This is a genomic window from Ciceribacter sp. RN22, assembly GCF_024054295.1.
Lineage (GTDB): Bacteria > Pseudomonadota > Alphaproteobacteria > Rhizobiales > Rhizobiaceae > Allorhizobium > Allorhizobium lividum.
Genome location: NZ_JAMXLD010000001.1, coordinates 1,213,339 through 1,268,198 on the forward strand (window position 1 = coordinate 1,213,339; position 54,860 = coordinate 1,268,198).

Sequence of the window (54,860 nt, forward strand, 5' to 3'; positions counted from 1 at the left end):
TCGTTTCTCCGGGAAAGCCTCGGCCGCTCAGAGCGTCTTCAGCACCTTCGGCAGGCTTTCCTCGAAGAGATCGAGGTCGGCGGCAAGGCCGGCGCTGACGCGGATACAGCGGTTGAGCGGCGCCACGCCCGGCATGCGGATGAAGATGCCGTGCTCCATCAGCCCGTCGACGATGGCACGCGCGCGGATGCCGTCGCCGCCGCAGTCGATCGCGACGAAGTTCGTCGCCGACGGCAGCGGATCGAGCCCGTTCGCCCGCGCGATCGCGCTGATGCGATCGCGGGCGGCGGAGATGCGGCCGAGCACCTCGGCGAGATAGGTCTGGTCGGCGAGTGCGGCGAGCGCCGCTTCGGTCGACAGCCGCGCCATGCCGAAATGATTGCGAATCTTGTCGAAGGCCGAAACGGTGCCGGGCGTGCCGATCGCATAGCCGACACGGGCGCCGGCAAGCCCGTAGGCCTTCGAGAAGGTGCGGGTGCGGATGACGTTCGGCAGGTCGATGAGGTCGGAGATCGGAGGTGTGGAACCGGCGGGCGCGGTCTCGCAGTAGGCTTCGTCCAGCACCAGCAGGGTGGTTTCCGGCAGCGCGCGGGCAAAGGCGGTGATGCTCGCCGCATCCCACCAGCTCCCCATCGGATTGTCGGGATTGGCGAAATAGACGAGCGGCGCATTCTCCCGCTTGACCGCCGCGAGAAGTCCGTCGATATCCTCGCGGTCGTCGACATAAGGCACTGTGACCAGCCGGCCACCGAAACCGTTGACGTGGAAGTTGAAGGTCGGATAGCCGCCGAGCGAGGTGACGACCGGCATGCCGGGCTCGATGACGAGCCGCACGATCAGCCCGAGCAGGCTGTCGACACCTTCGCCGACCGCGATGTTCGCCGATGCCGTGCCGAGATGGGTGGCGAGTGCCGCCTTCAGGGCGTGGTTTTCGGGGTCGTTGTATTTCCAGATTTCTCCGGATCTGGCGGCAATGGCCGCAAGCACCGAGGGTGCCGGGCCGAAGCCGCTTTCATTGGCGCCGATGCGCGCGAGCACAGGCCGCCCGCGCTGGCGCTCGATGGCTTCCGGGCCGACGAAGGGAACGGTGGAGGGCAGGGCGCTGATCAGCGGCGTGAAGCGCGAGAAGGCGGTCATTCTGCAAATTTCCCGGCGAGTTGCGAAACGCCGGTACAATAGAAACAACGGCGGCGGACGCAAGGCCGGATTGCCGGCCTTCGGTTCACCGGCGCTGTGCCCGTTCCATTTTCTCGCCGATCATGAAATCGGCGCGGACGATCCGGTGCAGCATGTTTTCCGGCAACGCCATGATGAACCTCACGCCAACCCGGCTGCCGTTGCGGTAGACCTCGGCGCAGCCGATGCGCTCGGAAATCCCGGGTACCTGCAGGTAATAGTGTTCCGGCAGGCCGATCGTGGTCGAGACATGGATGCCTGCACCGCCCTGCGAGATGTCGACGATCTCGCAGTGACGCATGGTGATGCCGGAAAGGCCGCGGTTCACCGCGACGATGCGGGCCGGGCGCTTCACGTAGAAGCGTTCCCATCGCCGTTCGTACATTTCCGATTGCACCTTCGCCAGATGCGTCGCGCGCAGCATGCTCACGTTCCCAAACCCCCGAAAGATGGCGCCTTTTGTCGAGGCTGCAGCAAAACCGTTGTCTTGCCGTCAACGGAATCCATCGCTTTTTAGCGAAATGACATTTTGCCGGGTTTCCGGGGTGCGGGACGTCGCACAGAGCGTTATAATTTGATCACAATCAATGTTGCGAGGTTCCGACTGGCCTAGCTTTCGAAAGAACGGACACCCTTGTCGCCGCGTGCGGGAGGGCGATACCGGGGCAGGTATATTCGCGCTTGCTTGAACAGGCCGGACGAGATGCCTACAATCACGAAAAGGGGCGAACGGCCCCGCAACCAAGGAGGCAGACATGAGCGGGATCGTAATTGGTCGGAAAGCCTGGGTGGTCGTATGCGACGGCGGCAAGGCGCTGTTCCTGCGCAATGACGGGGATGCCGATCTCGTCAACCTGACGGTCGCCGATCACATGGGCCAGCATGTCGAGGCGACCCGGGATCTCGGCGTCGACCAGCCGGGCCGCGCCTTCTCCTCGGCGGGAGCGAGGCGCAGCAGCATGGGGGAAACCGACTGGCACGACCAGGCCGAGACGGAGTTCCTGAAGGATATCGCCGCAAAGGTCTCCGAGTTGGTAGAGGCACATGAGATCACGGCGCTCATCCTTGTCGCGCCGCCGAGGGCGCTCGGCGTTCTGCGCGACGCACTCGACGGGCTGCCGGAGGGTGTCATCCGCGCCGAGGTGGCCAAGGACATGGTGAAGGAGACGGTTCCGGAGATCGAGAAGCACCTCGCGTCACTTGCGTGACCGCGCGCGAGAAGACAAGAAAAAGAACGCCTCCGGTCTTGCGGCCGGAGGCGTCTTCGTTTGCGGGCGCAGGCGTTTCTAGAGTTCGAACGAGAGCCGCACCACGTGGTGCAGGAACTCCGGATCGATCAGCATGTTGAAGCCGACGGTCACCTTCTCTTCCTCACGGCGGATGAAGGTGCATCCGATCTCGTCGTGAATGCCGAGGATTTCAAGGAAGAAGTGGTTGGGCAGCATCACGTGCGGGCTGAGCTCGACCTCGGCGCCGTAGAGCGAGATCGTCCTGACGAGGCAGCGCAGCGAGTTCTTGGTGCTCAGATGACGGCCGACGAAGATGATCTTGCCGGGCCGGTCGACCGAGTATTTCTCGTAGACCTGGTCCTGCGGAATCTCTCTTTTGGCGTCCGGTGCGATCCTCAGAGGCATTTCACCCTCCCTGAATTGACGTCGTGCCATCAATCTAGCGAAAGATTACTGACGTTTTCTCAACGCCGCCGCTCAATTTTTCCCGCTTCGGGGCGGTCGCCCGTGTCCGTCCCCGCGGCGCTCCTTGACAGACCGGCGCCGGCACCCCATTAAAAGGGCCGGTTGAGGCGCCGGCCGCTCGCGGGTGAAAACCTTTGGTGAAGTCCTCCCTCGTTCATGGAAAGCCCATCACGTGCATGCGTCATGGGGCAATGCGAGCCCCCTGTTCAAGATACGCGTGCCACGGAAGAAGGAGGCTGCCATGAGCATGGCCCATCTGACCATTGACGATTTGAAATCCCAGGCCCGCCGGTTGCGCGAGGCGATGTCCGCGGCGGGAACTCCGCTCACCCACAGCGCCGCGCTCGAACTCGTTGCGAAGAGCCACGGCGCGCGCGACTGGAACACGCTGTCCGCAATCGCCGCCAGGACCGACAACGTCCCGGCACCGCCGGCCACCGTCGGCGCGGTCGTGACCGGCGAGTATCTCGGCCAGCGATTCCGCGCCAAGGTGCTCGCGATGCGCAAGCTCTCGAACAGCGACTACCACGCGATCACGCTGCATTTCGACGAACCGGTCGACATCGTGACCTTCGACAGCTTCTCGGCGTTTCGCCAGCGCGTCAGCGGCACGATCGACGGGCGAGGGGTCTCTCCCCAGCGCACCTCGAACGGCCGTCCGCACATCGTGCTCGACGCTTAGCGCCGGTCGGTTCCCCCATCCAGTTCAAAGACGCGGTCCGGAACGGCTTCATTGCCGGTCCGGCGCCCGTCGTCAGGATTCGTCATGACATCTCAATCTCTCGGAAATCCCTATCTCGCCGGAAGCATTCCCCGGCTCTTCCTGCGCACGGCGATGCCGATCGTGGCCATCATGCTTTTGAATGGCCTCTACGTCATCGTCGATGCCTGGTTCCTCGGCGCCTATGTGGGTGCTGCGGCACTCTCCGCGGTCACGCTTCTCTTTCCCGCGCTGATGGCCATGCTGGCATTGCAGGCGCTCGTCGCCTCCGGCATGGCGAGCATTCTCGCCCGGCGCCTCGGTGCGGGAGAAGCGGCGGGTGCCCTGTCTGTTGTCGCCTCGGCTCGCCGGCTGGCACTCGCGATAGCAACCCTTCTCAACCTCTTCTATTGGACCGTCGGCCGGGATCTCATCTCTGTCGCGGCCGGCGGCGACGGCGAGGTGGCGATGCTCGCCGTGGCCTTCATGGCGGTCGCCGTGGTGGCTCAGCCCGTGGCCATGTTCCTCGCCGTCGAGATCGACCGGCTGCGTTGCGAGGGGAGGATCGCAACCATGACCCGCATCACGGTCGCCGCAGCACTCCTCAACATTCTCCTCAACTGGCTGATGATCGCGGTGCTCGGTCTGGGAGCGGCGGGCTCGGCGCTGAGTTCCGCCACCGCGCAGGCGGCATGCCTCGCCGCCGTCCTCACATGGCGCAGGCGTCACGCGGCAGGCGAGGCGATGGAGAGCGGACGGCCGAGCCTCGGTGACATGCGCGGCATTCTCGCCCTCGGTGCGCCGGCAAGTCTCGGCTTTCTCGGCATTTCGCTCGCCTCGGCGGCGATCATCGTCAATCTCGCGCGGTGGCAGACGGTGCACTACGTCGAGACGGTGGCCGCCTACGGCATCGTGACCCGCATCCTCTCCTTCGCCTACCTGCCGCTGATGGGGCTGGGGCTCGCCTTCCAGACGATCTGCGGCAACAATCTCGGCGCCGGAGAGCGTCGGCGGGTGGCCGAGAGCCTCGCGATCGCTGTCGTCTCGGCCTTTTTCTACTGCCTCTCCGTCGAAGCGCCCATCGTGCTGGCCGCCGGGCCGATCGGCCGGGCGTTTTCCGGTGACGCGCTGGTGGCGGCCGAGTTTGTCCGGATCATCCCGTGGATGCTCGCGGTCTATGTCCTGTTCGGCCCGGTGATGATGCTCGGCGCCTATTTCCAGGCGATCGGCGATGCGGGGCGGGCGGCCCTGTTCGGACTGGCGCGGCCGTATCTGCTCTCGATTCCGCTCACCTTCCTCCTGCCGTTCTTCTTCGGCGAGGCGGGAATCTGGCGGGTCGCGCTTTTTGCGGAGACGGGCATGCTGGCGCTGACGGCGTTGGTGATGATGCACGGCCGGCGCCGCGGCCTGCCTTACGGCCTGCTGCCGCGCTGAGCGGCGGCGGTCCCGGCGTAAGGCATTGACACGGCGCGCGAAGTCACCACAAGGTTTGCCCATGCCGATGTCCGAAGAACTCGCCGACTGCCTCGTCCTCAATACGGTTTCCGCAGCGCGCTCTCTGCTGCGCCGCTATGATGCCAGGCTGAAGCCCTTCGGCGTCACGGTGCAGCAGTTTTCGCTTCTCGGGGCAATCCGCTCCCACCCGGAGGAGCCCGTGGCCTCGCTGGCACAGCGCATCTCGCTCGACCGCACCAGCCTGACCCGCAATCTGGACCTCCTCGAACGCAAGGGGCTCGTGCGCCGTGTCCCCGGCGCTTCCGGCAATGCCAGGTTCTGTAGGCTGACGGAGGAGGGCGACGCATTGCTCGACCAGCTCGTCGTCGCGTGGCGCGACGCCCAGCCCGGCCTCCTGACCGGCCTTACCGCCGACGAGATCGCCACCTATCTCAAGGTCGCCCGCCATCTGGCACGATGAGGCTTCGGTCCGGTCGGCAAGTTGTTGCTTGTATAGTGCATATACACAGTGTAAATGCACGGGCGCAGGATGCTACAAGCAGGAGATCGCGGATGCATGAACCAATCGTCATAACCGGCCTCGGTGCCGTCTCGCCCCTGGGCGCCGGCGTCGATGCCACCTGGAGCCGGTTGCTTGCCGGCGAGAGCGGCATTCGCACCAATACGCGCTTCGACACCGAAGGCTGGAAATGCAGGATTGCCGGCCTGGTGCCGAGCCATACGGACGACCCGCACGGCTTCGATCCCGAGGCGGCGATGGACCCGCGGGAACTCCGGCGGACCGACCTTTTCATTCATTATGCCATGGCGGCGGCGAAGGAGGCGCTGGACCAGGCCGGCTGGCATCCGGACGACCCGGCGGACGGCATGCGCACGGCGACCATCATCGGCACCGGCGTCGGCGGCGTGCCTGCGATCACCGCGGCGACGGAACTGATCCGCACCTCCGGCACGCGGCGCCTTTCCCCCTTCGTCGTTCCCTCCTTCCTGCCCAATCTCGCGACCGGGCAGGTCTCCATCCGCTTCGGCTTTCACGGTCCGTCAGGGGCTCCGGTTACGGCCTGCGCCGCCTCCGCGCAGGCGATCGGCGATGCCATGCGCCTGATCCGCAGCGGCGAGGCCGACATCGCACTCTGCGGCGGCACGGAAGCCTGCGTGGACCCGGTCGCGATCGGCGGCTTCACCGCGGCAAAGGCGCTCTCCTTCGGCTTCAACGACGAACCGCATCGCGCCTCCCGCCCGTTCGATGCGCATCATGACGGCTTCGTCCTTTCCGAGGGTGCGGCCATGCTGGTGATCGAGCGGCTCGGCCATGCCGAGGCGCGCGGCGCCCGTCCGCTGGCGGTGTTGTCCGGTTACGGCACCACCACCGACGCCCATCACGTCACGGCGGGCTGGCCCGATGGGCGCGAGGCGGCCCGGGCGATGGAGCTGGCGCTGGCCGCGGCAGGGCTTGCACCGGAGGAGATCGGCTACGTCAATGCGCACGCAACATCGACGCCGGTTGGTGACGCGGCGGAGCTGGCGGCCCTGGAAAAGGTCTTCGGCCCACGTGGCGGCGGCGTCGCCGTCAGTTCGACCAAATCGGCGACGGGGCACATGCTCGGAGCGGCCGGCGCGATCGAGGCCGTCTTCTCGATCCTCGCAATCCGCGACGGCCTGCTGCCGGCGGGCCTCAATATCGAGGAGCCGGCGCCCGAGGCGGAAGGTTTCAACCTGCTGAGCGGCAAGGCGTCGCCGGTTCGGGTCGACCATGTCCTGTCGAACGCCTTCGGCTTCGGCGGGGTGAATGCCGCCCTGGTGTTCAGCCGCTTCGCATGACGCTCAAAGAAGAAGCCGTGCCGGTCGCCCGGCACGGCTTCTCCTGGGTCGGGAATGGCGCCGAGGCTTACTGGAACGCCTGCAGGCCGGTCTGGGCGCGGCCGAGGATCAGCGCATGGATGTCGTGCGTGCCCTCATAGGTGTTGACGGCTTCCAGGTTCATGACGTGGCGGATGATGCCGTATTCGTCGGAAACGCCGTTGCCGCCGTGCATGTCGCGGGCGACGCGGGCAATGTCGAGCGCCTTGCCGCAATTGTTGCGCTTCATCATCGAGATGAGTTCGGCGGGTGCGCGATGCTCGTCGAAGAGGCGTCCGAGGCGCAGAACGCCCTGAAGCCCGAGGGCGATCTCGGTCTCCATGTCGGCGAGCTTCTTCTGGACGAGCTGGGTGGCGGCGAGCGGCTTGCCGAACTGCTTGCGGTCGAGCGTATACTGCCGCGCGGCATGCCAGCAGAATTCGGCGGCGCCCAGCGCACCCCAGGCGATGCCGTAGCGGGCGCGGTTGAGGCAGCCGAACGGGCCTGCGAGACCCGCGACGTGCGGCAGCAGGTTTTCGTCGGGAACGAAGACCTCGTCCATCTGGATCATGCCGGTGACGGAGGCGCGCAGCGAGAACTTGCCCTCGATCTTCGGCGTCTCGAAGCCCTTCATCCCGCGTTCGAGGATGAAGCCCTTGATCTTGCCGTCATGCGCGTCGGACTTCGCCCAGACCACCGCGACATCGGCGATCGGCGAATTGGTGATCCAGTTCTTCGCGCCGGAGACGAGATAGCCGCCGTCGACCTTCTTCGCGCGGGTGATCATCGAGCCCGGATCGGAGCCGTGGTCGGGTTCGGTGAGGCCGAAGCAACCGACCCACTCGCCGCTTGCGAGCTTCGGCAGGTACTTGGCGCGCTGTTCGTCGGTGCCGTAGGCGAAGATCGGGTGCATGACGAGCGAAGACTGCACCGACATGGCGGAGCGATAACCCGAATCGACGCGCTCGACCTCGCGGGCGACGAGCCCGTAGGAGACGTAATTGGCGCCGACGCCGCCGAATTCTTCCGGAATGGTCGGACCGAGGAGACCCAGTTCCCCCATCTCGGTCATGATCTCGCGATGGAAGATCTCGTGGCGGTTGGCCTCGGTCACCCGGCTCGCGAGCCTGTCCTGGCAGTACGCGCGGGCGGTGTCGCGGATCATGCGCTCTTCGTCGGTCAACTGCTCCTCGAGGAGGAAGGGGTCGTCCCAGACGAAGGCGGCCATCTTGGCGCGTGCCTGTTCCGGAGTTGCTGGATGGTGGTCTGTCATTTCGCCGTCCCTGCATGAATTCAACGGATTTTGGCCTATTGCTATATCACCTTTCATGGAAGGAAAAGCCTTAAATTTGCGGCGATTAGCCAAAATCGTTTGAATTTTACGAGCGCATGATGTCATTCCGTGACGGAATGAGTTATGTCAATCCCTTGAGATGAAACGAAAAAGGCCCGACACCTCTCGCGAGGTGCCGGGCCTTCGCTTCATCCCTGGTGGATCAGAGATAGAAATCGCTCGCATACATGCGGGTCAATCCGGAGACCCCGACCTGGAAGTCGGCGACGCCGTCCCCGTTCACGTCGCCGGAGAGCACGCCGCCGGAGAACCGCAATTCGCCCTCGGTGTGGCTGAAGGCGGCCGTGCCGATGAAGTCGAAGGTCTGATTGCCGGTGTGGTGGGTGTCGGCGTCGATCGAGCGCAGGTCGATCTTGTCGCCCTCGCTGCGATGGAAGTCGCTGACGACGTCGCGATAGGCGCCGACGCGGGTGTCGGTGATCTTGGTGAAATGGAAGGTGTCGGCGCCGGTGCCGCCGGTCATGACATCGTAGCCGGCATCCCCGTAGATCCGGTCGTTGCCCGAACCGCCGTAGATGCGGTCATTGCCGTTGCCACCCAGCAGGATGTCGTTGCCGCCGTAGCCGTTCAGAAGGTCGTTGCCGTTGTCGCCCCAGAGCGTGTTGGCGACGCTCGAGCCGAGGATCGTGTCGGCATAACCGGTGCCGACGGCGTTCTCGATGCTGATCAGCGTTTCGCGCTCGGAGCCGGTGGCGGTGGCATAGCCGTTGCCGAGATCGATCTTGATGCCGTAGCCCCTGAGGTCGGCGTCTCCGTCCTGGATCTTGTAGCTGATCAGGTCGGTACCGGTGCCGCCGTGGAAGGTGTTCGCCCAGCCGACCGAGTAGAAGCGGTCGTTGCCGGCCTCGCCATTATAGATGCTCTGGTAGGTGTAGACCTGGATGGCGTCATTGCCGTCGCCGGCGTTCACCTGGTCGACGTAATCCGCCGCAGTCGAGAAGCCAGTGCCGAGATAGACGTCGTCGCCCGCGCCGAGATAGATGCGGTTGCCGCCCTCGAAGGTGTTCTCGACGCGGTCGTTGCCGCTACCGGCGTTCACATAATTGAAGCCGCCATAGTTGCCGCCCAGGTTCAGGTAGATCCGGTCGTTGCCGCCATAGGCGTAGATGTTCACGTATGGGTAGCCGTCCTGATAGATGACGTCGTTGTAGCTCGTGCCGTAGATGTTGGTTGCCATCGGGATACCTCCTGGATGCAGGCTTGGCAGGGATAGTCGCCCCGCATGGCTGAATGCAGGCTGAACGGCGGAATTGTCGTGGCACGGCCGCTGCTTGCTTGACGGCCCTGCGGCTTTGGCGGTACCCCTTGAAACCATTCCTTCTGCCGGTGCGCCGGCGACCTTCCATGCCATTTTTCGGATTTTGCAGGAGAGCAACGTGACGGGCAGACTGGTCATCGTCGGGGCAGGTCAGGCGGGATTTGCAGTCGCCGCCAAGCTCCGGAGCCTGAAGGACATGCGGCCGATCACCATTCTCGGCGCGGAGGACTGCCTTCCCTACCAGCGCCCGCCGCTTTCCAAGAAATACCTGCTCGGCGAGATGACTTTCGACAGGCTGCTGTTCCGTCCCGAAAACTGGTTCGCCGAGAACGCGGTCGAGATCCGGTTGTCGACGCCGGTCGAGGAGATCGTCCGCGACGAGAAGGTCGTGCGTCTCTTCGACGGTACTGCGATCCCCTACGAGACGCTGGTGCTGGCGACCGGCGCGACGCCGCGACGGCTGCCGGCGGCGATCGGCGGCGATCTCGACGGCGTCTATACCGTTCGCGACCGCAAGGATGCGGACAGGATGGCCGGAGAGATGAAAGAGGGGCGCCGGCTTCTCATCATCGGCGGCGGCTATATCGGCCTCGAGGCGGCGGCCGTCGCCCGCAAGCTCGGCGTCGAGGTCACGCTGATCGAAATGGCCGACCGCATCCTGCAGCGCGTCGCCGCGAAGGAGACAGCGGACGCCATGCGCGCCATCCACCGGAAGAACGGCGTCGACATCCGCGAAAAGACCGGCCTCGTTCGCCTGATTGGTGACGCGGGCAGGGTCAAGGGCGCCGAGCTCTCCGATGGATCGGTGCTCGACGTCGATTTCGTGATCGTCGGCATCGGTGTGACACCAAACGACCGGCTGGCCGTCGATGCCGGTCTCGATACGGCTGGCGGCATCGTCGTCGATGCGTTCGCCCGCACCTCCGATCCGTCGATCTATGCGGCGGGCGACTGTACCGTCTTCACCTGGAAGGGTGCGCCGGTGCGGCTCGAATCGGTCCAGAACGCCGTCGACCAGGCGGAGGCCGCGGCCGCCGTCATCGCCGGCGGCTCCGATCCCTATGATCCGAAGCCGTGGTTCTGGTCCGACCAGTACGACGTCAAGCTGCAGATCGCCGGCTTCAATATGGGCTATGACGAAACCGTGGTGCGGCCCGGTGCCCGCGAGGAGAGCCTCTCCGTCTGGTATTATAAAGAGAAACAGTTGATCGCCGTCGACGCGATCAACGACGCCAAGGCCTATGTGACCGGCAAGAAGCTGCTGGAACTCGGCCGAAACGCCGAAAAGGCGGCGGTCGCCGACCCCGCCTTCGATCTCAAGACGCTGCTTTCCTGAGGGGAACCGATGGCTGTCCGTGAAAACCTGTTCAAGAGAGCAATCCGCGAAGGCCGGCCGCAGATCGGCCTCTGGCTCGACATGGCCGATGCGCTTGCCGCCGAGATCGCCGGTCACGCTGGCTTCGACTGGCTGGTGATCGACGGGGAGCACGGCCCGAACGATCTGCGCAGCATTCTCGCCCAGCTTCAGGCGCTCTCGTCATCCTCCGCCGAGCCGGTGGTGCGCGCGCCGGTCGGTGAAACCTGGATGATCAAGCAGTTGCTCGACATCGGGGCGCGGACCTTGCTGATCCCGATGGTCGATTCGGCCGAACAGGCGCGGGAACTGGTGCGCGCCGTCCGCTATCCGCCGCATGGCGTGCGCGGCGTCGGGGCGGCCGTTGCCCGCGCCTCGGCCTTCAACACCATTCCCGACTATGCCGACACGGCCTCCGACGGCATCTGTCTTCTCGTCCAGGCGGAAAGCCGGGCGGCGATTGCGGATCTTGAAAACATCGCCGCCGTGGACGGGGTCGACGGCGTCTTCATCGGGCCGGCCGATCTCGCCGCCGACATGGGCTTCCTCGGCCGGATGGATGCGCCGGAGGTGCAGTCGGTGATCGAAAGCGCAATCGCCACCATCGTGAAGGCCGGCAAGGCCGCCGGCATCCTGACCTTCAGCGAGGAGCTCAACCGCCGCTATATCACGCTCGGCGCGAGCTATGTCGCCGTTGGGGCCGACGTCACCGAGTTCTCCGGCGCGCTGCGCAGCTTGCGGTCGCGCTATCGCGACGGCGAGGGGGCGAACACCGCCACTTCCTCGCGTCCGGGTTACTGACGCAGCGAACGAAGGCCGCGACAGGAAAGCCGGACGGCGAGGAGCCGCAATCTCATGCATCTTTGCGGTGCACTTTTCGGGATATCTGCGAGTTTGGAAAGAAGGTGTGCCGTCGCGGTCTGAGGACGACGCTGCGGAAGGGATTTCCGCAGCGATTACTTGCCGGAAGCCGCACGCTCCAGGATCGGGACGCACATGTCGAGGTCATGCGAGGCGAGGTGCGCATAGCGCATGGTCATCTGCAGGGTCTGGTGGCCGAGCCACATCTGGACGCGGCGAATGTCGATGCCGCCCTGCACGAGGCGCGAGGCGCAGGTGTGGCGCAGAATGTGCGGAACGACGTCCTTGTCGTCGCCGAGACCGATCACGTCCTTCGCCTGATGCCAGGCAATTCGGAAGCGTTGCTGGTCGATGTCGCTGAAGGGGCCCGGCTTGCGCTTGTCCGAGGCGGCGATCGCCTTCGCGGCGCGATGGGTGAGGGGGACCGAGCGGCTGCGCCCGGACTTGGTGACCCAGAAGGTGACGCGGCTTTCGGTGATGTCGCCCCAGCGCAGGTCGAGGCCCTCGCTCAGGCGCGCACCGGTATCGACCAGGAAGATGCAGAAGCGGTGGTAGAGTTCGGAATGCGACCGGATTTCGTTGAACAGCGCGATCTCTTCCTCTCCGTCGAGGAAACGGATGCGTCCGGCCTTTTCCTTCTGCCGCTTGAACTCCGGCAGACTGTGTATGTCGCCCATCTTGTACGCCTTTCGCAGTAGTTTGCTTAAGGCCGCCATCTTGCGGTTGATGGTGGCATTGCTGTTACCGCGCTTGCGCAACTTACCAATCAGTTGGTCGAGCATTTCCTGGGAGAAGGAGGAGAAGCTCGGATTATCCAGAAGATCGTGAAGCTCACTAATGAAATTGGTGACATTGTATTTATGGCTGCCGTTGAGCCAGAGGAGGTCGCCATACTTGCCGAACATGGCTCGCAGCGAGGTCTCCTTCACCTCCATCGGCGTATTGAGGCGATACTGGTAGTGAACAAGATAGGACGGCAGCTCGACCTGCTGATCGAAATCCAGTGTCTTCGTCTCCGCCTTGCTCACGCTCAAATTCCTCAAAACGCAAAAAACCTTCGTCCCGCAAAAGTGCGGGCTCATAAAGTTATGCCTAAAATTTATCTTCAACAACCATGCAAATGCGCGGGGTACTCATTCCATGCCAATGCAGACTGTGGACTTATCCAGACCTCCTTCTCTCTTTCAAATATGATCTCTGATGCCGAAACCGCTGTGAACAAAGGAAAGATCTTCAAACCCGACGCCTCCCACGACCGGGAAAGATCCGGCTCGAAAGCCGGACCTCAATTTCACGTGATCGCTTGACGATCAGAACGAACGCTGCAGGCGGAAGAAGCCGTCCCAAACGCCATCTACGCCGGCAGCATTGCTGTCACCGTACTGAACCGAAACCTTGGCAGCGAGGCCGGAAGCAATTGCGTAGTCGAGGGTTACGCCAGCCTTCCAGGCATCATCACCCCCGAAGTCGTTGAGGCTGACCATGCCGGTGTTCCACCAGTACTGGAAGCCGGGCGTCAGGGTCAGCTTGTCGGTGAGCTTGGCAGCATACGAAGCGGCGACTGTCCATTCCGCGAGGTCGTAATAGGCATTCCCGCCCGACGACCAGATGGCGGCGAGGCCGAGGGTGCCAGGACCGACTTCAGCTTCGACGATGCCACGGATGGCACCGTTTTCGGCTGCGAAGTCATAGCCGCCGAGCAGGTAGGCGGTAACCGGACCGAAGGTGGCCGAAACCTGGCCTTCGATGCCGACGCCGTTGGTGCCGCTGTAATCAACCGGCCAGCCGGGGATGTCAAAGCCGCCATAGGTGTCGGAGAGTTCATCGACGAAGACGCCGACCTTGAAGGCGTCGGCAGCGTATTCGTAGCCGATCGAGTTGATCAGGTTCGAGCCGAGATCGTCGGTTTCACCGTTGAGACCGCTATCCCAGTAGTTGTACATGTAGCCGACCTTGAAGCCGCCGACCGTGATGTAGGCCTCGTCGAGTTCAAAGGCGGAGTTGCTGTAGTCTTCGTTACCCCAGGACTTGAACGCGAAGTAGGAACCGATCGTGCCAATTTCGGAGTCGTTCTTGGCCTCGATCGCGAGATAGCCACGGGTGCGGGCATCCATCGTGAACTCGTCGGTGCCGGCAGGAACGTTCGGGTCATTTTGCCAGTCGAGCTGAGCACGGACGTAGCCGCTGATCTTGAGGCAGGTTTCGGTGCCGGGGATGTAGAAGTAGCCGGTGCCGAAAGCGTCGCAAACGCGAACGTATTCCATCGGCTCGGGCTCGGCAGCAACGATAGCGTCGGCAGCCTGAGCGCCGGAAACTACTGCGAGAGCAGCAGCGGAGCCGAGAAGAAGGCTCTTGATGTTCATATTGACCTCCAGTCAAGTTTCGTATGGGTCTGGGTTCTTTGGCTGAAGGACAGCATTCCCTGCCCCATCCCCGTCGGTTTCAGAAGACGGACGATCCACCGCCTCGCTTCCGAGATTGAAAATACAAAACGCGACCGGTCATGCAATCACCAAACAGCCGAAAGGAAGATATCGCACCCCCCTTCCCAACAGGCTGTTGCCGAAAGGACACAAACCGACCCTCCGAGCCGCGCGCTTCTTTACCGTTTATTAAGAAAGTCCTTTCGTATGCGGCACTTAGCGATGCGCTTCGGGGAAGAGCTACCGCCGCCGATTGTCATGATTCTGCGGTTTTCCGCCGAAGAGAAAGAGGCTTTCCGGACTGGAAGCATGCCGATCGGGCGGCAGGGCTGTGCCAACTTGGCACGCCGACACGCCGGATCGGGGAGCAAAATCGGCTTTCGGTGGGATTTCGCGCCGAATCGTCCTGGCGCTCGGCCGGCCGATTCTCCGCTGGAGCAGCTCGCGACGATCGAAGCCTGCGGAAAATGTGAAATCCGGCGAAAAGGCCTTGCAATCGGACCCTTATGCAAATAATCAAGCCGCACCGGAGAGGTGGCCGAGTGGTCGAAGGCGCTCCCCTGCTAAGGGAGTATACGTCAAAAGCGTATCGAGGGTTCGAATCCCTTCCTCTCCGCCACTTTTGTCTGCATCGACGCCATCGCCCGACGACCACAGGCACACACTCCATCCCTACTGTTCTTCTTTGACCGAGGCGCCAGCGGAGCACTGTCTCGAGCGCTGTTGCGCCCACGCATTTCACGCGCCAGGCGTCATCGAAAACTGTGCCGAACAACATGTCTTCTTCTGACAGCGAATTTGTCACCTCATCTAACATATTGAATAATAATATTTTTACGCATGATTGATGTCGATCTCCCCTTAAAATTGACTGGAGGTCAATATGAACATCAAGAGCCTTCTTCTCGGCTCCGCTGCTGCTCTCGCAGTAGTTTCCGGCGCTCAGGCTGCCGACGCTATCGTTGCTGCCGAGCCCGAGCCGATGGAATACGTTCGCGTTTGCGACGCTTTCGGCACCGGCTACTTCTACATCCCCGGCACCGAAACCTGCCTCAAGATCAGCGGTTCGGTTCGCGCCCAGCTCAACTGGTCGTACGACAACAACACCAACACCAGCGACTGGAACGCCAAGTCGCGCGGCCTCGTTCAGTTCGACGCCAAGAACGACTCGGAAATCGGCACGATCGGTTCGACCATCGTTCTCTACGCTTGGGGTGACGAAGACGGTCAGACCGGCACCTTCGTTCTCGACGAAGCTTCCATCACCGTCGGCGGCTTCAAGGTCGGTTACTTCTACAACTACTGGGATAACGGCCTCGCCGGCGAAACCGACGAGCTCGGTTCGAACCTGATCAACTCGATCGGTTACGAATACGCTGCCGACGCCTTCAAGGTCGGCGTCTTCGTTGACGAACTGCACGCTTCGGCCGGCAACAACGACGGCGTCGGCATCGAAGGCCAGGTTTCGGCCACCTTCGGTCCGGTTACGGCTTACCTGCTCGGCGGCTATGACTTCGCCAACAGCGAAGGTGCTGTCCGCGGTATCGTAGAAGCCGAAGTCGGCCCGGGCACGCTCGGCTTTGCCGCGATCTACTCGAGCGGTTACAACCAGTACTACGGTGCTTCCGAGTGGACCGTTGCTGCTTCGTACGCTGCCAAGCTCACCGACAAGCTGACCCTGACCCCCGGTGTTCAGTACTGGTGGAACACCAACTTCGCCAACTACGACACCTGGAAGGCCGGCGTAGCCCTCGACTACGCAATCGCTTCCGGCCTCGCTGCCAAGGTTTCGGTTCAGTACAAGGACACCGACCGGGCTGGCGACGACGGCGCATGGGGTGGTTACTTCCGCCTGCAGCGTTCGTTCTAATAGGATCACCTGATCTTATAGGGAAAGCCCGGCCTTCGCGCCGGGCTTTTTCGTTTTGAAACAAGGGGTTCCATGTCCGCTCTTCGAGCGGACGATGGCGAACTAGCCGATGCTTTCGACGACAAAGCGATGGATGCTTCGGGGTAAGTCGCCGAGATGCAGGAGCGGTGCATGCCCCTGACCGCTCGCCGTCGACCGTCGCAGGGCAGGGTGGCGCCGCGCCATCTGCCTGACCGTCTCTTCGGACAGAAGCGTCGAATGCTCGCCGCGGATCGCCATCAGCGGCAAGTCGGCGAAGGCCTCGAACTGTGGCCAGAGATCCGGCAACGGAGCGCTGAAATCCGCAGCGACCGTCGCTTCGGCGATCGCCGGATCGCAGTCCGCCTCGATCATCCCGTTCTGCTCCCGATAGATGGCGCGTGCCATCTCCTGCCAGTCGTCCCCGGAAAGGGCCGGGAAATGCGGTCCGTGGACGGCCTGCAGATGGTCAGCCGCCTGCGTGAAGTTCGAAAGCTGGGTGTTTCGGCCGAGATAGGCCTGTATGTGCCGCAGTCCCTCCGCCTCGATGACCGGGCCGATATCGTTCAGGACCGCAGCCGCAATGAGATCGGGTCTGAGGGCGGCGAGGATATGGAGGATGAGGCCGCCGCGCGAGGTGCCGATGAAGGCGGCGCGGGCGATGCCGAGCGTCTCGCAGACGGCGATCACGTCGCCGGCTTCGACCGGAACCGTGTAGCGGCTCGCATCTGGATCGCGATCGGATGCCCCGCGGCCGCGCGAATCGATCGTCACGACCTTGAAGGGGCGCGCGGGATGGTCCGCCAGCCACTGGGCGAGCGGCGCGAAGTCGCGACCGTTGCGGGTGAGCCCGGCGAGGCAGACGACGGGCGTTCCGCCGATCTCCTCTCCGAAGACGCGGCCGCGCAGCGTCAGCCCGTCGGGAACCGTTACCTCGAACGCTGCGAAATCCTCGGTTCCGTCCGCCGCCATGCCATCCTCCCGGTCTTGCCTGCAAGGCGGCCATGCGGACGCCATGTCGCAAAGTTCCACGAAAACAGAGGGTTGTCGAGAGACGGCCTCAGCGCCCGTAGCGCAGGTCGTGGACGATGTCGGCCGTCTGCCCGAGGCGGGTTTTGTAGATCTGGTAGTTCTCCATCACCCGCTGCACGTAGTTGCGCGTCTCGGGGAAGGGAATGCGTTCGATCCAGTCGACAACGTCGTCGATCGACTTGCCGCGCGGGTCGCCGTAGCGGGCGATCCATTCCGGCACGCGCTTCGGCCCGGCATTGTAGGCGACGAAGGTGAGCACGTAGGAGCCGCCGAATTTGTCGATCTGTTCGCCGAGATAGTGTGCTCCGAGCGTCGCATTGTAGCCGGCGTCGGAGGTGAGCTTTTCCGGCGAATAGGCGAGACCGTAGCGCCCGGCGACGCCCTTCGCGGTGCCCGGCATCAGTTGCAGGAGGCCGCGGGCATCCGCCGGCGAGACGGCAGCCGGATTGAAGGCGCTTTCCTGCCGCGCAATCGCGTAAGCGAGCGCCTTGCCGGAGCCGGCGATGTTGGCGGAGCTCGGAATGACGCCGATCGGGAAGGCAAGCGCGGGCACGTCGATGCCGCGCGCATAGGCGGTCTTGCCGATCTGCAGAGAGAGCTGGTGGCCGACGCTTTTCTCGGCCTTGGCGGCGAGAAGCGCGAGCTCGCCCGGGCTGTCGATCTGCTGGGCGAGCGCCCGGTAGAGGCTTTCCGCCCGCCAGCCGTGACCGGCCGCCTCGAAGCGCGCGATCGCCTGCACCGCCTCGCGATTGGCGAAGGTGCGTCGCTCCTCGGGTGTCGGCTCGGGATACGGGATGGAAAGCCCCGGCGACCTGAGCCGCGCGGCCGCAAGCTGGCCGTAGAAGGTGCTCGGGTAGCGCGCCGCCTTCAGGAAGAAGTCGTTCGCTTCCGCCTTGCCGCCGGCCTCTGCGGCGCGGCCGAGCCAGTACCAGGCCCGCGAAACCGAAAGCGGCTTTTGCGACACGGTGAGGATCTTGCGGAAATGCGCCGCGGCGGTCTCGGCGTCGCGAAGGCCGCGCAGTGCATACCAGCCGGCATGGAACTCCGCATCGACGACGTCGCTCGACTCGCTCGCCGTATGGCGCGCCGCCACCCGGTAGGCGGCCTTGAAGTCGCCCTGGTCGGCGAGACCGCGGGCGACGATGCGCTGCTCGTTCCACCATTCGGTGGTGTTGACGAGTGTGACGGCATCGCGCGGCGCCTTGGCGAGCAGGCTCGCGGCTTCCTCATACTTGTCCTGCCGGCGGAGATATTCGATCCGCGCAAAGAGCAGGGCAGGGTCCTGGGCCCAGCGCGCGTCGACCGCCTTGAGGAGTTGCGGAGCCATCGACGAGCGGTTGAGCACGGCCGTCCAGGCGTTATAGAGCGACTGCGCTTCGCCGAGGGTGGAGAAGCGCTTGGCCTGGGTCACGCGTCCGCGATAGAGGAGATAATCCATCCGCGTCTTGTGGTCGGCGGTGGTGAGGAGCCCGGAAAACTCCTTGAGGATCCTGTCCTCCATCGTCTTGTCGAGCGCCTCGCCGTGCCAGATCGCGCGGAGCGTGCGGGCGGCCGCGGCCCGGTCACCGGAAGCAAGCTCTGCCCGCGCCAGGATCACCGCGCCCTCCGGCGTCTCCGGTTTCGTCGCGCCAAAGGCGGAGAGGACGGCGTCGGCCGGCGGGTTCTCGCGGTAGAGGGCGCGTTCGGAATTGGCCCGGAAGGCCGAAAGCCCCGGCCAGCCGTCGAGCTCGCGTTGCGCCGCGGCGATGGCGGAAGAGGGGATTCCCGGCAGGCCGGACATGGCGATCGACCAGGTGAGCATGTGCCGGTCGAGCGAGGCTTCCATCCGATCGCGGATGGCAAGCGCTGCGGCGCCGTCCTTGTTGGAAAGCGCGTCGAGCCCCGCCTTCAGCCGCGGATCGGCGACCGGCAGGCGCCCCATCCGCGGGATTGCGCCGGTGATCTCGAAGGTCGGCACCAGGGCTGCCTCGACCGGGCGCATGTCGGGCTTCGGCATCGGCAGGGGCACGGCGCCGCCGTCCGGCGGGCCGGCCATGGCGGCAGCGGCCGCCAGCCCGAAACCGAAGGCGGAGGTCAGCAGAAGCGCTCTTTTCATCCCCGTACCCGATGGCAGATGTGGAATATCTCCATTAGTTGCCGAGCATATTAACGAAGCCTTACCGCAGCACCAGATTTTCCCGCTTTTACGCCGGGTGAAACTGTCATAAAACCGCGCCCGGTGCGCTTGCCGCGGCCCGGAGGCCGCAATAAGCTGCGCGCGTTCGTAACCGAGGAATGCGGCCGAAGCATGAATGCCGGCCGTGAGGAGTTTTATGCATGTTCCAGGGATCCATTCCTGCTCTCGTGACGCCGTTCACCGAAACCGGTGCGGTCGATGAGGCAGCTTTCGCAGCGCATGTGGAATGGCAGATCGCCGAAGGCTCGACCGGTCTCGTGCCGGTCGGCACGACGGGTGAATCGCCGACCCTTTCCCATGCGGAGCACAAACGGGTCGTGGAACTGTGCGTCGAGGCGGCAAAGAAGCGGGTCCCGGTGATCGCCGGCGCCGGCTCCAACAACACGAACGAGGCGATCGAGCTTGCGCAGCATGCCGAAGCCGTCGGCGCCGACGCGCTGCTCGTCGTCACCCCCTATTACAACAAGCCGACCCAGAAGGGCCTGTTTGCCCATTTTGCGGCGGTCGCCGATGCGGTGAAGCTGCCGATCTTCATCTACAACATCCCCGGCCGCTCGGTGATCGACATGAGCCCGGAAACCATGGGCAAGCTCGCGAGGGCGCACAAGAACATCGTCGGCGTGAAGGATGCGACCGGCAAGATCGAGCGCGTCTCCGAGCAGCGGATCACCTGCGGGCCGGACTTCATCCAGCTTTCGGGGGAAGACGCGACGGCGCTCGGCTTCAACGCGCACGGCGGCGTCGGCTGCATCTCGGTGACGGCGAACGCCGCGCCGCGGCTCTGTGCCGAGTTCCAGGCGGCGACGCGCGCCGGCGACTACAAGAAGGCGCTCGAATACCAGGACCGGCTGATGCCGCTCCACAAGGCAATTTTCATCGAGCCCGGCCTCTGCGGCGTCAAATACGCGCTCTCGAAGCTCGGCCGGATGAGCCGCACGGTGCGCCTGCCGCTGCTGCCGACGCTCGAACCCGCCACCGAAGCGGCGATCGACGCGGCACTCGCGCATGCGGGGCTGGTGGGGTGAGGGGATGAGCTAAGGCAATCAGCAGGCCGGACGGACGTGCCCGGCCGCTGATGGTTTTGCGGTTTCGCGACAGACCTTTGCAGCAGAAGTAGCGTCGCCTATTTCGCGGCAAAGACTTCCGTCTTGAGTTTTGCCCATACGGCCAAAACCGCAGACGATGGCACGTCGATCATGCCTGTTCTTGCCACGTCCTGATTGGCCTGACTGTAGAGGTGGGCCAAATGGTAGCCAATCGTGTAGCCTGCCCACCGGGACAGTTCTCCAGCGCCAAAGAACCAAGCCGCATGATCGTAATCATGTGCATCCAGTTCGTTCTCGGCCTGATCAATGATCGCGCCCCAATCAGCGACAATGAGCGCATTTGACCACGGCGGGGCGGATAGGCCCGTAACTATCTCCGAAAACACATCGGCAAGTCCCTCCGATACTAAGGCCTCACCTAACGAGAGCCCGTAACCACATGCAGCCCATCGCATTGCGTGGTGGAGTTCATGGGCAAGTGTGCGGCTGAAGAATCCCAGGTTTAGGTGCTTTTCGAAGTCAGCCGCCTCGGGATCAAGATTGATGGTCACCAGCCCGCGACGGAAGCAGGAGCCGCCGATACCCAATTCTGGAATGGTCTCATCCGGGAGATACTGGATGACGACATCCACCGCGTGCCGATGAAACCGTGACGGCACGATTTCGCCAATGCGAGCGATTATGGAATCGGCCTGTTGTTGAAGAACACTACGCCAAGGGGCAAGCGATCCCTCAGCTTCGAGAAAATGAAGTTGGAGCTGCATGATGTTCCAATCGCATACTATGCCGTCCTCTCAGGATAAGGGCAGCCTGCTTTTCCGAAGGTGTCGAAGAACCTTGCGGAGAGGATTATGCGATGGTTACGAAGCAAATCATGACCGCTACCATGCCACGATCGGTCCGACCCGTCAAAGCGTGCGAACGCTAGGATTTCTGCAACATTCCTTTTGAGGTGCTATCGGCCATGTCATTCGTAATCAGGTGGCAGGTGTCCCTATTTGGGAAGTGCGCGCGGAGCGGCGCCCTAGTCGCCAATCCGCGCCGGTTGATAGAGTGGTGTCGGTCATACTTGGTCAACTCTGCTGCTCTGAGTCCGGCGTCTCGCGGTTGAATTCTGGACGGAACGCACTCCACACCTGCATCGCCCCCCATCACCACACCCACCCGCCTTTATTTCCCCGCCGCTCTGTACTACATCCATGCGACAAGAGCCGGCGGGTGCCCGTCGCCGGTAACAGAAGAACGGTCCGGGCAGATTGGAAGATCAGATCATGGCCCCCAAAGGCAGCCAGCGCACGGTCAACAAGATTGTCGCGGAGAACCGCAAGGCCCGCTTCAATTACGAGATTATCGACACCTTTGAAGCGGGGCTGGTCCTGACCGGCACTGAGGTCAAGTCGTTGCGCGAAGGCAAGGCCAACATCGCCGAATCCTATGCCTCCGACGAGGGCGACGAGATCTGGCTGATCAACGCCTATCTGCCGGAATACCTGCAGGCGAACCGCTTCAACCACGAGCCGCGCCGCCGCCGCAAGCTCTTGCTCTCGAAGCGCGAGATCAACCGGCTGCGCGCCGCCGTCAACCGCGAGGGAATGACGCTCGTCCCGCTCAAGGTCTATTTCAACGAAAAGGGCCGCGCCAAGCTCGAACTCGCGCTCGCCAAGGGCAAGAAGCTGCACGACAAGCGCGAGACCGAGAAGGAACGCGACTGGAACCGCCAGAAGAGCCGGTTGCTGAAGGCCGGCTGATGAGCGAAACCCCTGCCGAACTCTTGAAGGTGACGGTCGGTCCCTTCGTCTTCGTCGCCCGTTTCGAGATCGAGAAGGCGCCGGAAACCTGCCGTATCTTCAGGAGCTTCCTGCCGTTCCGCAACCAGACGATCCATTCCCGCTGGAGCGGCGAGGCGGTCTGGGTGCCGCTCGGCGATTTCGCGTTCGGCGCGGGCTTCGAGAACCACACCAGCCACCCCTCGCGCGGCGACATCCTGCTCTATCCGGGCGGCTTCAGCGAAACCGAGCTGCTCTTCGCCTATGGCAGCTCGCAGTTTGCCAGCAAGATGGGCGTGCTCGCCGGCAACCATTTCCTGACGGTGGTCGAAGGCCGCGAGCACCTGGAGGCCATGGGCCGGATGGTGCTCTGGCAGGGCGCTCAAACCATCGCCTTCGAAGCGTTCTCGGCGTAACCGGTTTCGTTCCCGCGCGCCGCCGTCATTCCGCGGCTTCGGCCCGTCCGCGGCCGGCTGCCATCCGCCGCTCGTGTTCGAGAAGCCAGCGCTTGCGCCACAATCCGCCGCCGTAGCCGGTGAGCCCGCCGTCCGCGCCGATCACCCGGTGGCAGGGGATGACGATCGCGATCTGGTTGGCGCCGTTGGCGCGCGCCACCGCCCGGACGGAGCCGGGCCGGCCGATCGCCTTGGCCTGTTCGGAGTAGCTGCGGATGCCGCCTGTAGGAATGCGGCGCAGTTCGCTCCATACCATCCGCTCGAACGGCGTGCCGTGGCCGGCGATCCGCGTTTCGAAACCGTCGTCATGGCCGTCGAAATAGCGGGTGAGCTCGCGCTCGATCTGGTCCGTCACCGGGGTGCGGCCCATGACGATGCCGCAGCCCGTTCTTTCCCGGATGCGCCGGATCTCGTTCGGCAGGGCAGGGCGGTCGGCGAATTCGAGAAGATGCAGCGCATGCTCGTCGGCGATCGCCATCATCGGGCCGATCGGCGTTTCGATCCAGTCGGCCTTGAGGAGGCCCTTGCCGCGCAGGTGACGCGGCGCGCTGCCGATGAGCTGGCTGATCGCGGCGCGAAAACCGCTGCCGGATTCGAAGCCGGCGTCGAGCTGCGCCTCGATGACCGGTGCGCCCCCGGTGAGCGTCTCTGCCGCAAGCCCGACGCGGCGCAGCCGCGCGATTTCGAGAAAACTCATGCCGAACTGCCGCTTGAAGGCGCGCCGCACCGTGGAAAGATCAAGCCCCATCGCAAGAAGGTCGCTCTCCCGCCAGCGCCGTTCCGGCTCGCGCTCCAGCGCTTCGAGAAGCGCGGTGACGGTCGCGTCGTTGCCCTTGTAGCGCAGCATCGGCCGGCAGCGGAGACAGGGTCGGAAGCCCGCTTCGAGGCAGGCGGCGATGCTCTCCTGAAAGACGCAGTTCTCGCGCTTGGGCTTGCGGGCCGGGCAGGTCAGCCGGCAGAAGATCCGCGTCGTGGTGACGCAGACCCAGGCGAAGCCTTCATAGGCAGCATCGCGCTTTAAAAGCGCGTCGTAGAGGATGTCGTCGGTGGGTCGGTCGAACAGCATGCCTCTGTTCTAACCCGGAACCGCGGTACGCGCCGCCGGAAAAAGAGCACGGATTTTCTCTTTTTCAGGCGGCGGGTAGGCGTGTCAGGCCGCGTAGGAGGGGCGGTACTGCGTCGAGGCCGGCGTGTGGACCTGCGAGCGCGAGACGTTGAAGCGCGACAGCAGGCTGTTCAGGTGTTCGGCGATCTGGTTGAGCTCATGCGTCGAGGCATTGGTTTCCTCGACCATCGCGGCGTTCTGCTGGGTCATCTGATCCATGCTGTTGATCGCCTTGTTGATCTCGCTGATACCGGAGGACTGCTCCTGCGAGGAGGTGGCGATCGCCGTGATGTGCTCGTTGATCGAATGCACCTGGCCGCCGATCGTGCGCAACGCCTCGCCGGTGCGGTTGACGAGCGAGACGCCGTGCGCCACGTCCTGCGAGGAGCGATCGATCAGGAGCTTGATCTCGCGCGCCGCCGAAGCGGAGCGTTGGGCAAGTTCCCGGACTTCCTGCGCGACGACGGCAAAGCCGCGTCCGCTTTCGCCGGCACGGGCCGCCTCGACGCCCGCATTGAGGGCAAGGAGGTTGGTCTGGAACGAGATCTCGTCGATGACGCCGATGATCTGGGTGATCCTGCGCGACGACTGCTCGATCTCGCCCATCGCGTTGATCGCCTCGTCGACGATCTCGCCGGAACGCACGGCTTCCTGTGCCGAGGCGTGCACGACGGACATCGCCTCCTCGGTGCGCTGGGTGGCCTGCCGGGAAACGGCTGTGATCTCGTCGAGGGCGGCGGCCGTCTCTTCGAGCGCTGCGGCCTGCTGCTCGGTGCGCTGCGCCATGTTGTCGGTTGCCGCTGAAAGCTCGTGCGTGCTCATCGACACGCGGGCCGTTTCGTCGACGATCGCCGCAAACGCGGTGCTGAGCGCGTCGAGCGCCTGGTTATAGTTGTCGCGCAGACGCTCGAAACGCGGCGAGAGCGGCTGTTCGATGCTGGAGGTCAGGTCGCCCGTCCTCAGGGCGTCGAGCGCCTGGTCGATGGCGGCCATCGCCTCGTCCTGCTCCGCCTCCAGCTTCTGGCGTTCCTGCTCGGCCTTCTCGCGCTCTTCGGCGAGCGCCTGCAGGTAGACGGAAATCGAATAGTCCATGTCGAGCATCGCTGCCTTCAGGACGGCGCTGATGCCGTCCGAAATGCGCTTGGCTTTCTTGGCCTGCAGCATGCCCGTCAGTTCGTTCTTCACAACGGCGTCGAGAAGGCCTTCGAGCACCAGCGCATAGCCGCCTATGTACCATCGCGGCTCGAGCCCGAGCCGGGCGTGGGTGCGGCCGATGGCGGTCACGGCATTCACATACTGGTCGTCGAACCGGCCCGAGGTGATGAGCGACCAGTGATGGCGCTGCTTGTCCTTTGCGTGGGCGATGTGAGCGTCGCTCAAGAAGAAGCGCGCCGTTTCGGGGCTGGCCTTGGCTGCGGCGTAGAAGCCGTCGAGTGCCGGACCGATGGAGGCGCTGATGACCGGCTGCAGGGCGATCAGTGTTTCAACTTGCGCTTTGTCAATTCTTAAAAAAGAGAGGCGGTCGGTAAGGTCGGAACGGGTCCGGAAGGAACTGGTCATTGCTCTACTGCTATCTGTTAATGCTGTGCGGTGGCGAGCCGCCAGGCGACTACCGGAAGCAATTCTTCCTCGTCGCATCCTTCTCTCAAATGTTTAAGAAAGAAATAAATAGCGTGAATACTACCTTTCCGTGTCGGATTGTCGCCGGAAAAAGGTGCAGATGCAAAATCACCCGGCACGCTGCGGTGCCGGGCGCGGACGCCTTATGGAACAGCGGAGCTCTATTCCTCGATGTCTTCACCCGTCGCCGGCTCGACCGGCGCGCGGGCCATGCGCTCGCTCGGGTCGCGGCCGATCTCGGCCTTGAGGCTGACGAGATCGATGAAATGGTCGGACTGGCGGCGCAGGTCGTCGGCGATCATCGGCGGCTGTGTGGCCATGGTCGAAACCACCGAAACCTTGCGGCCCTTGCGCTGCAGCGCTTCCACGAGCGTGGTGAAGTCGCCGTCGCCGGAAAAGATCACCAGGTGATCGGCCGTTTCCGCCTGCTCCATCGCATCGATGGCAAGCTCGATGTCCATGTTGCCCTTGACCTTGCGGCGGCCCATCGAGTCGGTGAACTCCTTCGCCGGCTTGGTGACGACCTTGTATCCGTTGTAGTCGAGCCAGTCGATCAGCGGGCGGATGGAGGAGTATTCCTGATCCTCGATCAGAGCCGTATAATAGTAGGCGCGCAGCAGGTAGGCCCGCTTCTGGAAAGCCTTCAACAGCTTCCGGTAGTCGATGTCGAAGCCGAGGCTCTTGGAGGCCGCGTAGAGATTCGCGCCGTCGATGAAGAGGGCGAGCTTTTCGCGTGGATCAAACATGCGCAATATCCCTTTGGATTTAAACGAGCAAAGCGGAAAACCTATGCAAAGTCAGGACGTTGTCCTTCGGGTATGAGCAGTTCGGTAAAATTATGAACTGTTCATATAAGAATCATGTAGTGCACGACGGATCACATTCCAAGCACGTTTTGGTTGAGGTGTGAAAGTTTTCCACGTTGATTGTAACGCCATCCGGAACGCAATGTAGCGCTGCGATCAAGGAAAAACTTGAATTCGCCGGCCATTGATTGTATCGGGCGTGTTAATCCCGAAAGATCATGACCGTAAAGGACAGGCTATGGCCCGTGTCACCGTTGAAGATTGCATCGACAAAGTAGAGAACCGCTTCGAGCTCGTTCTGCTCGCCAGCCATCGCGCACGGCAGATCTCGCAGGGTTCGCAGATCACCGTCGATCGCGACAATGACAAGAATCCGGTCGTCGCCCTGCGCGAGATCGCCGACGAGACCCTCTCGCCGGGCGACCTCAAGGAGGACCTCATCCATTCGCTGCAGAAGCATGTCGAAGTCGACGAGCCGGAGCAGGATGCAGGCGCACTTCTTTCCACCGCTGCCGTCCGCAGCGAGGAAGAGGAAGACATGCCGGAAACCGTCACCTTCGATCAGATGTCGGAAGAAGACCTGCTCGCCGGCATCGAAGGTCTTGTTCCGCCGGAAAAGAGCGACGATTACTAATCGTCAAGCAATGTCGGGCTAAGCTTGCGCCGACGACAATGTGCTCATGTGCGCCGACCCCACGGGTTGGCGCGCTTTTCGTTTGTTGGAGTGGCTTTGGATGATGCGGCAATACGAGCTCGTGGAGCGGGTTCAGAAATACAAGCCCGACGCCAATGAAGCGCTGCTGAACAAAGCCTACGTCTATGCGATGCAGAAGCACGGCAAGCAGACCCGTGCGAGCGGCGACCCCTATATTTCCCATCCCCTCGAAGTCGCCGCGATCCTTACCGAGATGCATCTCGACGAATCGACGATCGCCGTCGCGCTGCTGCACGACACCATCGAGGACACCACGGCGACCCGCGCCGAGATCGATGAACTCTTCGGCGAAGACATCGGCCGTCTGGTCGAGGGACTGACCAAGCTCAAGAAGCTCGACCTCGTCACGAAGAAGGCCAAACAGGCGGAAAATCTCCGCAAGCTGCTGCTGGCGATTTCCGACGACGTGCGCGTGCTGCTGGTCAAGCTCGCCGACCGCCTGCACAACATGCGCACCCTCGAGCACATGAAGCCCGAGAAGCGCGCCCGCATCTCCGAAGAGACGATGGAGATCTATGCGCCGCTCGCCGGCCGCATGGGCATGCAGGACATGCGCGAGGAGCTGGAGGATCTCTCCTTCCGCTATATCAATCCGGAAGCCTACGAGACGGTCACCGAGCGGCTTGCCGAGCTCTCCCGTCGCAACGAAGGCCTGATCAAGAAGATCGAGGACGAGCTGCGCGATCTCCTCGTCGCAAACGGGTTGACCAACGCGGCAGTCAAGGGGCGGCAGAAGAAGCCTTACTCCGTCTTCCGCAAGATGCAGTCGAAGTCGCTCTCCTTCGAGCAGCTCTCCGACGTCTACGGCTTCCGCATCATCGTCGACGACATTCCGTCGTGCTATCGCGCGCTCGGCATCGTCCACACCCGCTGGCGCGTGGTTCCCGGCCGCTTCAAGGATTATATCTCGACGCCGAAGCAGAACGACTACCGCTCGATCCACACCACCATCGTCGGCCCGTCGCGCCAGCGCATCGAACTGCAGATCCGCACCAAGCGGATGCACGAGATCGCCGAATACGGTATCGCCGCTCATGCGCTCTACAAGGACGGCGAGGGTGGTGGTGACGGCGAACTGCTGTCGCGGGAAAGCAATGCGTATTCGTGGCTCCGTCACACGATCGAGGCGCTGGCCGAAGGCGACAACCCGGAGGAGTTCCTCGAGCACACCAAGCTCGAACTCTTCCAGGACCAAGTCTTCTGCTTCACGCCGAAGGGCAAGCTGATCGCGCTGCCGCGCGGCGCGACCCCGATCGACTTCGCCTATGCGGTCCATACCAACATCGGCGACACGACGGTCGGCGCCAAGATCAACGGCTCGATCATGCCGCTCGTCACCCGCCTCAACAACGGTGACGAGGTCGAGATCATCCGCTCCGGCGTGCAGGTTCCGCCGGCGGCCTGGGAGGAGATCGTCGTCACCGGCAAGGCCCGTTCGGCGATCCGCCGCGCGACCCGCATGGCGATCCGCAAGCAGTATTCCGGCCTCGGTCATCGCATTCTCGAACGCACCTTCGAACGTGCCGGAAAGATCTTCTCGCGCGATGCGCTGCGGCCGGTGCTGCACCGGCTCGGCCACAAGGACGTCGAGGACGCAATCGCCGCTGTCGGCCGTGGCGAGATGTCGTCGATCGACGTGCTGCGGGCAGTCTTCCCCGATTACCAGGACGAGCGCGTGACCGTGAAGCCGGCGAGCGACGAAGGCTGGTTCAACATGAGCGGCGCCGACAGCATGGTCTTCCGCTTGCCGAACAAGGGCAAGCTGGCGGAAGGCGCGGCCGAGGGGCCGGAACCGCTGCCGATCCGCGGGCTTTCGGGCAGCGCGCAGGTGCATTTTTCGCCGGCGGGCGCCGTTCCCGGCGACCGTATCGTCGGCATCATGGAAGACGGCAAGGGCATCACCATCTATCCGATCCAGGCCTCGGCGCTGCAGCGCTTCGACGAGGAGCCCGAACGCTGGATCGATGTCCGCTGGGATCTCGACGAGGCCAACAAGGCACGCTTCGTCGCCCGCATCCTGATCAACGCGCTCAACGAGCCGGGCGCGCTCGCCAAGGTCGCTCAGACCATGGCCGGCCTCGACGTGAACATTCGCACCCTCACGATGACGAGCGTCGCCACCGATTTCACCGAAATGGCGATCGACGTCGAGGTCTGGGACTTGCGCCAGCTCAACCAGCTGATCGCCCAGTTGAAGGATCTCGAATGCATCTCGACCGTCAAGCGCGTCTACGACTGAGCTGCATTTTGCTCGGTCGCCGACCTGCTGGACGCCGTCCGAAGGCTGTGATCAACTGCGCGGGATGGGGAAGGGGAGACGATGGTGATGAAGACGGCAATCGGTTCCGTGCTCGTGATGTTTGTGGCCGCGCTGCCGGCGCCGGTCTTTGCCGCCGACGGTGACGAGACGCTGCTCTACGGCCGGCAACTCCAGCGCGGAGAAATCGCCTCAACCTGCTTCGCTCGCCGCTATGACAAGGCGCATCTGGGCAGCCATCCGCACCAGAACGTGACGGAGATGCGCATTCTCTCCTACCGGCCGGACTGGCCGCAGGCGGAGAGCATCATCAACCTCGAATTCCGGTTCCGCGGCGTTTCTGAAGCGTTCCAGCTCTCGGGCGGCTGCCGCCCGGTCGCCGGCAAGGCGAAAGTGCTCGACTGTGCCGTCGAATGCGATGGCGGCCTCTTCTCGATCCGGCGGGAGGTTTCCGGTGCGCTGATGGTCGACATTCCAGCCGGCCTTGCACTCTGCGATGGTGACGAGGCTCTGCCGGCCGGCGCGCGCTTCGGGTCCGACGACCGCCGTTTGCGGCTCGGCGTGGCGGAGATCGCCACCTGTCGCGATCTGATCTGGGACGACGAAATCCGACCGAAGCTGCTGCAGTCCGGCTCGCGCTGAGCTGAGGGGCGTTCTGCCTCGCAATTAAGCAAAACTGCTGCTCGATGTATGCCGTTATGCGATTTCTGCATGGCTGGGCACCGCTTCCATGCGTGGTATTTTGTGCGTCGCACCATTATATTCCTGACCAGTGGAAATGATGAAAGAAGAGAGGGAAGACAATGTTTGCTCCCATTCGTAAACTGGCCCGCGCCCTGCACGTCCCGACCATCGCCGAACGCGAAGCAGCCTATCTGAACGGCTCGCGCGACCTGGTCGACCTGGAATACCGCCAGCGGCAGATCGACCGCGGCCTGTTCCGCAACGGCCGCTGATCGTCGGCATGCTCTGCGCGCCCGGAAAGGGCGCGCAAGCCACGAAACGGTGACGATCCGGTGATTGAAGCCTGTCCGCCCTTGTGTGACGACGGGCAGATACACTAAATGTGGCCCATGTCTCGTCGTCGCCGCAAAGCTCCGGATTTTCATGCGCCCCTGCCGGGTGCGTGTGCAGTGTCCGTCTCGCCGCTTTCCCTGCCGGCGGAGACGTCAGGTGGCTTGGAGCTGCCGCTTCGGATACCGTCGTGCCTCTCGCGGCCCGGCAGACCGGAGCCGCGATGATGTCCGCGGCGCAGGGGGCTTCATGATCATCGGCATAGGAAGCGATCTCGCCGACATCCGGCGTGTCGAGCGCTCGATCGAACGCTTCGGCGACCGCTTCACCGGGCGCTGCTTCACGGATGCCGAGCGCGAACGCGCCGATGCCGGCAAGAACCGCGCGGCCTCCTACGCCAAGCGTTTCGCTGCCAAGGAGGCGCTGTCGAAGGCGCTCGGCACCGGCATGTCGCAAGGCGTCTTCTGGAAGGATATCGGCGTCGTCAATTCCGTGCACGGCAAGCCGTCGCTCGTGCTGACCGGTGCGACGGCGGAGCTCCTGCGCTCCATGACCCCCGCAGGTCACGAGGCGGTGGTCCATCTGACCATGACCGACGAATTTCCCTATGCCCAGGCCTTCGTGGTCATCGAGGCGCGGCCGGTTGATCCGTAATGGAACATCGGGGCCTGTTTCCCGCCGTGGCGCCGGCGGTGCGGCGGAATTTCACGGGCTTTCCCGTTGCCGCGGCGGGCCGAACCGACTAGACAGGGCGTAATTTCGCGAAAAAGGAACCAAACGGCGTGACCGAGCAAGCTGAAAAGAAGCACAGTGGGCTGTGGGAAAACATCAAGGTCATCATCCAGGCTCTGTTGCTGGCGGTGATCATTCGCACCGTCCTTTTCCAGCCCTTCACCATTCCGTCCGGCTCGATGATGCCGACGCTGCTCGTCGGCGACTACATCTTCGTCAACAAGTTCGCCTACGGCTATTCGAAATATTCGCTGCCCTTCTCGCCTGACCTCTTCGAAGGCCGGATCTTCGCCAGCGAACCGAAGCGCGGCGACATCGTGGTCTTCCGCTTCCCGCCGAACCCCGACATCGACTACATCAAGCGCCTGATCGGGCTTCCGGGTGACCGCATCCAGGTCATGGGCGGGGTGCTGCTCGTCAACGGCAAGCCGGTGCCGCGCGAGCCCGACGGCAGCTTCACCTCCGACTACCGGCTCGATCCGGGCGCCGATGTACCGGTCTTCCGCGAAACGCTCGACAACGGCGTGACCTATGACACGCTCGACCAGTCGCCGACCTCGCGCGGCGACAACACCCGCGAGTTCATCGTGCCGGAAGGCCACTACTTCATGATGGGTGACAACCGCGACAACTCGCTCGACAGCCGTTTCGACGTGGGCATGGTGCCTGCCGAGAACCTCGTCGGCCGCGCGTCGGTGATCTTCTTCTCGCTCGGCAACGACACGTCGTTCCGCGAGGTCTGGAAGTGGCCGGCCAACATGCGTTGGGACCGTCTGTTCAAGGTCGTTCAATGAAGAAGGTAAAGGGGCTCTCGGCCGAGGACCGGGCGCGGGCGGAGGCGGCCATTGGTTACGCCTTCGCCGACAAGGAACGGCTGGACCGCGCGCTCACCCATGCGAGCGCGACGCTCGCCAGGGGTGGTGACTACGAACGGCTGGAGTTCCTCGGTGACCGCGTGCTCGGCCTCTGCATCGCCGAGCTCCTGTTTTCCTCCTTCAGAAACGCGACCGAGGGCGAGCTTTCCGTCCGCTTCAATCAGCTGGTCAGCGCCGAGGCCTGTGCGGCGATCGCCGACGAGCTGGAGCTTCACCGCTTCATCCGCACCGGTGCCGACGTCAAGAAGCTGACCGGCAAGAACATGCTGAACGTCCGCGCCGACGTGGTGGAAAGCCTGATTGCCGCGATCTATCTGGATGCCGGCCTCGAAGCGGCGCGTGGCTTCGTGCTGAAGCACTGGAGCGCGAGGGCCGCCCGGGCCGATGGTGCGCGGCGCGACGCCAAGACGGAGCTGCAGGAATGGGCGCATGCCAAACATGCCGCCACGCCTGTGTACAAGGTTGCGGAACGCAGCGGACCGGATCATGATCCGCGCTTCACCGTGACGGTGGAAATTCCGGGGATCGCCCCCGAAACGGGAACCGAACGTTCCAAGCGCGCGGCCGAGCAGGTCGCCGCCACGAAAATGCTGGAGCGCGAGGGCGTCTGGCAGAAAACCGCCCCTTGAGGCCGATGGATATCTATGACCGACAATGACAACATGGCCGCCGCCGGCGGCGAGCATTCCGGCGACCAGCCGACCCATTCGGGCTTCGTCGCCCTGATCGGCCCGACCAATGCCGGCAAGTCGACGCTCGTCAACCGCCTGGTCGGCGCCAAGGTGTCGATCGTCAGCCACAAGGTGCAGACGACGCGCGCGGTGATGCGCGGCATCGCCATTCACCAGAACGCGCAGATCGTGTTCATGGATACGCCCGGTATCTTCAAGCCGCGCCGCAAGCTCGACCGGGCGATGGTGACGTCGGCCTGGAGCGGCGCCAAGGATGCCGACCTGATCCTGCTGCTGATCGATAGCGAACGGGGACTGCGCGGCGATGCCGAGGCGATCCTGGAGGGCCTGAAGGAGGTTCCGCAGCCGAAGATTCTCGTCCTCAACAAGATCGACCGGGTGCAGCCGGAACAGCTTTTGAAGCTCACCGCCGCTGCCAACGAGGCGGTCCGGTTCGAGCGCACCTTCATGATTTCCGCGACGACGGGTTCCGGCTGCGACGACCTGATGGACTATCTGGCGACGACGCTGCCGGAAGGCCCCTGGTACTATCCGGAGGACCAGATCTCCGACCTGCCGATGCGCCAGCTCGCCGCCGAGATCACCCGCGAGAAGCTTTTCCTCAGGCTGCACCAGGAACTCCCCTACGCCTCCCATGTCGAGACGGAGAAGTGGGAGGAACGCAAGGACGGCTCGGTACGCATCGAGCAGGTGATCTATGTCGAGCGCGAGAGCCAGAAGAAGATCGTTCTCGGCAAGGCCGGCGAGGCGATCAAGGCGATTTCCACCGCCTCGCGCAAGGAGCTCTCGGAAATCCTCGAGCAGCCGGTGCACCTCTTCCTGTTCGTCAAGGTCCGCGAAAACTGGGGCAACGATCCCGAGCGCTATCGCGAAATGGGTCTCGAATTCCCCAAGGGCTGAGCGGCCGGACTGAGGTCAGGTCTTCAGCCGCCGCGCCACCATCCTGGCGATCGGCGGTCCGATCAGGATGATGATGAACAGACGCGCGGTCTGCAGCGCCATCACGAAAGAGATGTCGACCGGCGTCGAGGCGGCGATGATCGCGACCGAATCGAGCCCGCCGGGGCTGGTCGCGAGATAGGCGGTCAGCAGGTCGACGCCGAGCGTCGCCCAGAGCAGGACCGCGAGCGCGCCGCAAAAGGCGATCAGCACGACAATCGAGAGCATGATCTGTGGCAGCGCATTGGTCGCGTGGCGGAGAATTCGCCGGGTGAAGCCGAGGCCGATCTTCCAGCCGAGCACGCCGTAGGAAATGGCGAGCAGCCATGGCGGCAGCTCGATCTGCAGGTGGCCCGTCGTCGAGAGTGCGGCGGTGGCGATCATCGGCAGCAGCATGGTGCCGGCCGGGATATTGAGGAGCGCGCCGACGGCGCTCGCCGTGAAGGCGACGGCGAGCGTTTCGAGAAGGGCAAGCGTGTCGACCGGGCGGAACCAGTCGATCGGCTGGGCTTCGCCGCCGGCGGCATGGAAGGCGAGCGCCGCAATCACCGATGCGGCGGACGCCACACAGACCACCCGCAGATACTGCATGAAGGCGACGAGGCGCGCATCCGCGCCGTAGGCCTCCGCCATCAGCATCATCGCCGAGGCGGCGCCGGCCGACGTCCCCCAGATCGCCGTCGTTCCCGGCAGGATGCCGCTGCGGGCCATGAGATAACCCGTGACCGTGCTGGTGAGCACGATTGCCAGCACCACCGAGAGAAAGAGCGGCCAGCCGTGCAGGAAGGTCTCGGCAATCTTGAGGTCCAGCGCGCGGGCGATCACGCAGCCGATCATCGAATGAGCGGCGAAGTAGGGAAGGCGCGGCACGGAGAGACGCGCGCCGTTGGTTGCAGCCGCGATCGCCGCCAGCATGGGGCCGAGAAGCAGGGCGCCGGGGATGCCGATCTCTTCCAGTATCGCGGCAAGCACGACCGAAAGCAGGAGGAGGACCGCCCAGCGCAACGGCACCGGCAGCCGCGTCAGCAGGCCGGGTTCCAGTGCGGGTTCGGTCGACGGACGGTCGTCAGATGACATTCGGGGGAGGCTCGCATCGGGAAGGGCGTCGTGCTGCGGCTACTATACCGATTCCTAATGAAATGTATCACGCGCGTGGCGGGAAATCGCAGTCCGGTCGCTTTCCTCCTGCCGGCGGACCTGTGCCCGGCGGTCGATCTGGTGTAGAACGAAACCATGCAATGGACCGACGAAGCGATATTCCTGGGCGCCCGGCGCCACGGCGAGACGAGCATCATCGCCGAGATGATGACCCGCGAGCACGGACGGCATCTCGGCCTCGTGCGCGGCGGCCGTTCCCGCACCATGCAGCCGATGCTGCAGCCCGGAAACCGGCTCGACGTCGTCTGGCGCGCGCGCCTCGACGAGCATCTCGGCGAATACCGGGTGGAGCCGCTGACGCTGCGGGCCGCCCGGCTGATGGAGACGGCGACCGCCGTCTACGGGGTGCAGGCGCTCGCGGCGCTGCTCCGGCTCCTTCCCGAGCGTGATCCCCATCCGCATCTCTTCGGAATGCTCGACATCATCCTCGACCACCTGCACGAGGCGCGCTCGGCGGGCGAACTCTTCATCCGCTTCGAGCTTGCGGTGCTGAACGATCTGGGTTTCGGGCTCGACCTCGCCCAGTGCGCGGCGACCGGCACGCGGGAGGAGCTCGTCTATGTCTCTCCGAAATCGGGGCGGGCCGTCTGCCGGGAGGCAGGAGAGCCCTGGGCGGACAAGATGCTGGCCCTGCCGCCCTTTCTTTCCGCCGGGGCGTCGAGCGCGGCGACGGCCGAAAGCCTGGCCGATGCGTTTCGCCTGACAGGGTTCTTTCTCGGCAGGCATGTCTACGAGCCGCGGGGCATCACGCCCGGCGCGGCTCGCGAGGGTTTTCTTCAGGCTGCATTGAAGGCCTTGCGCGCTGGCGAGCCGGACAGTGCATTGGCGGCGTGCGAGAACATGGCCTGACCGTCCCCACCGTTCTTCTTCATGTGGTCGTGGATCGCGAGCTGCAGCTCGACGATGTTGCGGTAGGTGCCGCCATCCAGATCGATGACCGGAAACTTGACGGCGATGAACTTGACCCGGTCCCCGTCAGGAACGGAAATTCCGACCGGTATACCGGCGTACTCGATAACTCTCTTTTCCATAATCAGTATCCCCGCCCGCGCATCCCGCGCGGACAATCGTTGGACTCAGCTTGTGAAGTTCAGTGATTGTTCGGCGTCACATTCGACACACGGATCGGCATTTGCCGGCCGTGCGCACGCCGTTGGGGGAGAGGTGCCAAGGACGGGCGGCATGAAGAAAGACAACACGCATTCTGACCTCCTTTTGGCAGGGAGCTCGTTGATCGAACATCCCGGGCTGAAACGTTAAGTCGGTTCTCTGTTCGAACCAGCTGGCTCAAGGTAGGCGCGAGGTGCTTCTCCGTCAACCTTCAGGGGGTGAAAAATAAAATAATATTTTGTGACACTGGGATTGTGGGTGCATTGCGGCAAAAAATCATCGCCTTTGCCGCAATTGCTAAAAAATGTGTTCGATCGTGAACTCTCACGCCGCCGCCGGCAGCGCGCGGTCCACGGGACGTTCGGCGATCGGCCAGTGGACGATCGCGGCGAACACGCCGAGCGCCACGCCGAACCACCAGACGGTGTCGTAGGAGCCCATCTGGTCGTAGAGATAGCCGCCCATCCAGACGCCGAGGAACGAGCCGATCTGGTGGGACAGGAACACCAGTCCGCCGAGCAGGCCGAGGTGACGGGTGCCGAACATGATGGCGACGAGCGCGTTGGTCGGCGGCACGGTGGAGAGCCACAGCAGTCCCATGACGATCGCGAAGACGATCACCGAAAGCGGCGTCTGCGGCAGGAGCAGGAAAGCCGTGACCGCGACCGAACGGGCGACATAGATGAAGGCGAGGAAGTACGGCTTCGAATAACGCTGCGAGATGAAGCCCGAGGCGAGCGAACCGATCACGTTGAAGAAACCGATCAGCGCCATGGCGATCACCGCATAGCGGGCGTCGATACCGATATCCCCGAGATAGGCCGGGAAATGGGCGGTGATGAAGGCGACCTGGAAGCCGCAGACGAAGAAGCCGCTGGTCAGCAGCAGATAGCTTCGGTGTCCGAGCGCTTCGCGCAGGGCTTCGGCGACGGTCTGCTGCGCCTGCGCCTTCGACTGGGTGCCGGAATTGGCGTTGCCGCGCAGCGGGTAGGCGAGCAGCGGCACGATCAGCATCAGGGCGCCGAGCCAGACGAGACTGTCCGACCAGCCGAAGTTCGAGATCAGCGCCTGGCTGAGCGGCGCAAACAGGAACATGCCGGCCGACCCCGCGGCGGTGCCGATGCCGAAGGCGAAGGAGCGCTGCTCGGGCGTGACGTTGCGGGCAAACGCCGAAAGCACGATGCCGAAGGAGCCCGAGGCGACTGCAAGGCCGACCAGCAGGCCGCCGCCGATATGCAGCCAGACCGGCGAGGACGCATGGGCCATGACGGTCAGGCCCGCGGCATAGAGCAGGCCGGAAAGGGTCAGCACCCGCCCGGTGCCGTATTTGTCGGCGAGCGCGCCGAAGAACGGCTGGCCGAGGCCCCAGGCGAGGTTCTGGATCGCCATCGCAAGCCCGAAGGTCGAGCGATCCCAACCGGTGTCGGAAAGCATCGGCAACTGGAAGAAACCCATGGCCGATCGGGGTCCGAACGTCATCATCGCGATCAGCGAGCCGCTGACGATGATCAGCCAGGGCATGGGGTTTCGCGTGGTCGTGGTCATGGATTCCGTCTCCTGTTTCGGCAGCAGACGATCGAGCGCGTCAGGAAGACGGACAAGCGCGTTTTCCTGAAGGAATCATCAGGGGAATTGATGGCTGTCAATGTTGGGGTGCGGAGAGGTGATGGGTCGAGGCGCAGCGGTGGTCACCGCTGCTTGATCGCCCAGCCTTCGGCGCGCGTGTCGATGACGGTCACGGCATCGCCGATCGCGATCTTTCCCTCGCCGCGGGGCACGGCGTTCCAGCCGAAGAGCGGACCCGGAACGCGGCGGTCGGCCGACATCCGCAGGCGGCCCATTGCCGGCATCGGACTTGCGCCCTCGCGAGAGCCGGTCTGCTGGTCCTGGGTGGTGATGACGCAGCGCGAACAGGGTTTCACGAGATCGAGCCGCAGGCCGGCGATCTCGATGGCCGCCCAGCGGTCTTCGGCCCAGGCCTCGTCGCAGTCGACGACGATGTTCGGGCGGAAACGCTCCATGCCGACGGTGCCCTCGCCATGAGCCTCCATGTCGGCATTGAGCGCCTTCAATGATCCGGTGGTCGTCACCAGTACCTGATAGCCGTCGGCGAACGCGACCGGCGTATCCGGGCCTGCCCATTCGGCACTCGCGGTGCGGTGTGCCTCGCCGTCGAAGAAGACGAGCTTCAGCTCCCGTCCGAACCAGTCCGAAAGCCGGACGTTGACGCTGTCGTCGGCGACCGCGGCGCTGACGATCGATTTCCACACGGCGACGTTCATGCGGCGCTCGGGATGGGGCGGCGCCACCATCATCTCGCGGCCGTCGTCGAGGCGCAGCATGAGGTGGGAGGAGGCGGGCAGTGCCGTGAGGCGGGCGAGATCGGGCAGTTCGCGCTGGGTGACGAAATGACCGTCCGGCCCCGTCAGCATCATCCGGCGGTCGCCGCCAAGCCCGCGGGCGTCGACCGATGCGACCGGCAACGGAATGCCGCGGGCGCTCTTCAGGGGATAGATGTTCAGTTGGCTGACCTGCATGATGATCCCTCAGATTTCGTCGATGAAGAGGTCGAGGACGTGACGGAGGCGCTCGTGCCGCTCGCGTGCGAGCGCGCGTCCGCTTTCCGTCTGGAAGCCGTCGGCGAGCCGGAAGAGCTTCGTCTCGAAATGGTCGATGGCAAAGCGCTTGTCGTCGAGCGGCCGGTTCGTGCCGAGCGGGTCGGCGGGGTCGTAGAGCGCCGAGCCGAGCCGGCCGGCGATGTAGAAGCAGCGCGCCGCGCCGATCATGCCGATGGCGTCGAGCCGGTCGGCGTCCTGCAGGATCTTCGCCTCCAGGGTCTCGGGCGCGATGCCGGCGGAAAAGCTGTGGGCCTCGATCGCATGCCCGACGCGACCGATGTCGGCCTCCGTCCATCCGAGGCCGGAGAGAATCTTTGCCGCCTTCTCCGCCGCCAGCCGCGAGGCGCTTGCCCGGAGCGGCGAGTTCTTCTCGACCGCCACGCAGTCGTGCAGGAGGACTGCGGCGGCAAGAATCCGGGTGTCGCTGCCCTCGTTTCCCGCGATCCGCATGGCGTTGCGGAACACCCTCAGCACGTGGGCAATGTCGTGCGAGCCGTCATCGCTTTCCGTGGCGTGGGCGAAGAGCTTTGCCGCAAGCGCCTCATGCGGAGCGAAGGCATCGGCGATCGGCGGAGAGGACATCGGCGGGTTCCTGCAGGAGGGGCGTGGGGGCGTTCCTTCACCACCTAACCGCGTCTCGGCATGAGCGCAATGCCGGCGCCGACCTTCCCCATGCCGATATGTCGCATGTCGTCGAAGCGACGCCGCCCCTTGCAACTTGTCACAAAAGTTTCTAAATCGAGCGTACCGGCACGCGCCGGTTTTCTTTGACCTTGCTTATGCTCAAATTGAGCATAAATGGAAGCCGGCGACGGCGGGGAGATCAGGATGCAAGAGGTGCAAAGCGCGGGAGCCGGCATCGTCCCGGTACGCAGTGCCGCCGAACGATACGGAGTTCTGGAGCGCCCGGACCTCTCCTTCACTCCGGCCGTCGCCAAGGAAACCGAGCATCTCTACGAGCGCGTGAAGGGCTTCATCCCGGCGATCGAATGGCCGGTCTTCGCGCCCTATGTGCACGCGATCAACCGGCTGAAGAAGGAGCGCGGCGCGGTCATTCTCGCCCACAATTACCAGACGCCGGAAATCTTCCACTGCGTCGCAGACATCAAGGGCGATTCGCTGCAGCTTGCCCGCGACGCGACCCGCGTCGACGCCGAGATCATCATCCAGTGCGGCGTTCACTTCATGGCCGAGACGTCGAAGCTGCTCAATCCGGAGAAGACCGTGCTGATCCCGGATGGGCGCGCAGGGTGCTCGCTGTCGGAATCGATCACCGGTGACGACGTGCGCGCGCTGAAGGCGCGCTATCCCGGCGTGCCGGTCGTGACCTACGTCAACACCTCGGCCGACGTGAAGGCGGAAACCGACATCTGCTGCACCTCGTCGAACGCGGTCGCGGTCGTCGACAGCCTCGAATCGGACACCGTGCTCTGCATCCCGGACGAATACCTGGCGATGAACGTCGCCAATAAGACGAAAAAGAAGATCCTCACCTGGCAGGGGCACTGCGAGGTGCACGAGCGCTTCACCGCCGAGGAGCTTCTCGAATACAAGGCCGCCGATCCGTCGATCGAGATCGTCGCCCATCCGGAGTGCCATCCGAGCGTGCTTGCCGTTTCCGACTATGCCGGCTCGACCGCGGGTATGATCGACTACGTCAAGACGAAGCGCCCCGGCCGCGTGCTGCTGGTCACCGAGTGCTCGATGGCCTCCAACATCCAGGCGGAGGTGAAGGGCGTCGACTTCGTCAAGCCGTGCAACCTCTGTCCGCACATGAAGCGGATCACGCTGCCGAAGATCCTCGACAGCCTGCTCTTGATGACCGAGGAAGTCACCGTCGATCCGGCGATCGCCGGCCGCGCGAGGCTCGCCGTCGAGCGGATGATCAACCTGAAGCAATAGCATTGCCCGCATGATCGGCCCTGGGCCGGGGGAGACCAGTCTGATGCCCACCAATATCGAATCCATCCGGCCGCAGTCGTGGCAGGGCATCGACGACATCGTGATCGTCGGGGGCGGGCTTGCCGGCCTGTTCTGCGCGCTGAAACTCGCCCCGCGTCCCGTCACCGTGCTCGCCGCCGCGCCGATCGGCCACGGCGCCTCTTCCGCCTGGGCGCAAGGCGGCATCGCCGCGGCGATGAGCCCAGGCGACACGGTCGAGAAGCACCTTGCCGATACGCTCGCCGCCGGTGCCGGGATCGTCGACGAGAAGATCGCCCGGCTGATGATCTCGGAAGGGCCGGACCGCATCCGCGACCTTCTCTCCTACGGCGTTCCCTTCGACCGCGACCTCGAAGGCCAGCTCCTGCTCTCGCGCGAGGCCGCCCATTCCGAGCGCCGCATCGTGCGCGTGAAGGGCGACCAGGCCGGCAAGGCGATCATGGAGGCGCTGATCGCCGCTGTCCGCAACACACCCTCGATCCGCGTCATGGAAGGCTATGTCGTCGAGGAACTGGTGGTCGAAGGCCGCTTCGTCTCGGGCGTCATCGCAAGGCCGGACGCCGGCAAGTCCAAGACCCGTGTTGCCTTCCCGGCGCGCGCGGTGGTGATGTGCTCGGGCGGCATCGGCCATCTCTACCAGGTGACGACCAATCCGGCGGAGGCGCGCGGCGCAGGTCTCGGCATGGCGGCGAAGGCCGGCGCGATGATCGCCGACCCGGAATTCGTGCAGTTCCATCCGACCGCGATCGACATCGGCCGCGATCCGGCGCCACTTGCGACCGAGGCGCTCCGTGGTGACGGAGCGATCCTCGTCAACGCCGCCGGCCATCGTTTCATGACCGACCTGCATCCCGATGCCGAGCTTGCACCGCGTGACGTCGTGGCCCGCGGCGTCTTCGCCGAGGTGAAGGCGGGACGCGGTGCCTTCCTCGACTGCACCAAGGCGGTCGGCGCGCATTTCCGCGAACGCTTCCCGACCGTCTACGCCTCCTGCATGGAAGCGGGCATCGACCCGGTCACCCAGCCGATCCCGGTCGTTCCGGCCGTGCACTACCACATGGGCGGCGTGCTGGTGGATGCCGATGGCAAGACGACCGTCGACGGGCTCTGGGCGGCGGGCGAGGTGACCTCGACCGGCGTGCACGGCGCCAACCGCCTGGCGTCGAACTCGCTGCTGGAGGCCGTGGTCTTCGCAGCCCGCATCGCCGAGAACATCAAGGGCATGCTGCCGGAATCGACGCTCTACGAATGGCCGAAGAACGCCGGGGAGAACGACGAGCTCGTCACGCTGGAGGACAGCCCGCAGCTTGCCGAGCTGCGCCGGCGGATGTCGGCGGAGGCCGGCGTTATCCGTTCCGGCGAGGGGCTGAAGACCCTCATCCGCGACATTGCGCGGCTGGAGCGCGAGAACACCCGCATCCGCTTTTCCAACATGGTGGCGGCGGCAAAGCTCATTGCGACCGCCGCCTATCGTCGCGAGGAGAGCCGCGGCGGGCATTTCCGCTCGGACTGCCCCGATACGGTCGAGAGCTGGCGCCACCGCACCTACATGACGCTGAAGGATGCCGAGCGGACGGCCGCCGAGATTGCCGGGTAACGTGACAAGAAGGGGAATGCCACCATGACCGCAGAGACCTTCCGCCCCGTCCTTCCGGCGCTGATGATCGAGGACCAGGTGAAGGCGGCGCTCGCCGAGGATCTCGGCCGCGCCGGCGACATCACCACCTATGCGACGATCGCACCGGAGCGCGTCGCGACGGCCGAGATGAACAGCCGCGAGGAGGGTATCGTCGCCGGCATCGAGCTTGCGCGTGCGGCCTTCCGCATCGTCGATCCCGCCGTCGTCTTCGAGGCGATCGCCGCAGACGGCGACCGGGTTGGTCCGGGGACGCCGATCGCGCGGGTGAGCGGTTCCGCCCGCTCGCTGCTTTCGGCCGAGCGCGTGGCGCTCAATTTCCTCATGCATCTTTCGGGCGTCGCCTCCTACACGGCGCGCTTCGCCGCCGAGATCGCCCATACGCGCGCCAGGGTCACCTGCACCCGCAAGACGCTGCCGGGGCTCAGGGCGGTGGAGAAATATGCCGTCCGGCTCGGCGGCGGCTCGAACCATCGCTTCGGGCTCGATGACGCGATCCTCATCAAGGACAACCACATCGCCGTCTGCGGAGGCGTGGCCGAGGCGGTGCGTGCGGCCCGCAGCTATGCCGGCCATCTGGTGAAGGTCGAGGTGGAGGTCGACACACTCGAGCAGATGCGTGAGGCGCTGACGGCGGAACCGGACGCGATCCTGCTCGACAACATGGGGCCGCAGACGCTGGGCCAAGCGGTGGCCATCAACCGGGAGCATAGCGGTCTCGACGAGGCGGGCTATTGGGCTGCGGGCCGCCGCGTGATGCTCGAAGCCTCCGGCAACGTCAATCTCTCGACGATCCGGGCGATCGCCGAGACGGGTGTCGACTACATCTCGACCTCGAAGATCACCATGGCCGCGCCGACGCTGGACATCGGGCTGGACATTACGATCGCCTGAGGCGGAAGCGTTCAGCGTCCTCCGACCTTCAGTCCAGGCGCGGGCCGCTCTTCGAGAATCTGGTGGCGGAAGCGGAAGAGGGCGGCCGGGCGACCGCCGGTTGCCGCCATAGTGCCGCCGGTCGGCTCGACCAGCTCGGCGCCCTCGACCAGGCGGCGGAAGTTCTGTTTGTGGAGATGGCGGCCGGATATCGCCTCCACCGTCGCCTGCAATTCGGTAAGAGTGAATTCCGGCGGCATCAGTTCGAAGACGACCGGGCGATACTTGAGCTTGCCGCGAAGTCTCGCGATTGCCGTCGCCATGATGCGGCGGTGGTCGAAGCGCATCGGCACGCCGAGCCGGGCCGCAAGCCCTGTGTGCCAGACGCGACCGTCGGCGACGGCCTCCTCGATGAGGCCGGCTTCGTAGAGCAGTTCGTAGCGCTCGAGCACCCGTTCCTCGTCGAACGGGAAGTCATCGAGCCCGAAGGCGAGCTTCAGGCGCGAGCGGCGTGAGAGCCGGGCGGCACCCGCGGCATCGCCGCCTGCCTCCTCCGCCCATTGCCGCAGCGCCGGCAGGATGACCTCGTCGAGGAGGATCGGACGCCCCTGGCGCCAGTCCTCCCAGGGAAGATAATTGTACCAGTCGCGCCAGTGCACGCCGGCGGCGGAAAGGGCCGCTGTCCGCTCCGGATCCATGCGCGTCAGCGCCAGATAGCCGACGGAGACGAGATGCGGGCCGGTGTCGCCGGGCATCTTGTGCCGGCCGCGGTCGCCGAAGGTGTAGAGCTGTTCGATATAGCCCATGTGGAGCGCGGTGCGCGCCTCCACGGCGACGCGCAGCGACATTTCCATGGTGCGGTAGCGCGCCGGATCGAACGGGCCGAAGGGCAGGCTTTCGAGTTCGCTCGCCGGATCGCTGACGACGAGGATCTGCGGATTGCCGCCGGAAACGGCGACGATCGCCGCGTCGAGGCTGATCTCGATCGGCGAGCTTGCCGCCGTCATGGCAGGCGGTCTCCGGAAGGCGTTAGCGGCAGCACGAAAGGCGCGTTTCCGTCGGCATCCGCACCGCGGCCGATCGCTTTCACCGCCGCGACGAGCCGACCACCGCGCCCGAGCAGCCGGTCGCCGATCTCGACGATCCGGGCATTCGGCGTGGCGTAGGGCGAGACCTGCCTGAGGCGGGTAGCGAGTTCCATCTCGTCGTCGTCCGGCCGGACCGCGAGGCTGGCGACGAGTGCTGCCGCCGGCGAGCGCGACACCCCCATCCAGCAGTGGACGACGAGGGGAGAAGCCTGGTCCCAGCTGCGGGCGAAATCGATGATCTGTGCGACGTGGACCTCCTGCGGCGCAACGAGATCGCCGGTGCCGGCGAAGGTTATGTCGTGGATGCCGAGCTTCAGGTGGCGCGCCGCGTCGATCACGCCGGGCCGATGGAAATCCTGCCCTTCCGCGAGCAGGCTGATCATTTCCCGCGCCTTGTGGCGAACGGCCATTTCGGCGATGCGGGCGAGGGGGGAGACGACGATCGCGCTCACGGTGCCGCCTTCCTGGCTTGCGCCCGCGCCGCCTCGATCGCCTCGAAGCGCTCGACGAAACGTCGCTGGGCCTCGAAGGCGGGGAGCGGCGCGACCATCAGCGTGGTGCGGTCGAAGCCGCGCGGCTGGCCGAAGAATTTCCGCGCTTCCGCCGGCGCGAAGCCGGCAAGCTCCGTCGCCTCGAAATAGGCGGCGATCCGGTCGGCCTTCTTGATTTCGTCCTTGAGGGTGCGCGAGGGATGCGGCGGCAGGCCGAAGCGCAGGTGGACGGCCGCCTCTAGCCGCTTCTCGACCACCTTGTAGTCGCCGCCGACGACGGCCTTGAAGGGCGAGATCATGTCGCCGATCACGTATTCCGGGGCGTCGTGCAGCAGCGCCATCTGCAGGTCGTCGGCGCTCGCCTTCGGGTGGCCGCGGCGGAAGATCTCCTCGACGAGCAGACTGTGCTGGGCGACGGAAAAGGCATGGTCGCCGGAGGTCTGGCCGTTCCAGCGGGCGACGCGGGCAAGACCGTGGGCGATGTCGGAGATCTCGACGTCGAGCGGCGAGGGATCGAGGAGGTCGAGCCGCCGGCCGGAGAGCATCCGCTGCCAGGCCCGCGATTTCATCTGCGTGAGCGGCGGCACCGGTCAGGCCTCCTCGGCGACCGTCGGGAAATCGAGACCCGACCAGGCCGGAAGGCTAACGGTCAAAGCGGTTTCTCCGGCGAGCACCGGTACGCCCTTAGTAAGCGCCTCGCCGACGCGGTCGATGCGGACGATCGCAAGGCCCTTCTCGCCATGGACGGAACCGAGCGTGCCGACCGGCTTTCCGCCGGCGGTGATTTCCGTTCCCGGCGTGGGCAGAGGCGTCTCGCCACCGACGAGCACGACCCGCCGGCGGGCCGTCCCGCGATGCTGCATCCGCGAGACCACTTCCTGGCCGACATAGCAGCCCTTCTTGAAGCCGACGCCGCCGTTGCGGTCCATCAGGACATCGTGGGGAAAGGCGTCCTGGAGCGCGAAGTCGGCGCCCGATTCGGCGATGCCCGCGGCGATCCGGAGGTTGAGGTAGGCGCCGTCGTCCTCCCCGGCATACCGGCCCGGCCGGCGGCCAAGCACCGTCCCGGCGATCGCAAACCGCCTGTCGAGAAGGGCGGCTGCGTCTTGCTCATCGCCCCAGGAGACCGTGACGCCGGCTTCCGGTTCGGCCGTGATGGTGACCGCAGCGCGCAGCTTGTACATGGTGAGCCGCTTGACGAGATCGGCCTGCTGGCCGGCCGCGGTTTCGAGAAGGAAACCGTCACCGTCGCGCGAAATCAGGAAATCGAAGAGGATCTTTCCCTGCGGGGTCAGGAGCGCGCCGGGCCGGGCTTCGCCGACAGGCAGCGCCGCCACGTCGGTCGTGACGAGGTTCTGGAGAAAGTGCTCCGCCTCCGCTCCGGAAACCCGGATCAGGGCGCGATCTGGAAGAAACGCTGCTGGCATCGTCTGCGATTTTCCGAAGTTGCGATGTCAGAGAGTTAAGGGCTTGGCGGGCAAACGGCAAGCGCCGGTGTCAGTCGCCGGCCGTGAAGAGTTTCCACTGACCGTCCGGCGAGATGCCGACGCGGAAAAAGTTGTAGTTGCCGGATTCCTGCATGTCCGCAAAGTCGCCGGCCGTGACGATCCGGAACAGCTCCACTTTTTCAGGGGGCGTCAGCGTGGAAAGCGGCTTCTCCGCGAAATAGGGCCAGACATACATCTCCTCCGGCGTGCCGGCATTGATGTGGACGAAGCCGGTGGAGAGAACGTCGAGCAGGATCGCCAGGATTTCGACGCCCTCGCTGTCGCCGGAAAGGCCCTTGAGCGTGGCGATCGGATCGGGATCGGCCGAATCGAGCATGACCTGCGTCTGGTTCGGACCGGGATTGAGGAGAGGTCTCAGCCGCTCGATATCGCCCGATGCTGCGGCCTCGATGATCAGCTGCCGCAGCTTGCGCACCGGCTCCGGCGCCTTCTCGATGTCGTAGATGACCTCTGGCGGCGGTCCCTGGTCCTCGGGAGCATCCTCGGCGCCGCTCGTCGTGTCCGCCTTGTCGTCAGGCGTGCTGATCAGCGGGTCGGGGTCCGGTATGCCGATGACTCCGCCCGAAGGCGGCTCTGCACCGGGCGTATCCTCCACGGTCGGGGCGGGCTCTTCGGCCGGCTGCCCGCCGATCTGTTTCAATTCCGAAAGTGCCGCGGCGCTGCCGACGGTTCCGACGAGCATCATGCCGGCGATAAGAGTGGTCGCCAGGCGGCGCAAATCGCGATGCCGGCTGGCCCGAGCGGACGCCTTCTTCATCGCCGTCCCTCTTCGTCGATTACTGGATGCTGCGCGTCGGGGAGAACTCGCCTGCAACCATGCGGGCCTTGAGTTGCTCGAGGATGGCCTCGGCGCCTTCCTCTCCGTGAATGCGAATCGTCTCGCGCATGGCGAGTGCGAAGGCGGCGTCGGCGATGATTTCCGGCTCGATGCCGTCGGCCATGCCGTCCGCCCAGGCTTCGTTCTGGTATTCGAGGGCGGCCTGCATCTTCTCGTGAACGATCATGTCGTCGATGTCGTTGCGGCGCGGTTCCATGATACTCATCCTCGATGCAATCAGTTCTTACTCACGTGTTAACAACACTAGCAGCCTTTTCCTGAAACGACACGGGGTCGTGTCGAAACGGGTTAATTATTCGCTAATTTCCGTAGCGGGTCGCAATTTCCATGGCAAGTGTTGCGCCTTCGGCACGGTAGCGCTCGGCGGCTGTGGCGGCCGAAGGCGTGCAGGTCGTATAGACCGACGCAAAGGAGCGATAGCCGCGATTATAGGCCGCGACCATGCGTTCGCGGCGTTTCGGCGCTCCCGCCGTCTCGATTTCGATCAGTTTCTCCATCTGCCGGCGCCATTCCGGCTCGCTGGAGCCGCTGCAGAGGTTTCGAAGATATTGGACGGCGCCCATGATCTCCGAAAGGCGAATCAGTTGGGTGTCGTAAGGGGCTGGCTTTTCCTGCTGTTCCACGGGCGGCGGCGGTGACGCCTCCTGTGCCGCGGCGGGCAGGGCGCCGAGCAACGCGACGAGAAGGGCAGTGGCCATGGTGGCGGAGACGCGCGAGCGCGCTTTGATGTCAGCGGTCATCACGGGCACGCGCCAGCCTTTCGAGGCAGTCGAGAATGCTCGGGGGCACGGGCAAGCCGGCAATCTCGTCCGGTCGGTACCAGCCGAGATCAGCGGCATCGTCGGCGGCGAGCGCCTCCGTCTCGTCCTCGACGTCGACGAGGAAGACGGAGAGCATGAAGCCGCCGGTGCCGCTTTCCGCCTCGGCCGCGAGCTCGTAGAAATGGAAGAGCCGCGGGTTCCCGCCGCGCAGGCCCGTCTCCTCCTGCAGCTCGCGCAGAGCCGTTTCGGCCGGCGTCTCGCCCGGTTCGGCCCTGCCGCCGGGGAAAGCGTAAAGGTCGGCGGCCGGCGGATTGAGCCGGCGCACGAGGAGGATGCGGCCGTCACGTTCCACGATCGCCGACGAGGCTGAGGCAAAGGACGTCTTCGTCATGCTCATGAATATAGGTCGTCCTCTCCTTCTTGGCCCGGATTTCGTCGAATGAGAGCCGCTTCGCGGAGTATTGCGGCATCGGCGCCGCCGCGCAATGCCCTCGTCCTCTCCTTGACCGGCCGCCACGGTGGTGCCATCAATCCGCGCATGTGCGGACGCTTTTCACTGTCGGCGATGCCCGAAGAGGTACGGGACGCGCTCGGGCTATTCGAGCTCGAGGCCTTTCCCGCCCGCTACAACATCGCGCCCACCCAGCCGATCCTCGTGGTCATCCAGTCGGAGCGCCGCGAGCCGGGTAGCAACATGCCGGAGCGCCGGGCAATCCTGGTCCGCTGGGGGCTGATGCCGTCCTGGGTGAAGGACCCCAACGACTTTCCGCTGCTGATCAACGCCCGTGCGGAGACGGCGATCGGCAAGGCCTCCTTCAAGGCGGCCATGCGCCATCGTCGCGTGCTCGTCCCGGCCTCGGGCTTCTACGAATGGCACCGGCCGGAAAAGGGCAGCGACGAGAAATCGCAGGCCTACTGGATCAGGCCGCGCAACGGCGGCGTCATCGCCTTCGCCGGCCTGATGGAGACCTGGTCGTCGCCGGACGGTTCCGAGGTCGACACCGGCGCCATCCTGACGGTCGGTTCCAACCGTTCCATCGCCCGCATCCACGACCGGATGCCGGTAGTGATCGCACCGGAGGACTATGACCGCTGGCTCGATTGCCGCGCCTACGAGCCGCGCGAGGTCACCGATCTTCTCGCGGCACCCGCCGAGGACTTCTTCGAGGCGGTCCCCGTGTCGAACCTCGTCAACAAGGTGAGCAACACGGGACCCGCAGTTCAGGCGGCGGTGGCCGAAAGTCTGCCGCCGGTCGAGAAGACGGACGGGGAGGCGGGGTCAGGCCAGATGTCGCTGTTCTGACCGCCGTCGATCAGCTATGCGGCCTTCTTCGAGGAGTTGCGCTTCAACATCAGCGCCGCCGCGATCACGGCCTTCAGGCCGAGCGGTCGATAGTTGCCGTCGAGATTCTGCTTCGGGGGCGCGGCGTCAGCCGCCTTCTTCCCAGTCATTTCCGTTCTCCTGAATTGCTTCCAGTCCCTATGATTTTTTTATGGTTTTGCCTTAGAACTTGATCGAAACGACGGTTCCGGCAAATCACGTTTCGTCAACGCGGACATAATCCGAGAGCAAAGCACACGACGGTGATTCGCTCGGATGATGGCCGGAGGCGGATAGAGATTTCACAGACCGCGGTCAAGTTCCGCTTCGTTGCCGTCGCCGACGTCGTCCATGACGATCAGGGTTCCGAAGCGCCTGTGCCAGGCGCGGGCGCCGAAGGGCAGCGTGCAGAGATAGGCGATGACGGTGACCGACAGCACTTCCCAGGTGAAGCTCATCAGAAGTGCGACATAGACGACGATGCCGAGCGTCACCGGCAGCACGAGGTCACGGCGGATCTTCTGCGTCTCGGACTTGCCGGACCAGACCGGCAGCCGGCTGATCAGCAGGGCGGCGATCAGCACCGTGTATCCGGCGGCGACATAGGCGACCGGTGCCGTCGGCTGCACGCCGAGGAAGCCGAGATAGATCGGCAGAAGCACGATGAGGGCGCCGGCGGGGGCCGGGACGCCGACGAAATATTCCGATTGCCAGGGCGCCTTGTGCTCGCGCTCCGCCATGACGTTGAAGCGGGCGAGGCGCAGGCCTGCGGCGATCGCGTAGATCAGGGCGGCGATCCAGCCGATGGAGCGGGCCTGGTCGAGGATGAAGACGTAGAGCACGAGCGCCGGCGCCACGCCGAAATTGACGATGTCGGCGAGGGAGTCCATCTGGGCGCCGAATTTGGACGTCGCCTTCATCAGCCGCGCGACGCGCCCGTCGATGCCGTCGATGAAGGCGGCGGCAAGCACGAGCGTCACCGCGAGTTCGTAGCGGTTCTCGAAGGCGAGCCGGATGCCGGTGAGGCCGGAGCAGATCGCGAGCACCGTGATGAGGTTCGGCACGATCAGGCGAAGGGGTATTTCCCGGAGCCGCGGGCCTCGGGCACCGTCATGGCTGTTCTTCGGTTCGCTCGGCGGTACTTGCGCTTCCATCTCGCCCTCCTTGCCGACGGCGATCAGCTGCGGCGGCTGACGACGGGGCCCTTGGCCGAGCCGAATTCCGCAATCACCGTCTCGCCGGCGACGGCCGTCTGGCCGAGCGCCACGCGCGGTTCGGCGCCGGCCGGCAGGAAGACGTCGAGACGCGAGCCGAAGCGGATGAGACCGAAGCGTTCGCCGGCGGTGAGTGTTTCGTTCGGGTTCGCCCAGCAGACGATACGGCGGGCCACCAGGCCCGCGATCTGCACGACGCCGATATTGCCGTGCGTGGTTTCGATCACCAGGCCGTTGCGCTCGTTCTCCTGGCTCGCCTTGTCGAGTTCGGCGTTGAGGAAAGAGCCTTCGCGATAGGCGATGTTGGTGATGCGGCCGCGGACGGGCGCGCGGTTCACATGGCAGTTGAAGACGTTCATGAAGACGGAGATGCGCAGCATCGGCTGGTTGCCGAGCTGCAGCTCTTCCGGCGGCACGACCATCTGGATCGAGGACACCTTGCCGTCGGCCGGGCTGATGACGAGATCGTCGTCCTGCGGCGTGACGCGCTCCGGATCACGGAAGAAATAGGCGCACCAGACGGTCAGCACCATGCCGACCCAGAACAGCGGCTCGGAGATCCAGCCGAGAACCAGGGACCCTGCAAAGAAGGCGGCGACAAAGGGATAGCCTTCCTTGTGAATCGGAACGATGGTGTTGCGGACGGTGTCGAGCAAATTCATGGGGATCGTCTCCTCGCGGGAAATCAGGCCTGCTGACTACCGCGAAAGCCCGCCGGGGGCAATGGCACAGTCTCGAAAGACAGTGCGCGCGGCAATCTGTATCATTCTTGGACGATGCATTCGCAGGTTGGCAACTGTCATGTACTAAGTATCAACGGTTGCTTCTTAATATCGGCGCTGGTTCGTCGAACACAGGCACGGCTCCGGCGCTCGTCGCTGCGCCTTCTACTTGGGAAGTGTTCCTCATGCACGGATTCTGCAGCACTGCGGGAGTGAATGCACGGCAGGATGCCGCCCCGCTTTACTGGCATTCCACCGGGGAGGTCTCGATCCCTCCCGAACTGGAAGGGTTCGACCTTCGTCCCGGCAAGCCCGAAGGGGCCGGCGTGGCGATCTGCTTCGTGCCGCTCGGCGCCGAGCATCCCGTGTCGACGGCAGTCGCGGTCCGCCAGATCCTCGGACCGGACGAGTACCTGATCGGCGTCGCCGACGCAGCCTTCGGCGCGCCCCGCGCCGACGACATCCTGCAGGCGGGCTTCGACGACGTTCTGCTGCTCGGTCGCCTCGACGACATGACTCTCTGCCTCGCTCGTGCCCGCACCGTGCTTGCGAGACGCCGGCGGATGCGTCGGGACCTGGCCCAGGTCAAAGTCGAGCGCGACTACCTGCAGGCCTGCATCGACAGCCTGCCGACGCCGATCTTCTTCAAGAACGGCGAGGGCACCTATGTCGGCTGCAACAAGGCATTCGAAGGGTTTATCGGCCTGCCGACCGAAAAGGTGATCGGCAGTTCCGTCTACGACGTGGCGCCGGAGGATCTGGCACGCCGCTATCAGCAGGCCGATGACGCGCTCCTCGCCCGCGGCGGCGAGCAGGTCTACGAGTGCGAGGTGCGCTATGCCGACGGATCGCTCCATCACGTCGCCTTCCACAAGGCCGCGATCGTCTCGGAGGACGGGCGCCTTCGCGGCATCGCCGGCGCCATGCTCGACATCACCGACCGCAAGAGTCTCGAAGTGCGGCTGATCGACGCCGCAGCGCGCGATCCGCTGACCAATGCCTACAACCGTCGCAAGTTCTTCGAGATCGCCACCGAGGCGATCGAGCTCGCCCGCAGGGAAGGGCGTCCGGTCTCGGTCGCAGTCATCGATCTCGACCGTTTCAAGTCGATCAACGACCAGTTCGGCCATGCGGAGGGCGACCGGGTGCTGTGCGCGACCGCAGCCCTGCTCGAAGGCTGCGCCGGCGACGGCATCACCATTGCACGGGCGGGCGGCGAGGAATTCTATGCCCTCTTTCCCGGCTTCACCCTGATGCAGGCGGCTGAGATCGCCGATTCGATGCGCCGGCAGGTGTCGGATGCCGGTTTCCTTCCCGATGTCGACGAGCCGGCCGGCACGCTCAGCATCGGCGTCGCGGAGCTCGATCCGTTGCGCGGCACGCTCTGGGACGCCCTGAAGGAGGCCGACGAGGCGCTCTACCGGGCGAAGCGCTCCGGCCGCAACCGCATCTGCATCGCTCTGCGGCAGTCCGGTTACGCCAGCGAAGCCTGACGACGGTCAGACCGCCGGCGTGCGGCGGACCACGACGCCCATGTCGTCGCTCTCGCGAACCTGACGCAGATGCTCCTCCGCCTGGATCGCTTCGCGCTGGCGGTTCCACATCGAGGCGTAGAGGCCGTTCATCGCGAGCAGTTCTCCGTGGGTACCACGCTCGGCGATCTCGCCGCCCTTGAGAACGATGATCTCGTCCGCACCGATGACGGTGGAGAGCCGGTGGGCGATGACGAGCGTCGTGCGGTTTTCCGAGACCACGTCGAGGGCGGCCTGGATCTCCTGCTCGGTCGTCGTGTCGAGCGCCGACGTCGCCTCGTCGAGGATGAGGATCGGCGGTGCCTTCAAGACCGTGCGGGCGATTGCCACGCGCTGCTTCTCGCCGCCCGAGAGCTTCAGCCCGCGTTCGCCGACCTTCGTCTGGAAGCCGTCCGGCAGGTCGCTGATGAAGCGGGCGATCTGGGCGACTTCGGCTGCGGCCTGGATCTCCTCGTCGGTCGCGGAGGGACGGCCGTAGCGGATGTTGTAGGCGATGGTGTCGTTGAAGAGAACGGTATCCTGCGGCACCATGCCGATCGCCGAGCGCAGGCTCTTCTGCGTCACGTCGCGGACGTCCTGTCCGTCGACGGTGATCGAGCCCTTCTGGATGTCGTAGAAGCGGTAGAGCAGACGCGAGATCGTCGATTTTCCCGCACCCGACGGGCCGACGACGGCGACGGTCTTGCCGGCCGGAACCTCGAAGGAGATGCCCTTCAGGATCGGCCGCTGCGGATCATAGGCGAAATGCACGTCCTTGAACGAGATGGCGCCCTTTGCGATCGCCAGCTCCGGCGCCCCCGGCTTGTCGGTCACCTCCGGATCGACTTCGAGGAGGTCGAACATCTGCTCGATGTCGGTGAGGCCCTGGCGGATTTCGCGGTAGACGAAGCCGATGAAGTTGAGCGGCATCGCGAGCTGCAGCAGCATGGCATTGACGAAGACGAAGTCGCCGATCGTCTGGTCGCCGCGCTGCACGGCGAGCGCCGACATCACCATCATGGCGGTCATGCCGAGACCGAAGATCGCCGTCTGGCCGAAGTTCAGCCAGCCGAGCGAGGTCCAGACGTCGGTCGCCGCCTTTTCGTAGCGCTCCATCGACTTGTCGTAGCGCTTGGCCTCCATCTCCTCGTTGCCGAAATACTTGACGGTCTCGAAGTTCAGGAGCGAGTCGATCGCCTTCGTATTGGCCTCCGTGTCGCTGTCGTTCATCGACCGGCGGATGCCGATGCGCCAGTCGCTCGCCTTGATCGTGAACCAGATATAGGCCCAGACGGTGATCGCGGTGACGGCGAGATAGGAGAAGCCGTAGCCCCACCAGAAGATCACGGCCGTCAGCAGGAATTCGAGCAAGGTCGGCACGGAGTTGAGGATCGTGAAGCGGACGATCGTCTCGATGCCCTTCGTGCCGCGTTCAATGATGCGCGAGAGGCCGCCGGTTTTGCGCTCCAGATGGAAGCGCAGCGAGAGCTGGTGGATATGGACGAAGGTCCGGTAGGCGAGCTGGCGCACCGCATATTGGCCGACGCTCGCGAAAAGCGCGTCGCGGAGCTGGTTGAGCCCGACCTGGGCGATGCGGGTGAGATTGTAGAGGATGACGAGCGCGACGGCGCCGAGCAGGAAGGCAGGCAGCAGCCCGACCATGTCGAGCCGCCCGTTCAGCGCATCGGTCGCCCATTTGAAAAAGTAGGGAACGAGAAGCAGGATGAACTTCGAGATGACGAGGAAGACCGTCGCCCAGACGACGCGCGCCTTGAGGTCCGGCCGGCCGGAGGGCCACATGTACGGCCAGAGATTGACCAGCGTTTCGAGCGGATTGGAGGAATCCGCCGATACGGTCTTCTTCTTCGTCATGTTGCCTGCCCCTCGCGTCAACCGTCGTCAGATGAAATCGGCGGCCTCTCGGAGGCCGCCGACTTTCGCCACATAGGATTTCGAATATGCGTGTGCAATGGAGGACCCGAAACTTTTGACGGGGCCCGCCTCCGCACCGCCGTCAGTCGATCGTCTCGCCCTGCAGGCGCTTGCGATGCAGCTCTTCCGCATTCGGAAGGGCATCGTGCGGCACCTGGAAGACCTGGCCGGGCTCGATCAGGTCCGGATTGCTGATCTTGTTGGCGTTGGCGAGATAGATGGTCGTGTAGCGAACCCCGAGACCGTAGACGCGGCGCGAGATCTGCCAGAGCGTATCGCCACGGCGGATGATGACCGTGTTCTTGCTCTCGGTGAGTGGTGCCTGCTCGATCGTCTTCGGGGCGTCGGCGGCCGTTTCTGTCGGAGCCTGTGCCGGTTGCGCTGCCGGGGCCGCCGCTTGCGGCTGAGCGGCGGGTTCTGCTTGCGCTTCCGCCTTCTCCGCGGGCGGCTGGGCTTCGGCGACCGCGGCGGCCGGCAGCGGCTCGAGGACGGCGTTGATCAGTTCGGCGATCTTCGGCAGCCCGTCGCGGACCGAGTCGGCGTCGGCCGAAAGCGCCTTCAGCGCTTCGAGCGCGTTGCGGGCACGCGCCGCCGTCTGCGTCACGAACTGGGCATAGTCGGAATCGACACCCGCGCCGAGGCGATAGTCGATGAGTGACTGAAGGGCGATCTCGGTCGCCGAACGGGCGGCGGCGAGCTCCTCGGCTGCCGGCTTCTTGCCGTCGGCAAAGAGCCCCTGCAGGATGCCGAAGGCCTTGCCGACCGAGCCACGCATGGTTTCGAAGGTTGCACGGTCGAGCGGCACCATGGCAGCCTGTTGGCCGGCTTCCGGAGCCTTCGACTGCGCGACCACGGCGACCTGGTGCCCTTCGGGGCGGTTGAACGGCACGGAGGCGCGCACCAGCA

At 64.6% G+C, this 54,860-nt stretch carries 56 protein-coding genes and 1 tRNA gene (1 of these 57 running past the window's edge); 26 read left to right on the plus strand and 31 right to left on the minus strand.

Annotated features, from left to right (window positions below):
• Positions 1-27: 27 nt before the first annotated feature.
• Entirely contained in the window at positions 28-1,137 is a 1,110-nt protein-coding gene (locus tag NHF53_RS06025; RefSeq protein ID WP_252833499.1) for a pyridoxal phosphate-dependent aminotransferase, read from the minus strand.
• Positions 1,138-1,222: 85 nt separating this feature from the next.
• Positions 1,223-1,606 carry a PilZ domain-containing protein gene (locus NHF53_RS06030; RefSeq protein ID WP_252833500.1) on the minus strand — a complete coding sequence of 128 codons (384 nt, stop codon included), beginning with the start codon at positions 1,604-1,606 and terminating at the stop codon, positions 1,223-1,225.
• Between the two features lie 325 nt (positions 1,607-1,931).
• Here NHF53_RS06030 and NHF53_RS06035 point away from each other — a divergent pair, with 325 nt between their 5' ends.
• Positions 1,932-2,384: a host attachment protein gene (locus tag NHF53_RS06035; protein WP_114361902.1), complete on the plus strand. Its 453-nt coding sequence runs from the start codon at positions 1,932-1,934 to the stop codon at positions 2,382-2,384.
• 78 nt (positions 2,385-2,462) lie between these two features.
• Here the strand turns inward: NHF53_RS06035 and NHF53_RS06040 are convergent, their stop codons facing one another.
• Positions 2,463-2,810 (minus strand): hypothetical protein, encoded by a 348-nt coding sequence (locus tag NHF53_RS06040; protein WP_114361903.1) that lies wholly within the window; start codon positions 2,808-2,810, stop codon positions 2,463-2,465.
• 301 nt (positions 2,811-3,111) lie between these two features.
• Here NHF53_RS06040 and NHF53_RS06045 point away from each other — a divergent pair, with 301 nt between their 5' ends.
• The 4 genes from NHF53_RS06045 (at position 3,112) to fabF (ending at position 6,846) form a co-directional block, all read left to right on the plus strand.
• On the plus strand, positions 3,112-3,552 hold the full coding sequence (locus NHF53_RS06045) for a glyoxalase superfamily protein (protein WP_252833501.1): 441 nt from the start codon (positions 3,112-3,114) through the stop codon (positions 3,550-3,552).
• Between the two features lie 84 nt (positions 3,553-3,636).
• The gene (locus tag NHF53_RS06050; RefSeq protein WP_252833502.1) at positions 3,637-5,004 is read left to right on the plus strand and encodes an MATE family efflux transporter; all 1,368 of its coding nucleotides are present in this window, start codon (positions 3,637-3,639) and stop codon (positions 5,002-5,004) included.
• A gap of 61 nt (positions 5,005-5,065) precedes the next feature.
• Positions 5,066-5,485, plus strand: coding sequence for a MarR family winged helix-turn-helix transcriptional regulator (locus NHF53_RS06055; RefSeq protein WP_252833503.1), 420 nt, complete (start codon positions 5,066-5,068; stop codon positions 5,483-5,485).
• 92 nt (positions 5,486-5,577) lie between these two features.
• Positions 5,578-6,846 carry a beta-ketoacyl-ACP synthase II gene (gene fabF, locus NHF53_RS06060; protein ID WP_252833504.1) on the plus strand — a complete coding sequence of 423 codons (1,269 nt, stop codon included), beginning with the start codon at positions 5,578-5,580 and terminating at the stop codon, positions 6,844-6,846.
• 67 nt (positions 6,847-6,913) lie between these two features.
• Here fabF and NHF53_RS06065 read toward each other — a convergent pair whose 3' ends face one another.
• Both NHF53_RS06065 and NHF53_RS06070 read right to left on the minus strand, forming a co-directional pair.
• Positions 6,914-8,137, minus strand: a complete 1,224-nt coding sequence (locus NHF53_RS06065) for an acyl-CoA dehydrogenase (protein WP_252833505.1) — start codon at positions 8,135-8,137, stop codon at positions 6,914-6,916.
• 223 nt (positions 8,138-8,360) lie between these two features.
• Entirely contained in the window at positions 8,361-9,395 is a 1,035-nt protein-coding gene (locus NHF53_RS06070) for a calcium-binding protein (RefSeq protein WP_252833506.1), read from the minus strand.
• A gap of 199 nt (positions 9,396-9,594) precedes the next feature.
• On the opposite strand from NHF53_RS06070, the gene NHF53_RS06075 reads away from it, so the two are divergent.
• Positions 9,595-10,812 (plus strand): FAD-dependent oxidoreductase, encoded by a 1,218-nt coding sequence (locus NHF53_RS06075; protein ID WP_252833507.1) that lies wholly within the window; start codon positions 9,595-9,597, stop codon positions 10,810-10,812.
• A 9-nt stretch (positions 10,813-10,821) separates the two neighbouring features.
• The gene (locus NHF53_RS06080; protein ID WP_252833508.1) at positions 10,822-11,631 is read left to right on the plus strand and encodes an aldolase/citrate lyase family protein; all 810 of its coding nucleotides are present in this window, start codon (positions 10,822-10,824) and stop codon (positions 11,629-11,631) included.
• Between the two features lie 155 nt (positions 11,632-11,786).
• Here NHF53_RS06080 and NHF53_RS06085 read toward each other — a convergent pair whose 3' ends face one another.
• Both NHF53_RS06085 and NHF53_RS06090 read right to left on the minus strand, forming a co-directional pair.
• Positions 11,787-12,626: a site-specific integrase gene (locus NHF53_RS06085; protein ID WP_252834923.1), complete on the minus strand. Its 840-nt coding sequence runs from the start codon at positions 12,624-12,626 to the stop codon at positions 11,787-11,789.
• Positions 12,627-13,001: 375 nt separating this feature from the next.
• Positions 13,002-14,054, minus strand: a complete 1,053-nt coding sequence (locus tag NHF53_RS06090) for a porin (protein ID WP_252833509.1) — start codon at positions 14,052-14,054, stop codon at positions 13,002-13,004.
• Positions 14,055-14,642: 588 nt separating this feature from the next.
• On the opposite strand from NHF53_RS06090, the gene NHF53_RS06095 reads away from it, so the two are divergent.
• Positions 14,643-14,733, plus strand: a tRNA-Ser gene (locus tag NHF53_RS06095).
• Positions 14,734-14,997: 264 nt separating this feature from the next.
• On the plus strand, positions 14,998-15,984 hold the full coding sequence (locus NHF53_RS06100) for a porin (protein ID WP_252833510.1): 987 nt from the start codon (positions 14,998-15,000) through the stop codon (positions 15,982-15,984).
• 102 nt (positions 15,985-16,086) lie between these two features.
• On the opposite strand, the gene NHF53_RS06105 is transcribed toward NHF53_RS06100, so the two are convergent.
• Both NHF53_RS06105 and NHF53_RS06110 read right to left on the minus strand, forming a co-directional pair.
• Positions 16,087-16,974 carry an alpha/beta fold hydrolase gene (locus NHF53_RS06105; RefSeq protein WP_252833511.1) on the minus strand — a complete coding sequence of 296 codons (888 nt, stop codon included), beginning with the start codon at positions 16,972-16,974 and terminating at the stop codon, positions 16,087-16,089.
• A gap of 88 nt (positions 16,975-17,062) precedes the next feature.
• Positions 17,063-19,129: a lytic transglycosylase domain-containing protein gene (locus NHF53_RS06110; protein ID WP_252833512.1), complete on the minus strand. Its 2,067-nt coding sequence runs from the start codon at positions 19,127-19,129 to the stop codon at positions 17,063-17,065.
• 221 nt (positions 19,130-19,350) lie between these two features.
• Here NHF53_RS06110 and dapA point away from each other — a divergent pair, with 221 nt between their 5' ends.
• Entirely contained in the window at positions 19,351-20,235 is an 885-nt protein-coding gene (gene dapA / locus NHF53_RS06115) for a 4-hydroxy-tetrahydrodipicolinate synthase (protein ID WP_252833513.1), read from the plus strand.
• A gap of 98 nt (positions 20,236-20,333) precedes the next feature.
• Here the strand turns inward: dapA and NHF53_RS06120 are convergent, their stop codons facing one another.
• Positions 20,334-21,020, minus strand: a complete 687-nt coding sequence (locus NHF53_RS06120; RefSeq protein ID WP_252833514.1) for a DUF2268 domain-containing putative Zn-dependent protease — start codon at positions 21,018-21,020, stop codon at positions 20,334-20,336.
• A gap of 507 nt (positions 21,021-21,527) precedes the next feature.
• On the opposite strand from NHF53_RS06120, the gene smpB reads away from it, so the two are divergent.
• Positions 21,528-22,004: an SsrA-binding protein SmpB gene (smpB, locus tag NHF53_RS06125; protein ID WP_252833515.1), complete on the plus strand. Its 477-nt coding sequence runs from the start codon at positions 21,528-21,530 to the stop codon at positions 22,002-22,004.
• Positions 22,004-22,438, plus strand: a complete 435-nt coding sequence (locus NHF53_RS06130) for a DUF3830 family protein (RefSeq protein ID WP_252833516.1) — start codon at positions 22,004-22,006, stop codon at positions 22,436-22,438. The genes smpB and NHF53_RS06130 overlap by 1 nt, the downstream gene beginning before the upstream one ends.
• A gap of 25 nt (positions 22,439-22,463) precedes the next feature.
• On the opposite strand, the gene NHF53_RS06135 is transcribed toward NHF53_RS06130, so the two are convergent.
• The 3 genes from NHF53_RS06135 to NHF53_RS06145 form a co-directional block, all read right to left on the minus strand.
• A complete protein-coding gene (locus NHF53_RS06135) occupies positions 22,464-23,543 on the minus strand; it encodes a bifunctional transcriptional activator/DNA repair enzyme AdaA (RefSeq protein ID WP_252833517.1) in 1,080 nt (359 codons plus the stop codon).
• A gap of 84 nt (positions 23,544-23,627) precedes the next feature.
• Entirely contained in the window at positions 23,628-25,142 is a 1,515-nt protein-coding gene (locus NHF53_RS06140; protein WP_252833518.1) for a globin-coupled sensor protein, read from the minus strand.
• Between the two features lie 221 nt (positions 25,143-25,363).
• On the minus strand, positions 25,364-25,948 hold the full coding sequence (locus NHF53_RS06145) for an NYN domain-containing protein (protein WP_114361922.1): 585 nt from the start codon (positions 25,946-25,948) through the stop codon (positions 25,364-25,366).
• Between the two features lie 298 nt (positions 25,949-26,246).
• On the opposite strand from NHF53_RS06145, the gene rpoZ reads away from it, so the two are divergent.
• The 8 genes from rpoZ (at position 26,247) to era (ending at position 33,193) form a co-directional block, all read left to right on the plus strand.
• Positions 26,247-26,642 carry a DNA-directed RNA polymerase subunit omega gene (gene rpoZ / locus NHF53_RS06150; protein ID WP_112686777.1) on the plus strand — a complete coding sequence of 132 codons (396 nt, stop codon included), beginning with the start codon at positions 26,247-26,249 and terminating at the stop codon, positions 26,640-26,642.
• Between the two features lie 100 nt (positions 26,643-26,742).
• Positions 26,743-28,962: a bifunctional (p)ppGpp synthetase/guanosine-3',5'-bis(diphosphate) 3'-pyrophosphohydrolase gene (locus NHF53_RS06155; RefSeq protein ID WP_114361923.1), complete on the plus strand. Its 2,220-nt coding sequence runs from the start codon at positions 26,743-26,745 to the stop codon at positions 28,960-28,962.
• Between the two features lie 87 nt (positions 28,963-29,049).
• Positions 29,050-29,622, plus strand: a complete 573-nt coding sequence (locus tag NHF53_RS06160; RefSeq protein WP_252833519.1) for a hypothetical protein — start codon at positions 29,050-29,052, stop codon at positions 29,620-29,622.
• Between the two features lie 161 nt (positions 29,623-29,783).
• Positions 29,784-29,936: a DUF3563 family protein gene (locus tag NHF53_RS06165; RefSeq protein WP_112686783.1), complete on the plus strand. Its 153-nt coding sequence runs from the start codon at positions 29,784-29,786 to the stop codon at positions 29,934-29,936.
• A gap of 307 nt (positions 29,937-30,243) precedes the next feature.
• Complete coding sequence (gene acpS, locus NHF53_RS06170) at positions 30,244-30,648, plus strand: holo-ACP synthase (protein WP_114361925.1); 405 nt, start codon at positions 30,244-30,246, stop codon at positions 30,646-30,648.
• Between the two features lie 128 nt (positions 30,649-30,776).
• A complete protein-coding gene (gene lepB / locus NHF53_RS06175) occupies positions 30,777-31,520 on the plus strand; it encodes a signal peptidase I (RefSeq protein ID WP_252833520.1) in 744 nt (247 codons plus the stop codon).
• Positions 31,517-32,230, plus strand: a complete 714-nt coding sequence (rnc, locus tag NHF53_RS06180; RefSeq protein ID WP_114361927.1) for a ribonuclease III — start codon at positions 31,517-31,519, stop codon at positions 32,228-32,230. The genes lepB and rnc overlap by 4 nt, the downstream gene beginning before the upstream one ends.
• 15 nt (positions 32,231-32,245) lie before the next feature.
• On the plus strand, positions 32,246-33,193 hold the full coding sequence (gene era / locus NHF53_RS06185) for a GTPase Era (RefSeq protein ID WP_252833521.1): 948 nt from the start codon (positions 32,246-32,248) through the stop codon (positions 33,191-33,193).
• Positions 33,194-33,208: 15 nt separating this feature from the next.
• On the opposite strand, the gene NHF53_RS06190 is transcribed toward era, so the two are convergent.
• Positions 33,209-34,309: an AbrB family transcriptional regulator gene (locus NHF53_RS06190; RefSeq protein WP_252833522.1), complete on the minus strand. Its 1,101-nt coding sequence runs from the start codon at positions 34,307-34,309 to the stop codon at positions 33,209-33,211.
• 156 nt (positions 34,310-34,465) lie between these two features.
• Between NHF53_RS06190 and recO the strand changes: the two genes are divergently transcribed.
• Positions 34,466-35,239, plus strand: a complete 774-nt coding sequence (gene recO / locus NHF53_RS06195) for a DNA repair protein RecO (protein WP_148163009.1) — start codon at positions 34,466-34,468, stop codon at positions 35,237-35,239.
• On the opposite strand, the gene NHF53_RS06200 is transcribed toward recO, so the two are convergent.
• The 4 genes from NHF53_RS06200 to NHF53_RS06215 form a co-directional block, all read right to left on the minus strand.
• Complete coding sequence (locus tag NHF53_RS06200; protein WP_112686797.1) at positions 35,167-35,421, minus strand: hypothetical protein; 255 nt, start codon at positions 35,419-35,421, stop codon at positions 35,167-35,169. The genes recO and NHF53_RS06200 overlap by 73 nt on opposite strands.
• Positions 35,422-35,824: 403 nt before the next feature.
• A complete protein-coding gene (locus tag NHF53_RS06205) occupies positions 35,825-37,045 on the minus strand; it encodes an MFS transporter (protein WP_252833523.1) in 1,221 nt (406 codons plus the stop codon).
• Between the two features lie 143 nt (positions 37,046-37,188).
• Complete coding sequence (locus NHF53_RS06210) at positions 37,189-38,037, minus strand: MOSC domain-containing protein (RefSeq protein WP_252833524.1); 849 nt, start codon at positions 38,035-38,037, stop codon at positions 37,189-37,191.
• Between the two features lie 9 nt (positions 38,038-38,046).
• Positions 38,047-38,700, minus strand: coding sequence for an HD domain-containing protein (locus tag NHF53_RS06215; protein ID WP_252833525.1), 654 nt, complete (start codon positions 38,698-38,700; stop codon positions 38,047-38,049).
• Positions 38,701-38,946: 246 nt separating this feature from the next.
• On the opposite strand from NHF53_RS06215, the gene nadA reads away from it, so the two are divergent.
• The 3 genes from nadA to nadC are packed head-to-tail and all read left to right on the plus strand — an operon-like array spanning position 38,947 to position 42,589.
• On the plus strand, positions 38,947-40,020 hold the full coding sequence (gene nadA, locus NHF53_RS06220; RefSeq protein WP_252833526.1) for a quinolinate synthase NadA: 1,074 nt from the start codon (positions 38,947-38,949) through the stop codon (positions 40,018-40,020).
• Positions 40,021-40,063: 43 nt separating this feature from the next.
• On the plus strand, positions 40,064-41,656 hold the full coding sequence (locus tag NHF53_RS06225) for an L-aspartate oxidase (RefSeq protein ID WP_252833527.1): 1,593 nt from the start codon (positions 40,064-40,066) through the stop codon (positions 41,654-41,656).
• 24 nt (positions 41,657-41,680) lie between these two features.
• Positions 41,681-42,589, plus strand: coding sequence for a carboxylating nicotinate-nucleotide diphosphorylase (gene nadC / locus NHF53_RS06230; RefSeq protein WP_252833528.1), 909 nt, complete (start codon positions 41,681-41,683; stop codon positions 42,587-42,589).
• 11 nt (positions 42,590-42,600) lie between these two features.
• Here nadC and NHF53_RS06235 read toward each other — a convergent pair whose 3' ends face one another.
• The 8 genes from NHF53_RS06235 to NHF53_RS06270 form a co-directional block, all read right to left on the minus strand.
• The gene (locus NHF53_RS06235) at positions 42,601-43,575 is read right to left on the minus strand and encodes an NAD regulator (RefSeq protein ID WP_252833529.1); all 975 of its coding nucleotides are present in this window, start codon (positions 43,573-43,575) and stop codon (positions 42,601-42,603) included.
• Positions 43,572-44,108: a tyrosine phosphatase family protein gene (locus tag NHF53_RS06240; RefSeq protein WP_252833530.1), complete on the minus strand. Its 537-nt coding sequence runs from the start codon at positions 44,106-44,108 to the stop codon at positions 43,572-43,574. Before NHF53_RS06240 ends, NHF53_RS06235 begins: the two co-directional genes overlap by 4 nt.
• Entirely contained in the window at positions 44,105-44,716 is a 612-nt protein-coding gene (locus NHF53_RS06245; protein ID WP_252834924.1) for an HD domain-containing protein, read from the minus strand. Before NHF53_RS06245 ends, NHF53_RS06240 begins: the two co-directional genes overlap by 4 nt.
• Positions 44,717-44,737: 21 nt before the next feature.
• On the minus strand, positions 44,738-45,574 hold the full coding sequence (locus tag NHF53_RS06250) for a folate-binding protein YgfZ (RefSeq protein ID WP_252833531.1): 837 nt from the start codon (positions 45,572-45,574) through the stop codon (positions 44,738-44,740).
• 70 nt (positions 45,575-45,644) lie between these two features.
• Entirely contained in the window at positions 45,645-46,412 is a 768-nt protein-coding gene (locus NHF53_RS06255; RefSeq protein ID WP_374591036.1) for a hypothetical protein, read from the minus strand.
• 19 nt (positions 46,413-46,431) lie between these two features.
• Entirely contained in the window at positions 46,432-46,689 is a 258-nt protein-coding gene (locus NHF53_RS06260) for a hypothetical protein (protein WP_170141799.1), read from the minus strand.
• Between the two features lie 103 nt (positions 46,690-46,792).
• On the minus strand, positions 46,793-47,233 hold the full coding sequence (locus tag NHF53_RS06265) for a TIGR02301 family protein (RefSeq protein ID WP_374591039.1): 441 nt from the start codon (positions 47,231-47,233) through the stop codon (positions 46,793-46,795).
• Positions 47,223-47,645, minus strand: coding sequence for an NUDIX hydrolase (locus tag NHF53_RS06270; RefSeq protein WP_252834927.1), 423 nt, complete (start codon positions 47,643-47,645; stop codon positions 47,223-47,225). The genes NHF53_RS06265 and NHF53_RS06270 overlap by 11 nt, the downstream gene beginning before the upstream one ends.
• A gap of 147 nt (positions 47,646-47,792) precedes the next feature.
• Here NHF53_RS06270 and NHF53_RS06275 point away from each other — a divergent pair, with 147 nt between their 5' ends.
• Positions 47,793-48,557 (plus strand): SOS response-associated peptidase, encoded by a 765-nt coding sequence (locus NHF53_RS06275; protein ID WP_252834928.1) that lies wholly within the window; start codon positions 47,793-47,795, stop codon positions 48,555-48,557.
• 14 nt (positions 48,558-48,571) lie between these two features.
• On the opposite strand, the gene NHF53_RS24065 is transcribed toward NHF53_RS06275, so the two are convergent.
• The 3 genes from NHF53_RS24065 to NHF53_RS06285 form a co-directional block, all read right to left on the minus strand.
• Positions 48,572-48,706 carry a hypothetical protein gene (locus NHF53_RS24065; RefSeq protein ID WP_256481253.1) on the minus strand — a complete coding sequence of 45 codons (135 nt, stop codon included), beginning with the start codon at positions 48,704-48,706 and terminating at the stop codon, positions 48,572-48,574.
• A 171-nt stretch (positions 48,707-48,877) separates the two neighbouring features.
• Positions 48,878-49,729: a CDP-diacylglycerol--serine O-phosphatidyltransferase gene (gene pssA / locus NHF53_RS06280; protein ID WP_252833532.1), complete on the minus strand. Its 852-nt coding sequence runs from the start codon at positions 49,727-49,729 to the stop codon at positions 48,878-48,880.
• 23 nt (positions 49,730-49,752) lie between these two features.
• Complete coding sequence (locus NHF53_RS06285) at positions 49,753-50,451, minus strand: phosphatidylserine decarboxylase (RefSeq protein ID WP_252833533.1); 699 nt, start codon at positions 50,449-50,451, stop codon at positions 49,753-49,755.
• A gap of 245 nt (positions 50,452-50,696) precedes the next feature.
• On the opposite strand from NHF53_RS06285, the gene NHF53_RS06290 reads away from it, so the two are divergent.
• Positions 50,697-52,004, plus strand: coding sequence for a diguanylate cyclase (locus NHF53_RS06290; protein WP_252833534.1), 1,308 nt, complete (start codon positions 50,697-50,699; stop codon positions 52,002-52,004).
• 6 nt (positions 52,005-52,010) lie between these two features.
• On the opposite strand, the gene NHF53_RS06295 is transcribed toward NHF53_RS06290, so the two are convergent.
• Positions 52,011-53,894 carry an ABC transporter ATP-binding protein/permease gene (locus NHF53_RS06295; RefSeq protein ID WP_114361946.1) on the minus strand — a complete coding sequence of 628 codons (1,884 nt, stop codon included), beginning with the start codon at positions 53,892-53,894 and terminating at the stop codon, positions 52,011-52,013.
• A 142-nt stretch (positions 53,895-54,036) separates the two neighbouring features.
• Positions 54,037-54,860: the 3' end of a LysM peptidoglycan-binding domain-containing protein gene (locus NHF53_RS06300; RefSeq protein ID WP_252833535.1), read on the minus strand. It continues 1,288 nt past the right edge of the window; the window shows 824 of its 2,112 coding nt (coding positions 1,289-2,112); its start codon lies beyond the right edge, outside the window; its stop codon occupies positions 54,037-54,039.

Excerpts from the sequence above, each read along its gene's own strand:
- NHF53_RS06025 (WP_252833499.1), bottom strand. The coding sequence starts at position 1,137 with ATGACCGCCTTCTCGCGCTTCACGCCGCTGATCAGCGCCCTGCCCTCC.
- NHF53_RS06035 (WP_114361902.1), top strand. The coding sequence starts at position 1,932 with ATGAGCGGGATCGTAATTGGTCGGAAAGCCTGGGTGGTCGTATGCGAC.
- NHF53_RS06040 (WP_114361903.1), bottom strand. The coding sequence starts at position 2,810 with ATGCCTCTGAGGATCGCACCGGACGCCAAAAGAGAGATTCCGCAGGAC.
- NHF53_RS06045 (WP_252833501.1), top strand. The coding sequence starts at position 3,112 with ATGAGCATGGCCCATCTGACCATTGACGATTTGAAATCCCAGGCCCGC.
- NHF53_RS06050 (WP_252833502.1), top strand. The coding sequence starts at position 3,637 with ATGACATCTCAATCTCTCGGAAATCCCTATCTCGCCGGAAGCATTCCC.
- NHF53_RS06055 (WP_252833503.1), top strand. The coding sequence starts at position 5,066 with ATGCCGATGTCCGAAGAACTCGCCGACTGCCTCGTCCTCAATACGGTT.
- fabF (WP_252833504.1), top strand. The coding sequence starts at position 5,578 with ATGCATGAACCAATCGTCATAACCGGCCTCGGTGCCGTCTCGCCCCTG.
- NHF53_RS06065 (WP_252833505.1), bottom strand. The coding sequence starts at position 8,137 with ATGACAGACCACCATCCAGCAACTCCGGAACAGGCACGCGCCAAGATG.
- NHF53_RS06070 (WP_252833506.1), bottom strand. The coding sequence starts at position 9,395 with ATGGCAACCAACATCTACGGCACGAGCTACAACGACGTCATCTATCAG.
- NHF53_RS06080 (WP_252833508.1), top strand. The coding sequence starts at position 10,822 with ATGGCTGTCCGTGAAAACCTGTTCAAGAGAGCAATCCGCGAAGGCCGG.
- NHF53_RS06085 (WP_252834923.1), bottom strand. The coding sequence starts at position 12,626 with ATGGAGGTGAAGGAGACCTCGCTGCGAGCCATGTTCGGCAAGTATGGC.
- NHF53_RS06090 (WP_252833509.1), bottom strand. The coding sequence starts at position 14,054 with ATGAACATCAAGAGCCTTCTTCTCGGCTCCGCTGCTGCTCTCGCAGTA.
- NHF53_RS06100 (WP_252833510.1), top strand. The coding sequence starts at position 14,998 with ATGAACATCAAGAGCCTTCTTCTCGGCTCCGCTGCTGCTCTCGCAGTA.
- NHF53_RS06105 (WP_252833511.1), bottom strand. The coding sequence starts at position 16,974 with ATGGCGGCGGACGGAACCGAGGATTTCGCAGCGTTCGAGGTAACGGTT.
- NHF53_RS06110 (WP_252833512.1), bottom strand. The coding sequence starts at position 19,129 with ATGAAAAGAGCGCTTCTGCTGACCTCCGCCTTCGGTTTCGGGCTGGCG.
- dapA (WP_252833513.1), top strand. The coding sequence starts at position 19,351 with ATGTTCCAGGGATCCATTCCTGCTCTCGTGACGCCGTTCACCGAAACC.
- NHF53_RS06120 (WP_252833514.1), bottom strand. The coding sequence starts at position 21,020 with ATGCAGCTCCAACTTCATTTTCTCGAAGCTGAGGGATCGCTTGCCCCT.
- smpB (WP_252833515.1), top strand. The coding sequence starts at position 21,528 with ATGGCCCCCAAAGGCAGCCAGCGCACGGTCAACAAGATTGTCGCGGAG.
- NHF53_RS06130 (WP_252833516.1), top strand. The coding sequence starts at position 22,004 with ATGAGCGAAACCCCTGCCGAACTCTTGAAGGTGACGGTCGGTCCCTTC.
- NHF53_RS06135 (WP_252833517.1), bottom strand. The coding sequence starts at position 23,543 with ATGCTGTTCGACCGACCCACCGACGACATCCTCTACGACGCGCTTTTA.
- NHF53_RS06140 (WP_252833518.1), bottom strand. The coding sequence starts at position 25,142 with ATGACCAGTTCCTTCCGGACCCGTTCCGACCTTACCGACCGCCTCTCT.
- NHF53_RS06145 (WP_114361922.1), bottom strand. The coding sequence starts at position 25,948 with ATGTTTGATCCACGCGAAAAGCTCGCCCTCTTCATCGACGGCGCGAAT.
- rpoZ (WP_112686777.1), top strand. The coding sequence starts at position 26,247 with ATGGCCCGTGTCACCGTTGAAGATTGCATCGACAAAGTAGAGAACCGC.
- NHF53_RS06155 (WP_114361923.1), top strand. The coding sequence starts at position 26,743 with ATGATGCGGCAATACGAGCTCGTGGAGCGGGTTCAGAAATACAAGCCC.
- NHF53_RS06160 (WP_252833519.1), top strand. The coding sequence starts at position 29,050 with ATGAAGACGGCAATCGGTTCCGTGCTCGTGATGTTTGTGGCCGCGCTG.
- NHF53_RS06165 (WP_112686783.1), top strand. The coding sequence starts at position 29,784 with ATGTTTGCTCCCATTCGTAAACTGGCCCGCGCCCTGCACGTCCCGACC.
- acpS (WP_114361925.1), top strand. The coding sequence starts at position 30,244 with ATGATCATCGGCATAGGAAGCGATCTCGCCGACATCCGGCGTGTCGAG.
- rnc (WP_114361927.1), top strand. The coding sequence starts at position 31,517 with ATGAAGAAGGTAAAGGGGCTCTCGGCCGAGGACCGGGCGCGGGCGGAG.
- era (WP_252833521.1), top strand. The coding sequence starts at position 32,246 with ATGACCGACAATGACAACATGGCCGCCGCCGGCGGCGAGCATTCCGGC.
- NHF53_RS06190 (WP_252833522.1), bottom strand. The coding sequence starts at position 34,309 with ATGTCATCTGACGACCGTCCGTCGACCGAACCCGCACTGGAACCCGGC.
- recO (WP_148163009.1), top strand. The coding sequence starts at position 34,466 with ATGCAATGGACCGACGAAGCGATATTCCTGGGCGCCCGGCGCCACGGC.
- NHF53_RS06200 (WP_112686797.1), bottom strand. The coding sequence starts at position 35,421 with ATGGAAAAGAGAGTTATCGAGTACGCCGGTATACCGGTCGGAATTTCC.
- NHF53_RS06205 (WP_252833523.1), bottom strand. The coding sequence starts at position 37,045 with ATGACCACGACCACGCGAAACCCCATGCCCTGGCTGATCATCGTCAGC.
- NHF53_RS06210 (WP_252833524.1), bottom strand. The coding sequence starts at position 38,037 with ATGCAGGTCAGCCAACTGAACATCTATCCCCTGAAGAGCGCCCGCGGC.
- NHF53_RS06215 (WP_252833525.1), bottom strand. The coding sequence starts at position 38,700 with ATGTCCTCTCCGCCGATCGCCGATGCCTTCGCTCCGCATGAGGCGCTT.
- nadA (WP_252833526.1), top strand. The coding sequence starts at position 38,947 with ATGCAAGAGGTGCAAAGCGCGGGAGCCGGCATCGTCCCGGTACGCAGT.
- NHF53_RS06225 (WP_252833527.1), top strand. The coding sequence starts at position 40,064 with ATGCCCACCAATATCGAATCCATCCGGCCGCAGTCGTGGCAGGGCATC.
- nadC (WP_252833528.1), top strand. The coding sequence starts at position 41,681 with ATGACCGCAGAGACCTTCCGCCCCGTCCTTCCGGCGCTGATGATCGAG.
- NHF53_RS06235 (WP_252833529.1), bottom strand. The coding sequence starts at position 43,575 with ATGACGGCGGCAAGCTCGCCGATCGAGATCAGCCTCGACGCGGCGATC.
- NHF53_RS06245 (WP_252834924.1), bottom strand. The coding sequence starts at position 44,716 with ATGAAATCGCGGGCCTGGCAGCGGATGCTCTCCGGCCGGCGGCTCGAC.
- NHF53_RS06250 (WP_252833531.1), bottom strand. The coding sequence starts at position 45,574 with ATGCCAGCAGCGTTTCTTCCAGATCGCGCCCTGATCCGGGTTTCCGGA.
- NHF53_RS06255 (WP_374591036.1), bottom strand. The coding sequence starts at position 46,412 with ATGAAGAAGGCGTCCGCTCGGGCCAGCCGGCATCGCGATTTGCGCCGC.
- NHF53_RS06260 (WP_170141799.1), bottom strand. The coding sequence starts at position 46,689 with ATGGAACCGCGCCGCAACGACATCGACGACATGATCGTTCACGAGAAG.
- NHF53_RS06265 (WP_374591039.1), bottom strand. The coding sequence starts at position 47,233 with ATGACCGCTGACATCAAAGCGCGCTCGCGCGTCTCCGCCACCATGGCC.
- NHF53_RS06270 (WP_252834927.1), bottom strand. The coding sequence starts at position 47,645 with ATGACGAAGACGTCCTTTGCCTCAGCCTCGTCGGCGATCGTGGAACGT.
- NHF53_RS06275 (WP_252834928.1), top strand. The coding sequence starts at position 47,793 with ATGTGCGGACGCTTTTCACTGTCGGCGATGCCCGAAGAGGTACGGGAC.
- NHF53_RS24065 (WP_256481253.1), bottom strand. The coding sequence starts at position 48,706 with ATGACTGGGAAGAAGGCGGCTGACGCCGCGCCCCCGAAGCAGAATCTC.
- pssA (WP_252833532.1), bottom strand. The coding sequence starts at position 49,729 with ATGGAAGCGCAAGTACCGCCGAGCGAACCGAAGAACAGCCATGACGGT.
- NHF53_RS06285 (WP_252833533.1), bottom strand. The coding sequence starts at position 50,451 with ATGAATTTGCTCGACACCGTCCGCAACACCATCGTTCCGATTCACAAG.
- NHF53_RS06290 (WP_252833534.1), top strand. The coding sequence starts at position 50,697 with ATGCACGGATTCTGCAGCACTGCGGGAGTGAATGCACGGCAGGATGCC.
- NHF53_RS06295 (WP_114361946.1), bottom strand. The coding sequence starts at position 53,894 with ATGACGAAGAAGAAGACCGTATCGGCGGATTCCTCCAATCCGCTCGAA.